General features: G+C 46.2%; 52 protein-coding genes and 2 pseudogenes (1 of these 54 running past the window's edge). 19 read left to right on the top strand and 35 right to left on the bottom strand.

Annotation, left to right across the window (positions count from 1 at the left end; all coding sequences use genetic code 11):
• Both ACSHX2_RS11735 and ACSHX2_RS11740 read left to right on the top strand, forming a co-directional pair.
• On the top strand, window positions 1-605 hold a 605-nt coding region (locus ACSHX2_RS11735), incomplete at its 5' end, for a hypothetical protein (protein ID WP_435693140.1).
• A gap of 675 nt (window positions 606-1,280) precedes the next feature.
• Window positions 1,281-1,754 (top strand): hypothetical protein, encoded by a 474-nt coding sequence (locus tag ACSHX2_RS11740; RefSeq protein ID WP_435693141.1) that lies wholly within the window; start codon window positions 1,281-1,283, stop codon window positions 1,752-1,754.
• Window positions 1,755-1,888: 134 nt separating this feature from the next.
• Here the strand turns inward: ACSHX2_RS11740 and ACSHX2_RS11745 are convergent.
• Window positions 1,889-2,536 (bottom strand): annotated as a pseudogene (locus ACSHX2_RS11745) (IS30 family transposase).
• On the opposite strand from ACSHX2_RS11745, the pseudogene ACSHX2_RS11750 reads away from it, so the two are divergent.
• The 3 genes and pseudogenes from ACSHX2_RS11750 to ACSHX2_RS11760 form a co-directional block, all read left to right on the top strand.
• Window positions 2,519-2,692: pseudogene (locus tag ACSHX2_RS11750) on the top strand (arylsulfatase); the annotation flags it as partial. The pseudogenes ACSHX2_RS11745 and ACSHX2_RS11750 sit on opposite strands and share 18 nt — an antisense overlap.
• 172 nt (window positions 2,693-2,864) lie before the next feature.
• Window positions 2,865-3,716, top strand: coding sequence for a signal recognition particle-docking protein FtsY (gene ftsY, locus ACSHX2_RS11755; protein ID WP_435693142.1), 852 nt, complete (start codon window positions 2,865-2,867; stop codon window positions 3,714-3,716).
• A gap of 39 nt (window positions 3,717-3,755) precedes the next feature.
• The gene (locus ACSHX2_RS11760) at window positions 3,756-3,965 is read left to right on the top strand and encodes a hypothetical protein (RefSeq protein ID WP_435693143.1); all 210 of its coding nucleotides are present in this window, start codon (window positions 3,756-3,758) and stop codon (window positions 3,963-3,965) included.
• A gap of 75 nt (window positions 3,966-4,040) precedes the next feature.
• Here ACSHX2_RS11760 and ACSHX2_RS11765 read toward each other — a convergent pair whose 3' ends face one another.
• A complete protein-coding gene (locus ACSHX2_RS11765) occupies window positions 4,041-4,961 on the bottom strand; it encodes a thioredoxin family protein (RefSeq protein WP_435693144.1) in 921 nt (306 codons plus the stop codon).
• A gap of 117 nt (window positions 4,962-5,078) precedes the next feature.
• Here ACSHX2_RS11765 and ACSHX2_RS11770 point away from each other — a divergent pair, with 117 nt between their 5' ends.
• The 3 genes from ACSHX2_RS11770 to ACSHX2_RS11780 all read left to right on the top strand — a co-directional run bounded on the left by ACSHX2_RS11770 (window position 5,079) and on the right by ACSHX2_RS11780 (window position 8,234).
• Window positions 5,079-6,827: a putative Na+/H+ antiporter gene (locus tag ACSHX2_RS11770; RefSeq protein WP_435693145.1), complete on the top strand. Its 1,749-nt coding sequence runs from the start codon at window positions 5,079-5,081 to the stop codon at window positions 6,825-6,827.
• Between the two features lie 67 nt (window positions 6,828-6,894).
• Window positions 6,895-7,482: a riboflavin synthase gene (locus tag ACSHX2_RS11775; protein ID WP_435693146.1), complete on the top strand. Its 588-nt coding sequence runs from the start codon at window positions 6,895-6,897 to the stop codon at window positions 7,480-7,482.
• 128 nt (window positions 7,483-7,610) lie between these two features.
• Window positions 7,611-8,234, top strand: coding sequence for a hypothetical protein (locus ACSHX2_RS11780; RefSeq protein WP_435693147.1), 624 nt, complete (start codon window positions 7,611-7,613; stop codon window positions 8,232-8,234).
• On the opposite strand, the gene hemB is transcribed toward ACSHX2_RS11780, so the two are convergent.
• A complete protein-coding gene (gene hemB / locus ACSHX2_RS11785) occupies window positions 8,231-9,223 on the bottom strand; it encodes a porphobilinogen synthase (protein ID WP_435693148.1) in 993 nt (330 codons plus the stop codon). The two genes, ACSHX2_RS11780 and hemB, sit on opposite strands and share 4 nt — an antisense overlap.
• 15 nt (window positions 9,224-9,238) lie before the next feature.
• Window positions 9,239-10,648, bottom strand: coding sequence for a cysteine--tRNA ligase (cysS, locus tag ACSHX2_RS11790; protein ID WP_435693149.1), 1,410 nt, complete (start codon window positions 10,646-10,648; stop codon window positions 9,239-9,241).
• A 267-nt stretch (window positions 10,649-10,915) separates the two neighbouring features.
• On the opposite strand from cysS, the gene ACSHX2_RS11795 reads away from it, so the two are divergent.
• Together ACSHX2_RS11795 and ACSHX2_RS11800 are read left to right on the top strand one after the other, a co-directional pair.
• Window positions 10,916-13,126, top strand: a complete 2,211-nt coding sequence (locus ACSHX2_RS11795; protein WP_435693150.1) for a bifunctional alpha,alpha-trehalose-phosphate synthase (UDP-forming)/trehalose-phosphatase — start codon at window positions 10,916-10,918, stop codon at window positions 13,124-13,126.
• Window positions 13,127-13,143: 17 nt separating this feature from the next.
• Window positions 13,144-14,988, top strand: a complete 1,845-nt coding sequence (locus tag ACSHX2_RS11800) for a glycoside hydrolase family 15 protein (protein ID WP_435693151.1) — start codon at window positions 13,144-13,146, stop codon at window positions 14,986-14,988.
• A gap of 10 nt (window positions 14,989-14,998) precedes the next feature.
• Here ACSHX2_RS11800 and ACSHX2_RS11805 read toward each other — a convergent pair whose 3' ends face one another.
• The 11 genes from ACSHX2_RS11805 to chrA all read right to left on the bottom strand — a co-directional run bounded on the left by ACSHX2_RS11805 (window position 14,999) and on the right by chrA (window position 27,396).
• Entirely contained in the window at window positions 14,999-15,307 is a 309-nt protein-coding gene (locus ACSHX2_RS11805) for a septum formation initiator family protein (RefSeq protein WP_435693152.1), read from the bottom strand.
• A 179-nt stretch (window positions 15,308-15,486) separates the two neighbouring features.
• Window positions 15,487-16,770 (bottom strand): phosphopyruvate hydratase, encoded by a 1,284-nt coding sequence (eno, locus tag ACSHX2_RS11810; RefSeq protein ID WP_435693153.1) that lies wholly within the window; start codon window positions 16,768-16,770, stop codon window positions 15,487-15,489.
• 103 nt (window positions 16,771-16,873) lie between these two features.
• The gene (locus tag ACSHX2_RS11815) at window positions 16,874-18,697 is read right to left on the bottom strand and encodes a GreA/GreB family elongation factor (protein WP_435693154.1); all 1,824 of its coding nucleotides are present in this window, start codon (window positions 18,695-18,697) and stop codon (window positions 16,874-16,876) included.
• 303 nt (window positions 18,698-19,000) lie between these two features.
• Window positions 19,001-19,570, bottom strand: a complete 570-nt coding sequence (gene def / locus ACSHX2_RS11820; protein WP_435693155.1) for a peptide deformylase — start codon at window positions 19,568-19,570, stop codon at window positions 19,001-19,003.
• Window positions 19,567-19,989: an ExbD/TolR family protein gene (locus ACSHX2_RS11825; RefSeq protein ID WP_435693156.1), complete on the bottom strand. Its 423-nt coding sequence runs from the start codon at window positions 19,987-19,989 to the stop codon at window positions 19,567-19,569. Before ACSHX2_RS11825 ends, def begins: the two co-directional genes overlap by 4 nt.
• 23 nt (window positions 19,990-20,012) lie before the next feature.
• Window positions 20,013-20,687 (bottom strand): MotA/TolQ/ExbB proton channel family protein, encoded by a 675-nt coding sequence (locus ACSHX2_RS11830; protein ID WP_435693157.1) that lies wholly within the window; start codon window positions 20,685-20,687, stop codon window positions 20,013-20,015.
• 13 nt (window positions 20,688-20,700) lie between these two features.
• Window positions 20,701-21,888, bottom strand: coding sequence for a hypothetical protein (locus ACSHX2_RS11835; protein WP_435693158.1), 1,188 nt, complete (start codon window positions 21,886-21,888; stop codon window positions 20,701-20,703).
• Between the two features lie 259 nt (window positions 21,889-22,147).
• The gene (locus ACSHX2_RS11840) at window positions 22,148-24,871 is read right to left on the bottom strand and encodes a helicase-related protein (RefSeq protein WP_435693159.1); all 2,724 of its coding nucleotides are present in this window, start codon (window positions 24,869-24,871) and stop codon (window positions 22,148-22,150) included.
• Window positions 24,872-24,995: 124 nt separating this feature from the next.
• Window positions 24,996-25,451: a YiiD C-terminal domain-containing protein gene (locus ACSHX2_RS11845; RefSeq protein WP_435693160.1), complete on the bottom strand. Its 456-nt coding sequence runs from the start codon at window positions 25,449-25,451 to the stop codon at window positions 24,996-24,998.
• An 80-nt stretch (window positions 25,452-25,531) separates the two neighbouring features.
• The gene (locus tag ACSHX2_RS11850) at window positions 25,532-26,098 is read right to left on the bottom strand and encodes a hypothetical protein (protein WP_435693161.1); all 567 of its coding nucleotides are present in this window, start codon (window positions 26,096-26,098) and stop codon (window positions 25,532-25,534) included.
• 116 nt (window positions 26,099-26,214) lie between these two features.
• Window positions 26,215-27,396 (bottom strand): chromate efflux transporter, encoded by a 1,182-nt coding sequence (chrA, locus tag ACSHX2_RS11855; RefSeq protein WP_435693162.1) that lies wholly within the window; start codon window positions 27,394-27,396, stop codon window positions 26,215-26,217.
• A gap of 19 nt (window positions 27,397-27,415) precedes the next feature.
• Here chrA and nadD point away from each other — a divergent pair, with 19 nt between their 5' ends.
• Together nadD and ACSHX2_RS11865 are read left to right on the top strand one after the other, a co-directional pair.
• A complete protein-coding gene (gene nadD / locus ACSHX2_RS11860; RefSeq protein ID WP_435693163.1) occupies window positions 27,416-27,994 on the top strand; it encodes a nicotinate (nicotinamide) nucleotide adenylyltransferase in 579 nt (192 codons plus the stop codon).
• A 56-nt stretch (window positions 27,995-28,050) separates the two neighbouring features.
• Entirely contained in the window at window positions 28,051-28,917 is an 867-nt protein-coding gene (locus tag ACSHX2_RS11865; RefSeq protein WP_435693164.1) for a hypothetical protein, read from the top strand.
• Window positions 28,918-28,987: 70 nt separating this feature from the next.
• Here the strand turns inward: ACSHX2_RS11865 and clpB are convergent, their stop codons facing one another.
• The gene (gene clpB, locus ACSHX2_RS11870) at window positions 28,988-31,561 is read right to left on the bottom strand and encodes an ATP-dependent chaperone ClpB (protein WP_435693165.1); all 2,574 of its coding nucleotides are present in this window, start codon (window positions 31,559-31,561) and stop codon (window positions 28,988-28,990) included.
• 241 nt (window positions 31,562-31,802) lie between these two features.
• Here clpB and ACSHX2_RS11875 point away from each other — a divergent pair, with 241 nt between their 5' ends.
• Window positions 31,803-32,795 (top strand): aldo/keto reductase, encoded by a 993-nt coding sequence (locus ACSHX2_RS11875; RefSeq protein WP_435693166.1) that lies wholly within the window; start codon window positions 31,803-31,805, stop codon window positions 32,793-32,795.
• A 1-nt stretch (window position 32,796) separates the two neighbouring features.
• On the opposite strand, the gene ACSHX2_RS11880 is transcribed toward ACSHX2_RS11875, so the two are convergent.
• Genes ACSHX2_RS11880 through ACSHX2_RS11905 form a run of 6 tightly spaced genes read right to left on the bottom strand, consistent with a single transcriptional unit; the run spans window position 32,797 to window position 37,930 of the window.
• The gene (locus ACSHX2_RS11880) at window positions 32,797-34,158 is read right to left on the bottom strand and encodes a tetratricopeptide repeat protein (RefSeq protein ID WP_435693167.1); all 1,362 of its coding nucleotides are present in this window, start codon (window positions 34,156-34,158) and stop codon (window positions 32,797-32,799) included.
• On the bottom strand, window positions 34,155-34,847 hold the full coding sequence (locus ACSHX2_RS11885) for a hypothetical protein (RefSeq protein WP_435693168.1): 693 nt from the start codon (window positions 34,845-34,847) through the stop codon (window positions 34,155-34,157). Before ACSHX2_RS11885 ends, ACSHX2_RS11880 begins: the two co-directional genes overlap by 4 nt.
• A complete protein-coding gene (locus ACSHX2_RS11890; RefSeq protein ID WP_435693169.1) occupies window positions 34,847-35,254 on the bottom strand; it encodes an ExbD/TolR family protein in 408 nt (135 codons plus the stop codon). The genes ACSHX2_RS11885 and ACSHX2_RS11890 overlap by 1 nt, the downstream gene beginning before the upstream one ends.
• Entirely contained in the window at window positions 35,251-35,793 is a 543-nt protein-coding gene (locus ACSHX2_RS11895; RefSeq protein WP_435693170.1) for a MotA/TolQ/ExbB proton channel family protein, read from the bottom strand. The genes ACSHX2_RS11890 and ACSHX2_RS11895 overlap by 4 nt, the downstream gene beginning before the upstream one ends.
• The gene (locus tag ACSHX2_RS11900) at window positions 35,793-37,151 is read right to left on the bottom strand and encodes a MotA/TolQ/ExbB proton channel family protein (protein WP_435693171.1); all 1,359 of its coding nucleotides are present in this window, start codon (window positions 37,149-37,151) and stop codon (window positions 35,793-35,795) included. Before ACSHX2_RS11900 ends, ACSHX2_RS11895 begins: the two co-directional genes overlap by 1 nt.
• Window positions 37,148-37,930 (bottom strand): DUF3450 family protein, encoded by a 783-nt coding sequence (locus ACSHX2_RS11905; RefSeq protein ID WP_435693172.1) that lies wholly within the window; start codon window positions 37,928-37,930, stop codon window positions 37,148-37,150. Before ACSHX2_RS11905 ends, ACSHX2_RS11900 begins: the two co-directional genes overlap by 4 nt.
• Before the next feature lie 113 nt (window positions 37,931-38,043).
• On the opposite strand from ACSHX2_RS11905, the gene ACSHX2_RS11910 reads away from it, so the two are divergent.
• Window positions 38,044-38,997, top strand: coding sequence for a hypothetical protein (locus ACSHX2_RS11910; protein ID WP_435693173.1), 954 nt, complete (start codon window positions 38,044-38,046; stop codon window positions 38,995-38,997).
• Here ACSHX2_RS11910 and ACSHX2_RS11915 read toward each other — a convergent pair.
• The 8 genes from ACSHX2_RS11915 to pyrH all read right to left on the bottom strand — a co-directional run bounded on the left by ACSHX2_RS11915 (window position 38,994) and on the right by pyrH (window position 45,557).
• Window positions 38,994-39,929 carry a metal ABC transporter permease gene (locus tag ACSHX2_RS11915; protein WP_435693174.1) on the bottom strand — a complete coding sequence of 312 codons (936 nt, stop codon included), beginning with the start codon at window positions 39,927-39,929 and terminating at the stop codon, window positions 38,994-38,996. The two genes, ACSHX2_RS11910 and ACSHX2_RS11915, sit on opposite strands and share 4 nt — an antisense overlap.
• A 2-nt stretch (window positions 39,930-39,931) precedes the next feature.
• Window positions 39,932-40,093 carry a hypothetical protein gene (locus ACSHX2_RS11920; RefSeq protein ID WP_435693175.1) on the bottom strand — a complete coding sequence of 54 codons (162 nt, stop codon included), beginning with the start codon at window positions 40,091-40,093 and terminating at the stop codon, window positions 39,932-39,934.
• Between the two features lie 4 nt (window positions 40,094-40,097).
• Entirely contained in the window at window positions 40,098-41,435 is a 1,338-nt protein-coding gene (locus ACSHX2_RS11925; protein WP_435693176.1) for a metal ABC transporter permease, read from the bottom strand.
• Between the two features lie 3 nt (window positions 41,436-41,438).
• A complete protein-coding gene (locus ACSHX2_RS11930) occupies window positions 41,439-42,215 on the bottom strand; it encodes a metal ABC transporter ATP-binding protein (RefSeq protein ID WP_435693177.1) in 777 nt (258 codons plus the stop codon).
• A 90-nt stretch (window positions 42,216-42,305) separates the two neighbouring features.
• Window positions 42,306-43,085 (bottom strand): transporter, encoded by a 780-nt coding sequence (locus ACSHX2_RS11935; RefSeq protein WP_435693178.1) that lies wholly within the window; start codon window positions 43,083-43,085, stop codon window positions 42,306-42,308.
• 25 nt (window positions 43,086-43,110) lie between these two features.
• Entirely contained in the window at window positions 43,111-44,061 is a 951-nt protein-coding gene (locus ACSHX2_RS11940; protein ID WP_435693179.1) for a metal ABC transporter solute-binding protein, Zn/Mn family, read from the bottom strand.
• A 173-nt stretch (window positions 44,062-44,234) separates the two neighbouring features.
• The gene (gene frr / locus ACSHX2_RS11945; RefSeq protein ID WP_435693180.1) at window positions 44,235-44,801 is read right to left on the bottom strand and encodes a ribosome recycling factor; all 567 of its coding nucleotides are present in this window, start codon (window positions 44,799-44,801) and stop codon (window positions 44,235-44,237) included.
• A gap of 24 nt (window positions 44,802-44,825) precedes the next feature.
• Window positions 44,826-45,557: a UMP kinase gene (pyrH, locus tag ACSHX2_RS11950; protein WP_435693181.1), complete on the bottom strand. Its 732-nt coding sequence runs from the start codon at window positions 45,555-45,557 to the stop codon at window positions 44,826-44,828.
• A 148-nt stretch (window positions 45,558-45,705) separates the two neighbouring features.
• Between pyrH and ACSHX2_RS11955 the strand changes: the two genes are divergently transcribed.
• Window positions 45,706-48,102: a DUF1592 domain-containing protein gene (locus ACSHX2_RS11955; RefSeq protein WP_435693182.1), complete on the top strand. Its 2,397-nt coding sequence runs from the start codon at window positions 45,706-45,708 to the stop codon at window positions 48,100-48,102.
• Window positions 48,103-48,123: 21 nt separating this feature from the next.
• A complete protein-coding gene (locus ACSHX2_RS11960) occupies window positions 48,124-49,374 on the top strand; it encodes a DUF1552 domain-containing protein (RefSeq protein WP_435693183.1) in 1,251 nt (416 codons plus the stop codon).
• 26 nt (window positions 49,375-49,400) lie between these two features.
• Here ACSHX2_RS11960 and ACSHX2_RS11965 read toward each other — a convergent pair whose 3' ends face one another.
• Together ACSHX2_RS11965 and ACSHX2_RS11970 are read right to left on the bottom strand one after the other, a co-directional pair.
• Complete coding sequence (locus ACSHX2_RS11965) at window positions 49,401-49,949, bottom strand: hypothetical protein (RefSeq protein WP_435693184.1); 549 nt, start codon at window positions 49,947-49,949, stop codon at window positions 49,401-49,403.
• Between the two features lie 4 nt (window positions 49,950-49,953).
• On the bottom strand, window positions 49,954-50,856 hold the full coding sequence (locus ACSHX2_RS11970) for a LysR family transcriptional regulator (protein ID WP_435693185.1): 903 nt from the start codon (window positions 50,854-50,856) through the stop codon (window positions 49,954-49,956).
• A gap of 91 nt (window positions 50,857-50,947) precedes the next feature.
• On the opposite strand from ACSHX2_RS11970, the gene ACSHX2_RS11975 reads away from it, so the two are divergent.
• Entirely contained in the window at window positions 50,948-51,562 is a 615-nt protein-coding gene (locus ACSHX2_RS11975; RefSeq protein WP_435693186.1) for a DUF2238 domain-containing protein, read from the top strand.
• Window positions 51,563-51,568: 6 nt separating this feature from the next.
• Window positions 51,569-51,973 (top strand): phnA protein, encoded by a 405-nt coding sequence (locus ACSHX2_RS11980; protein WP_435693187.1) that lies wholly within the window; start codon window positions 51,569-51,571, stop codon window positions 51,971-51,973.
• Window positions 51,974-51,981: 8 nt separating this feature from the next.
• Here the strand turns inward: ACSHX2_RS11980 and ACSHX2_RS11985 are convergent, their stop codons facing one another.
• The 3 genes from ACSHX2_RS11985 to ACSHX2_RS11995 all read right to left on the bottom strand — a co-directional run bounded on the left by ACSHX2_RS11985 (window position 51,982) and on the right by ACSHX2_RS11995 (window position 57,237).
• The gene (locus tag ACSHX2_RS11985; RefSeq protein WP_435693188.1) at window positions 51,982-52,902 is read right to left on the bottom strand and encodes a DUF368 domain-containing protein; all 921 of its coding nucleotides are present in this window, start codon (window positions 52,900-52,902) and stop codon (window positions 51,982-51,984) included.
• Window positions 52,903-52,987: 85 nt separating this feature from the next.
• A complete protein-coding gene (gene sucB, locus ACSHX2_RS11990) occupies window positions 52,988-54,418 on the bottom strand; it encodes a dihydrolipoyllysine-residue succinyltransferase (RefSeq protein ID WP_435693189.1) in 1,431 nt (476 codons plus the stop codon).
• A gap of 35 nt (window positions 54,419-54,453) precedes the next feature.
• Window positions 54,454-57,237, bottom strand: a complete 2,784-nt coding sequence (locus ACSHX2_RS11995) for a 2-oxoglutarate dehydrogenase E1 component (protein WP_435693190.1) — start codon at window positions 57,235-57,237, stop codon at window positions 54,454-54,456.
• A 167-nt stretch (window positions 57,238-57,404) separates the two neighbouring features.
• On the opposite strand from ACSHX2_RS11995, the gene ACSHX2_RS12000 reads away from it, so the two are divergent.
• A protein-coding gene (locus ACSHX2_RS12000; RefSeq protein ID WP_435693191.1) for an ABC transporter ATP-binding protein crosses the window boundary here: on the top strand, window positions 57,405-57,671 show its 5' end (the start). 666 nt of this gene lie beyond the right edge of the window; 267 of the gene's 933 nt are visible here — the first part of the coding sequence; the start codon lies at window positions 57,405-57,407; its stop codon lies off the right edge, out of view.

Genomic DNA, 57,671 nt, shown 5'->3' on the forward strand with positions numbered 1-57,671 from the left:
CGAGCCATTTTCAATCTCCAAACATTAACCAAAAAACAAAGCGCGCTGAGAGTTCAGTGATTGGTGTGCTTTACGTTATACCAAATATGAAGCTATCTCTCACCAAAAACGATGATACACCCATCATTGCAGAATTATGCTCCCACGGTCACTTAGGCGCACATATAAACCTTAGAAGAATTGAAGATGGTTCAGTGGTAAGCGGTGCTAATATCAAAGGCTATGATGTTTCAGACAGAGATTCTTCTACCTTTCTTGATTGGCCTGATTTACTTCTTGAGTCGGGTGACATCGTTAAGATTGAAATTAATCCGTCAGATGATTCTACCCCACCGTCTTCAGTAACACACTCTTCAGATTATACTCAGTATCAGAACCTATCTATTGAAGACGCTAAGGTTATTCTAAACATGGTAAACGAGCACGTTAGATCGCTCAACGAAACTCTGGAAGCTATGCGACCTGTTCTTAGCACAGAAGACTTCAGAACATTCGCTCATTCAGTGGGTCACACACTCTCGACATACCACGAGAAGGTTGAGCGGCCGATATATCGCAATCACCCATCTCTAGCTCCAGACACGCTAAGAGACTACGCCCTATAAACTGCCTTTGTATAACAAGACGCTGCACCCAACCGCTCACCGCGGTTGAGTTCCACTAACATTTCTGATAATTCCTACTTTAAACCCACAGCACAGTTTCCTCGTTTGGTTCGCGGTTGGTGTGCTTTACGTTAGACTAAATTAATATGGTTCATTTTTATAACGAAGTCATAGAACGATTTCCAGAGGTCACAGATCAGGTTATGGAAGGTGATGAAAAGTCGCCCTACTCTATGGCTTCATATATTGCTTCTTGGATAGATTTCCTCCCTTCATCCTCAGTTTCACTGAAACTCTATAAACGAATATCATCTTTTGAGGAGTGGTGTAATGCCCAACCTGAAACTAACGATGCAGCTACGGACATAACCACGATACTGATGGTTGGACTCTACGAAAGCTTGGGTTCCTCAGGACAACGGAAGGACTGTTTTATCACATATTTGGCCAAAGAAATATGTGCACTCCAACAAAGACTATCTGAAACAGTGGCTTGGTAACGAAAACTATTTCAAGCTTCTCGGCGCATATAAATAAACTTGTCTAACAAGACGCTGCACCCAACCTCAGACCGCGTTTACGCTTTTCAAAATCTTCACTACACTCAAACTCTAAACTCACAAACAAAGCTTTCTGGCCATGTCTTCGGTTGGTGTGCTTTACGTTAGCTTAAATATGAACTCTCTCTGGTTACAGAAAGCTCACGATCTATTCGGAGATCGAGAAGAAGTATTCAAATATGTCGATTCTCCTTATGATATTTGGTCGAATCTAGTGACTATCTTCAGAGATGCCTATGAATATCCATTCAACGAGGCCGATATCAGAGCCGTTTATGAATATGCTGAATGGTTTGGCAAACAACCCAGAGGTAAGACCGCTGAAAACGACTTACTAACGATCGTTGCCGTGGCATTCTATGAATACATCCCAGAGATTCCTGGCGCTGTGAAAGATCTACAGCGTTGGTTCAAAGTGTCAGAGATAATTGAAATGCGTGAGATTTTTAGTTATCGAGAAGGTGACGCTGGCTATCAACAGATGTTATCTAGTTACCCAAAATCACAGGTTTCCAAAGCACAACGAAAATTGACTTACCTAGGTTCAAGTGTGAAGTGCAACACTAGCGTCCAAAAAAGAGTTCGTTAGGTGTGCGGTATCCGTGCCGTTTACGTGGCCGATTATTAAGCTTATTCGCGATCGCGTTGCACTTCGCTTGAGTCAGATCTTTCATACTAGTTCCTTTCGGTAAATACTGCCTGATTAGTCCATTTGTATTCTCGTTAGATCCTCTTTCCCAGGAGTGATATGGCTTCGCCAAAGTAGAACTTCACATCTAACTTTTCTTCTAATTTCTTATATCCGTGAAACTCACTTCCATTGTCTGAGGTGATAGTTTTAAAGCTATTCAGGTGCTTCTTTATGAACTCTTTAATCCTTTTATTTGTCACTCTCAACGTCTTATTTTCTAACTGACCAATCATCACACAGCCTGTTTTTCTATCCACTATTGTGGCTATCGATTCTTTCCCTGAGCCATGCACGGTATCGACGTCCCAGTGTCCTATTTCACTTCATTCATCAGCCTCTTTTGGACGTTCTTCAATTTTCCTCTTACCCGCTAAAACCCCTCTACTATCATACTTACCGTATCTTTTACGTCGTTTCTTCCGAGAGTGTCGTAGATGTTTATAGAGGTTTCCACCTCTCTTCTGACCCTCCAGAATATAGCGGTAGATGGTCTCATGACTAATCGTCATAACCCCCTCTTTCTTCAACCACCCAGACACTTGTTCGGGACTATAATCACGACACAACAAATCTCTGATCACCTTCCATTGCTCTGGCGTATACCGAGTCCCTCTTCGAGACCTCTTTCTACGCCCTCGATAATACGAGCAGGCATGGAAGGCTCGAACACCTATAACGATTGGTTCCTAGATCGGGTCTACATTCTTGGACCTATGCAACGACTCGCCGGCCGTTTCCTCATGAGTATGCAGGAATACCCACCAAGCCAGAAGCCTGGCTCCTTCAACCTGGAAGGCATTCAAAAGAAAATCGAATCCACTATGGGTGGACGCTAATCCAATCAAATTCTTACAAAGCCATCGCCTGTAGAGGCGGTGGCTTTTTTCTCTCTATTAGCCTCACAAACTAGAAAACACTCGAATTTCCTCCGTTTCCCTAATTCGGATACTCTCCTCTCTTTGAGCAATACTTGACCGCTCCTCTATCTCAGCGTAAAGAAACCACATCATGGCTGGATTTTTCAAGAAGATCATCAACAAGGTTCGCAATCGTGCTGAAATTGACTGGGAGGAGCTTGAGGCTGATCTCATCGGAGCTGATCTTGGTGCACGTCTCACTATGACAATTGTTGATGAGCTCCAAGACCTCGGCCGAAAAGTTTCAGGCGAAGATGTTGTCGACACAGCAAAGAAGCATATTGCTCAGATCCTTCCGAATGATCTTCCAGCACTGACACCACGCGAAGATGGTCTACCACATGTCATTCTAATGGTTGGGGTGAATGGGACTGGAAAAACGACTTCCACAGCGAAGCTAGCACAACGACTAAAGAATCAAGGCCACTCGGTAGTAGTCGCAGCTGCGGACACCTTCCGAGCTGCAGCCGTTGAGCAGCTGGAAGTATGGGCTCAGCGTGTTGGAATCCCACTAGTGAAAGGCGCTCCAAATGCTGATCCGTCTTCCGTTTGCTATAAGGCTCATCAAGAAGCCATCACTACCGGTGCACAATTCCTCATTCTTGACACCGCTGGTCGTCTCCACACTCGTCACAACTTAATGAACGAGCTGCAGAAAATCGAACGCACTATCGCGAAGCAAGATCCTAGTGCACCGCACACTAAAATGATTGTCGTGGACGCAACTACTGGCGGAAATGCCTTACAGCAAGCTAGAGAGTTCAATAAAACGATCGAGATCGACAGCCTTGTTGTCACAAAGTTGGATGGCTCAGGTAAAGGCGGCATCATTGTCTCAATCTACCAAGAACTTGGCATTGCTCCACGCTTCATAGGCATGGGGGAAGAGGCTCATCAGTTTAAGCCATTCAGAAAGCAAGAATTCGTGGAAGAAATCATGTAGTTCTGGCTCTCATAGCAGAAGCTCAACCACACACCATTCATGCAGTACCTTATCAACACCTGTCTTATCATATTTTTGATAGTCTGGTTCCTACTCGGCGCGTGGCTAATAGCCCGCTACAGTGTCTTATTCGGACCGCACAAGGACGACCCAGCAGAAAGCGCAGGTGCACGCTCGTTTGGTGTGGCTCACATTGTGGCAGTTTGGATCGGTGGGGCAGCCCTCGGTTTCTATTTCCTCCTGCGTTAAATAAGTCGCTATCGAGCTGATTTACTGTTTATTGCTTTTTGTGAATCTTAGGAAAGGGTCGATCCCCTTTCCTCATTAATTTTTAGCTCGCTTTTCTCGCTGCTCAGCAACCCAGGCTTGATCTTCTGACGATAACTTCTTGAGCGAAGTTTTCGATTTTTTGCCATCTGGAGTGATCAAATAAATTTCGCCATCTTTGAGTGCACTAGGCTTAGCAAACACTTTGCGGCCTCGTAGGTCATGCCAGACACGATACCCCTTGCGCTCATATTCTTCACGCCAGCGTCCATAATCTACCGTTGCATTTCTGTAGCCTGACTTGAGTCTCCCAAAATAGAATTCCCCCGTTCCTGACTTGTATCCCGTATATTTTCCGAAGCTTGTTCCACGCGGTGAGAGAATAATGACCACTGGAGCTCCCAGCACCTTGTAGCGTTTTTTTAGATCTCTCACATACTGGCGCTTTCTTTCTTTGAGATCTCGATCCTCTTCCATGACGAAGTTATCTACTCTCAAAAGGACTACATTCTCCTCTGCCCAATCCTTAAACTTGGCATGATCAAACACCTCATTCGCTAAAGCCTTAGATGCTCCTGGTTTAACCGGATTGGAATCTGTAAACCACATCAAAACAGGTTTACCCTCCTGCCGAGATTGACGCATCGCCTTGATGTAACTCACATGCCAAGAGTCTACACTTTTTGGCATATTCTCCCAAAGATCATCGAGATCCTCCATCGGAGCGTCGGGGTCTTCAGGAGCCCATATAATATCTTCCTCACTAGGTAGCGCAGCCATAGAAGCTGAAACCCTAGGTTTTAAACCAGAAAGTCCCTTGAGTGTCCCCTCTGACTCTTGGTCTTGCTCGTCCTCGCCGAGGGATTTCATTTTATTTTCAACTGACTTGGCTGAATTTGCGAGCATCCCACAACCAGTCATTAAAAATGGAAGGCTCAAGATCCAAGTAATCTTAAGAATTTTCTTCGGTACAGCCATTACTAATGGAATTAGCAAGTGCTGATATGACTGACAAGGCAGCATTTCCATACAAATAAGAATTGCTGGATTGCTTGGTTATGTTTATTGCCCACCAGCAATACCGAATACATACCCATGAGAAAACATATCCACCTTATCCTCATGCTATTTGCCCTACTCGGGTTTAGCACAGCTAGCCTACATGCTTCAGGCGATGTACCTGCCTACAAAGCGGGACAATACGGTCTCACAGAAGATCAGTACGCCGTATTCCCACTCCCTCTAGGAGCTTACAAAGATCCAGTAGGTGCAGACGGCAAGAAAGACCTCGGGGCCACACTCGCGTACCGCGCGAAACAGCAAAATGGATTTAACATCGTCGCTACTATCATTTTTGTCTGTGCTATCGTACACACATTCCTCGCAGGTATTTTCCTCAACATGGCGCATAAACATCAGCATGAGCACGAAAAACGTATTAAGGCTGAAGGCCGTACTGCTTGTGCTAAACCTCATGACGATGCCAAGGACGATGTTTCATTTAAGGCTCACCTCTACCACTTCCTCGGTGAAGTCGAGGCTATCTTTGGTATCTGGGTCGCAGCCCTAGTCATTGCCGTATACTACTTCTTCGGTATTCAAGAAGGTGGATTCCTTGGCATTGCTGACGGTTACAATCAGATCAAACTCTACTTCGCGAAAGACGTAAACTTCGTCGAACCAGTATTCGTGGTAATCATCATGGCTATTTCAGCAACACGTCCAGTCGTACGTCTCGCTGAGAAAATCATCGGTTCTATCGCTCGTTTATTTGGTGGTGGAGCAGCAGCTTGGTGGCTCTCAGTCATGACCATCGCTCCTATTCTTGGTTCATTCATCACTGAGCCTGCAGCAATGACCATCTCTGCGATGCTTCTCTCCAAGTGGTTCTACGACAAGAAACCTTCAGCAGGCTTCGCCTACGCGACTCTCGGCCTCCTCTTTGTGAATATTTCTGTCGGTGGTACACTCACCCATTTCGCCGCGCCACCAGTTCTAATGATCGCACAGAAGTGGAACTTCGGCCTTGGTTTCATGTTCCTCAACTTTGGTTTGAAAGCTATTCTTGGCATTATCATTGCCAACACGCTCTACTTCTTTGCCTTTAAGAAGCACTTCAAGGATCTTGCAGACGACAGTGCTGACGCGAATCGCCGCATCCTCTGGGCAGACCGTGAAGACCCTATCCCAGTCATGGTGACAGTCATGCACGTTGCCTTCCTCGGTTGGACGGTTCTTTCAGCTCACTATCCACCACTTTTCATCGCTGGTTTCATGTTCTTCATCGGCTTCACACAAGCGACTGGACACCACCAAAATGATGTAAATATGAAGTCTCCACTCTTGGTTGGTTTCTTCCTCTCCGGTCTAGTGATTCACGGTAAGTGCCAGGCTTGGTGGATCGCGCCACTTATCACTTCTATCGATAACAACTGCATCTTGATGATCGGTTCTACAGTACTCACAGCGTTCAACGACAACGCAGCGATCACTTACCTAGCATCTCAGGCTCCAGGCCTCAGTATTGGCGCTAAATACGCGATTGTAGCGGGTGCTGTTACTGGTGGTGGACTTACCGTGATTGCGAACGCTCCTAACCCAGCAGGTCAGTCCATTCTTGGAAAGTACTTCAAGGGCGGTGTCGCTCCGTTAAAACTTCTAGTCGCGGCGGTCATCCCGACAATCATCATGGGAGCCTGCTTCATGCTTATCACAACTGATGGGATGTCAAACGATCCGCTCAAGGACGCTGATCCTCACCACGACAACTCACACAGCAAACACGCTGATCATAAAGAAGTGCCAGCCCATGCACACGGTGCTGACACAGATCATACACATTAATAGCTAATCAAAAAATTCTCTAAAGCCCCGCATTGCGCGGGGCTTTTTTCGATCTATACTCAAAATTATGTTTACAGGACTCGTAGAAACAACTGGCACGATTGTAAAAATCGATGAACTCGGTGAGCAATCACGCTTCACTATTGCGATCCCTTTCGCAGATGAACTCGCTCTTGGCGACTCTGTAGCTACTAATGGCTGTTGCCTCACAGTAGCGGCATTGAGTGATGACGGTGTCCAGTTTGACTTGTTAGCACAAACACTTAAAGTCACATCACTAGGTGAGCTAGAAGTAGGCTCTGTAGTGAATCTAGAGCGAGCACTACGCCCTAGTGACCGACTAGGAGGTCACTTCGTACAAGGTCATGTAGACAGCACAGGAAACATTGTAGATCTTTCGCAACACGGGCAAGATCATCGATTTGAAGTTTCTCTTCCTTCGAGTATTCACAAGTATTGTATCCCAAAAGGCTCACTCGCTATTGACGGGATCTCTCTGACTATCGCTGAACTTACAGAGAACAGTGCGGTTTTTTGGATCACACCGCATACTTTTGAACACACCCACCTTAGAGATCGTGAAGTGACTAGCAAAGTGAATCTCGAAGCCGATCTCTTAGCTAAATACACAGAGAAATTGTTAGCTAAACGCTAGACAGAATAACCTCCTACCTTGACCACCCCTAACTTATTTATTTTCAGTACAACTACACATCTCTTGACAGTTGAGACTCACGAAACTAGACAGCACTCGTTCTCTATCTAATCTAATCTCTACTCTCGATGTCCCCCTCTCATCTCTATTTCTTTGATTACCCCCTAATCGATGCCAAAGCTATAGCAAACACAGCTCTACGCTTTCTCTATTATGGTTCTGCTCATGGGGCATTCGGGCGAAGCGCCACCAACTCTATTCCAAAAACTCGGAATTTAGATACATTTGACGCCTTCAAGATCACCCTTACCCATCTATCTAAAGATCCACTCTCTGACGATTTTGAATACAATCTCGTCTATTTCTCTAATACGATAGCAAAAGATCTCTGGCTTGTAAGTAATCGGTCTGAGCATCCCGAGCTCAGAAAAGTTACTAGACGAGTGCATCTAGGTAATCAGCAAAGTCTTAATGCCAAACGCTATAAGACTCCATTCTGGGTAAGATTTACTAGGCCAATTTACCTCTCCATTTTTGAGCAAAAAATTGGAGATGATAACTACGTCCCTCCGATCTTCTGTCAGGAATTTCATGCCAAGTACACAGGCTTCATCATGCGTACTAAAAAAGACTATCCTCTAGTTCGTACAATGTTCGATGCATACGGACTAGAAATAGGTACTAGGCACGAAGTACACGACCGCTTAGACGGTGACCTGCAAGTTATTTCCTATACTGGAAAACCCCTTTAGAACTCGCCGTCTATTTCCCACTGCGCTACTTGCTTAGCGAAATAAGTGAGGATCAGATCTGCACCTGCTCGCTTGATTGCGAAAAGACTTTCTAACACGATAGCCTTCTCGTCTAGCCAACCCGCATCCGCAGCGGACTTGATCATCAAGTACTCACCACTCACTTGGTACGCAGCTACAGGAAGTGAAGTAGTTTCACGGACTTTTGAAATAATATCAAGGTAAGCTCCTGCCGGTTTGACCATGACCATATCAGCCCCTTCTTCCTCATCTAAAATCACTTCTCTCACCGCTTCACGCACGTTGGCGTAATCCATTTGGTAGGTTTTTTTATCACCGGCCTTAGGAGCGGAGTCTAGAGCACCACGGAATGGACCGTAATACGCAGAAGCATACTTAGCTGAGTACGAAAGTATAGAGACATCCTGGTACCCAGCGTCATCGAGAGCTGTACGGAGAGCTTCTACACGACCATCCATCATGTCGCTGGGTGAAACGATATCAGCACCCGCATGAGCATGGCATATAGCCTGCTTACACAGCACTGCCACAGTCTCATCATTAATTATCTCTAACTCATCATTACGATTTGGTCTAACAATCCCATCATGGCCATCCGAGTTATAGGGATCTAGTGCCACATCTGTAATTACGCAGAGAGTCGGATGAGCCTGCTTCAGAGCCTGGATTGCACGTGGCACAAGACCATTAGGATTATAGCATTCATCCGCTGTGGAATTCTTCTTCTCCTCAGGCACTGCTGGAAAAATAACGACTGCGGGAACTCCCAGTGCATGTGCTTCTCCTGCCTCTTTTACCAATCCAGCTAAAGACCAACGCGTGCAGCCTGGCATTGACTCAATAGCAACATTCTCTTCGGCTTCATGCACAAAGAGCGGATAAATGAAATCTTTCGCACTGAGCGATGTCTCGCGAACGAGATTACGGATAGCTGGTGATTTTCGATTACGACGTGGTCTGTGGAGCATAGTGTTAGGTTTCTGTTAAAGTTTTTCTAAGCTGTAGTCACCTGAGCCATCTTTGACCAGCCAACCTAAATCTTTCAGCTTATCGCGGAGTTCATCAGACTTCGCCCATTCTTTGTTTGATCGTGCTTCCCAGCGTTCTACGGCAAGCGCCTGAATCTCCTCTGGAGCATCCTCTGCGACTTCTTCCATTACCTCTGGAAGTTCGATACCCAAAGCATTGAGCATAAAGTGCAATCCCTTCCACTGAGTCAATGGATCTGTATCATTCTCAGCTCTTCGTAGCGCACCGAATATAGCCCCTATCGCTCGTTGAGTGTTTAGGTCTTCATTCAGTCCAATCCAGGCTTCCTCAAATAGCCCTTTATCTTCAAGCCCAATGAGTTCTTCATAGCTTGGAGCAACATCCTGTCCGGCCAATTCAGCGAGTGAACGCTCAGCTTTGTGAAGTTTATCCAGCGCCTCACCTGCTGCGTGTAGACTATCTAGAGTAAAGTTAAGTTGCTTCCTATAGTGTGCCCCAATGAGCGCAAAGCGTACTGCATTTGCAGACGCACCTTTTTCGAGCAAGTCACCTAGTCGATAAAAATTACCAAGAGACTTAGACATTTTTTTACCTTCCACAAGTAAGTGGGTAATATGAAACCAATGCGCAGCGAAATCGCCACCACAGGAGCACTTACTCTGAGCTATTTCGTTTTCATGGTGAGGAAATACGAGATCTTCACCACCTGAGTGGAGATCAAAGCTTTCACCCAAGTACTCACGAATCATCGCGGAACACTCTAGATGCCAGCCTGGCCGACCTTCTCCCCACGGGCTACTCCAGTAATTCTCTCCATCATCCTCACGACGCGCTTTCCATAGAACAAAGTCAGCTACGCTGTCTTTCTCATATTCATCTGAATCATTAGCGCGCTGGCTCTGTGTGTGACCGAGGTCAAGATCGCGGTTTTCAAGGTGAGACAGAGCTCCATACTCAGGATAAGAGCTAATGCGGAAATACACCGACCCGTCTTCTGCTGAATAAGCGTGCCCTTTCTCAATCAACTCTTCGATCATCTGAACCTGCTGAGGGATATGCTCTACGGCACTTGGTTCGATGTGCGGCTCTAGACAGTTCAATGCTGCGCAGTCCACATGAAATTTCTCCGTCCAAAATGCAGTAAACTCACCAAGGGTCTTACCTGCAGCTTGTGAGTCACGGATCGTTTTATCATCCACGTCGGTCAAGTTACGCACGTGCTTAGTAGGAGTTCCTCCTAATTCTAGAGCCCGTCGAAATACGTCTTGGACAACAAAGGTTCGGAAATTACCAATGTGTGCCGGACCGTAAACCGTAGGTCCACAGCAATAAAAGCCAAAGCTCTCTCCATTAATCGGCGATAGATCCTGTATTTCTCGAGCAAGCGTGTCAAAGAGGCGCATGTCCACCCAATAGCTACTCCGCTCTCCATTGGAAAGTCTTTTGCATGCATTCTTTTACACTCACGCTCCCAATCTCATCACTCGCTGGCTTTCACTAAATTAATTTCCTGACAACATTGGGTCTCTTAAATGGCGGTCACATTTCTAAGCTGAAGCTAGAATTCTATAAAACCAATGCCACCGTTTTCGATGATACGTGGACAAGCTAAGTGAAATATGTAGTATCACCCTCTACTGTCGTTATTTTTCACTTACTATTATCACCTTATGACATCTCTCATCCTAGCATCTAACAGACTACCAATACAATTATGTGCAGATGGAACAGTAGAGAAAACGACTGGAGGCCTAGCTTCGGCACTGGAAGGCGCAGGTCTCGGAGAGAGCTACACGTGGGTGGGTTGGGGCGGCCCATGTCCCAGTGAGGGTATAAAAACCGATGAATTCCAAGATCAAATGCGAGAGCTCGGCGTAGAGCCAGTTCTACTATGTGAAGAAGAAATTTCGGGATACTACGAAGGATACTCAAACTCAACCCTGTGGCCACTCGTTCACTATATGACTGAGCGGGCACGATTCGAGCCAGAGTGGATACAGTACTACCGGCAAGTGAACCATAAGTTTGCCTCGACCATCTCAAAGATTGCAGAGCAAGGTGCCACAGTCTGGATCCACGATTACCACCTCATGCTTATCCCTAAGATTTTGAGGGAAAACAGACCCGACCTTAAAATAGGATTTTTTCTACACACGCCCTTCCCCTCGAGTGAAGTATTCCGCGCACTTCCTGAGAGAGATGAATTACTAGAAGGTCTCCTAGGCTCAGACCTTATCGGCTTTCATACATTCAGCTACCTCAGGCATTTCATTTCATCGTTGATCCGCATACTAGCTCTAGAAGTCGATATCGAAGGTTTATGGTACAAAAATCGCCACATTCAACTAGGCGTTCATCCTATTGGTCATAATCACATTGGATTTAAAAAAGCTGCTGAATCAGATACTTTTCATATGACTTATTTGAGTCACAGAGATCACCTCGATGAAGGTAAACTGATCCTCAGTGTGGAACGTCTTGATTACACGAAAGGTCTACCTCAAAAGCTTAAAGCGATTCGTCGTTTTTTAGAAAGCCATCCAGAGCAATCAAGCAAAGTCAACTTTGTCCTCATCGCTGTACCGTCAAGAAGAGGTGTAGAAGAATACGAAAACCTAACAGAGAAAGTTCAATGTGAGGTAAGCTCGATCAATGGAGAGTTTGGCGAAGTGGGTCACGCTCCCGTACAATTTCTTCACCGTAGCTTTAAGCTCGAAGAAATTGCAGCCCTTTACGCTCTAGCGGATGTTTGCATGGTCACCCCTACTCTCGATGGGATGAACCTAGTTGCTAAAGAATTTATCGATTGTAAGCGCGAAAGCCACCGCGCTAGAGCGGGAGTTCTCATCTTAAGTGAATTTGCAGGTGCTGCTCAAGAAATGTCACACGCCCTCTTAGTAAACCCACACGACACAGTGACTGTTGCTGAGACGATTCAAACAGCATTAACCATGAGCTCGAAGGAAAAATGGGAACGAGTCCGTGCTATGCAAAAACGACTCGATCTCAATCATGCTGGAGCATGGGCTCAAAGATTTCTCACCGATCTCGAGAAATCATCAACCGATCAATGTTGTTGCTCTAGCGATAACCCCATACAGGTCATAGGAGTACAGATTCGACAACAGATCGACCTAGGGAAAAAAATCGCCTTATTTCTCGACTACGATGGCACCTTGCGACCGTTTACTAATACACCTGAGGCAGCCATTCCAGATGCCAAACTAAAGCAACTATTAAGCGATCTTGGTGAGCATCCCCAAATTGAACTCGCCGTAGTCAGTGGCAGACCACGTAGTTTCTTAGACCAACATCTTGGGCACCTCCCTATCCACCTCGTAGCTGAACATGGATTTTACTGGAAACTCTTAGACATGGATGGATGGGAACAGCTCAATGAACATGTCGATACAAACTGGAAAGACATCATTCGCCCACGTTTATTAGCAGCAACAGCTCTTACACCTGGATCAGAAATTGAAGAAAAACATTCATCTATAGTGTGGCACTACCGCCAGGCAGATCCCGAGTTTGCGCTGTGGCGTGCAAAAGGTTTACTTTCAGAGCTCACATCAACCACAGCATCTCTCCCCGTCTCAGTCCATCATGGTCAAAAGATCATTGAAGTCGCTAGCCAACAAGTAAGTAAAGGTGTCGCGGTAGAACGTATGCTACAGCTTTGGCACCCGAGGTTAGCAATCACCGCTGGTGATGATGTAACTGACGAAAGCATGTTCGCTTGCCCAACATTTCAGAACTCTATTCTCCATTCACTTAAAATTGGTTCAGGAGATACTAGAGCTAGCCATCGCACCTCCATAGAGGGATTACGGAATTTACTAGAGTCTCTTGTTGGTAAGAGGCATACTGCCGAACACTAATTTAATTTAAATACCCCATGTCTAACAACGACGCTAACTATAACCATGGTATTATAGGAAATGGAAGAACATGTGCGATCATTGACAATGATTCCTCTATTGTATTCTCCTGTATGCCCGACTTTGACTCAGGCACTATCTTTGCCTCAATTCTCGATAAAGAGAAAGGTGGGAAGTTCAGAATAAAGACACCAAATGGTCAGGTAACTAAACAGGAATACCAGAAAAACACAGGTATCCTGGTCACCACATTTGAAGGACCTACAGGTAGTTTTGAGCTTGTTGACTTCATGCCACGCTACACTTGGGATGGTCGAGCCGGAGCTAGAGAGGACGTATCCAGTGATATTATACGCGTACTTCGTCCCCTTTCAGGAACACCTGAAGTCATTGTAGAATATGATCCACAATTGGATTACGCAAAATTTGAGACCCTCTCACACATATTTGATGAAGGTCGAATTAAGAGTACAACCACAGGGATTGAAAATGGAAAAACAATCTACGAATCATGTTACCTCTACTCAGATATTTGCTCTGAATGTATTTTGGAGCAAAAAGCATTCACCCTAGATAAGCAGCGTTTCCTTCTCTTGAGCTACCATGACAAAGTCATCCCACCTGATACTGAACGTGTAGAACTCAAGCTCCAGCGTACACGCTCCTACTGGCTCCTATGGGCGGCTAGAACCCACCGTTGTGAGTGCTATGCTGAAGAAATCATCCGCAGTGCTATTACTCTAAAAATGCTACAGTTCGCCCCTACTGGTGCAGTGCTAGCAGCCGCGACTACCTCCCTTCCGGAAACCGTGGGTGAAGTTCGAAATTGGGACTACCGATTTTGCTGGATTCGTGACGGCTCCATGACGGTAGATATCCTCCATCGTATTGGTCACCCAGCAATGGCAGAAAGCTTTATCGATTGGGTAATGCGTACGGTTCCTACAAAAGACGATGCATTACAGATCATGTACGGAATCAGAGGTGAACGCGACCTCACTGAAGAAACTCTTCATCACCTGAGTGGCTATCAAAACTCAGCTCCTGTTAGGGTTGGTAATGCGGCATACCATCAACAACAACATGACATTTATGGAATCTTGATGGATCTCATTTATAAGGATCTCAGACAGAAAAAAATAGCAGACCGTCACCCAGCTCCAGAAGCATTGGACCGAATTTGGACACGGGTACGCTCCATTATTAAAACTGTTGAAGAATACTGGCAATCCCCAGACCGAGGAATATGGGAAATACGTGGTGAAGAAAGACACTTTGTGTTTTCAAAAGTTCTCTGCTGGGTCGCTGTCGATAGAGCTATTAAAATAGCCAAAATCATCAAAAAACAGAGTTGGGCAGATAAACATAAACCTCTACGTGATGCCATTCACCATGATGTTTGCACGAAGGGTTGGAACGAAGAAAAACAAGCCTTCACCCAAGCATACGGTAGTAGTGACCTGGACTCAGCGAATTTACTCATGGCTGATTATGGCTTCCTCTCACCGACTGATACACGCTTCATATCTACAGTCGAACAAAGTGAAAAGGAACTCTGCCGTGACGGGCTCATGTACCGCTACCGCAATCAAGATGACTTCGGCGAACCCACTAGCGCATTCACAGTCTGTTCATTCTGGATGGTGAAAGCCTTGGCTCGTTCAGGAAAAAGAAAAGAAGCCACTGAGCGTTTTCATACTCTATTATCCTATGCTAATTCGAAAGGACTGTATGGTGAGGACCTCGACTTTGTGACTAAAAGACATTTAGGGAACTTCCCTCAGGCGTACAGTCATCTAGCACTGATTGATTGTGCTCTAGAGCTTGCTGAAGACTGCGAAGACTACCTCCTAGAAGAGTGAGAGCGTTAGATTAAGGCATCCGCTCTCGAGAGAAACGAAAGACACGTTCTCCATCTTTGTAGAGGTCGAGACGGTCACGACCATAAATCTCTAAGAAGTCAGGGTCTTGTTCTAGAGCTCTGTATTCACGGAGCTGTTGGTCGTATCGCGCATTAACCGCAGCCTCACTTACCTGGATAAGAGCTAACTCATCTTCAGAAGATTGCAGCTTCCTAAACTCAGGGAGGCACTTCGCGATTACTCCACCACAAGCAATAATGAGTAGTGAATAAAAGGCTACCACATTGAGACGCTGCAAGAATCGAGTACGCGCCAACATCCTACTGTCTGCGTAGGGTCGTTTGCTTGTTCTCAATGTTTGTCGGCTTCGCATCCTTGGGGAATATTTGAGTCTGTATGCGACTATGTTAGAACTATCTCTAACTTAAAACAGAATTCCTCATGACCCTTTCAGATCATGAGGAAAAACTTGTTTCTAAGTGTTCTTAACAGAAACGTTTAGAGAGTGCCAGCATAGATTGCACTAGCTCCAAGCTTTTCTTCGATACGAAGAAGCTGGTTATATTTTGCAATTCTATCTGAGCGGCTCATAGAACCAGTTTTGATTTGACCAGCGTTCGTCGCAACAGCGATGTCAGCAATAGTGTTATCTTCTGTTTCGCCTGAACGGTGAGAGATTACGGAATTATATCCGTTGATTTTACCGAGCTCGATGGCATCAAAAGTCTCAGTGAGTGTACCGATTTGGTTTACCTTAATGAGAATGGAGTTTGCAACTCCGAGGTCGATCCCCTTCTGAAGAAACTCAACGTTAGTAACGAAAAGATCGTCTCCAACAAGTTGAATCTTGTCGCCAACTTTGTCTGTGAGTGCTTTCCAGCCATCCCAGTCATTCTCATCACAACCATCTTCGATGGAGTCGATTGGATACTTCTCACAGAGCTCAGCAAGGAATGCAGCTTGCTCTTCAGAAGAAAGCTTCTGGCCACCTTCACCTTCGAACTTGGCATAATTATATACACCGTCTTCGAAGAATTCAGAAGCAGCACAATCAAGCGCGAATGTGATATCTTCACCAAGCTTATAACCAGCATTTTCAACTGCTTTAGAAACAGTATCAAGCGCATCATAAGTACCATCAAAGGTTGGAGCAAATCCACCTTCATCACCAACTGCAGTACTGAGACCACGGTCGTGTAGCACTTTCTTTAGGCTATGGAAAATTTCAGCACCCATGCGGATAGCTTCCTTAAATGTAGGAGCTCCCACTGGACGGATCATGAATTCCTGGAATGCAATAGGAGCATCAGAATGTGAGCCACCATTGACGATGTTCATCATTGGTACAGGAAGTACCTTTGCGTTAGGTCCACCTAAATATTTGAAAAGAGGTAGATCGCATGAAGCTGCAGCGGCATGTGCTACTGCAAGAGAAACACCGAGGATGGCATTCGCTCCGAGGCTGGTCTTGTTCTTAGTCCCGTCAAGCTCGAGCATAGTGCGATCGATGAGTGCTTGGTCGGTAGCATCTAGGCCGATGAGCTCAGGAGCGATTTTTTCATTTACGTTTGCTACTGCATTAGCAACACCTTTACCGAGATAGCGATCCTTGTCGCCATCACGTAGTTCGCACGCTTCGTGCTCACCAGTGGATGCGCCGCTTGGTACTGCTGCACGGCCGAATGAACCGTCTGCGAGAGTAACGTCAACTTCTACAGTTGGGTTACCACGTGAGTCAATGATTTCGCGTCCGCGAATATCTTCAATTGCTGTGAATTCCATTTTGTTAGTTTGATTTGAGCTCGTGTGTGGTGAAGAGCTCATAGTTGGTTTCTTGAGTGTTAATCTCAAGAAAGGAACACACGCTATGTGCTCCTATTAATTATTATCCTTTGTTATATGCGTCGATCGATGTGACCGCCATTTCAACACCTTGAACCTTTACAGAATCTCCGACTTTAAGTCCGAGCATACTGTTACCGAGTTCTGAAAGGTAGGAGATGACATTGTTATCAGGATCAGAGTCCCAAGCACCAAGTACTGTGTAGACTGCTGACTCACCGTTATCATCTTTGAAAGCAATTACCGTACCGATTTTGACCTCATCTGTAACAACATTGCTGAAATCTGTTCCTTGAACCGTAGATAGAGCAATTTCTGTATCAGCTTGGCGGCGCATAAGTACCTTTTGGTAATCTTTAGACATGTGGTATTCGGCGTTCTCACGCAAATCACCATAGGAACGAGCGATTTTAATATCTTCGCGATTCTGAGGGATTTGGTTAGTAATGAGATCTTCAAGATCTTCCTTACGCTTGGTAATACTATCCCATGAAGAAATGACTCCATCAGTTTTCCTCTCAGCTCCATCGCTATTCACTAGCTCTTGAGTCTGCGGGCTAGCTTTGATCACGCGAGCCATTAGTGACTTACGGTCAAGTTCAGGGAAAATCTGGGACTGGTGAAGTTTACGGGCGAAGTTACGTATTTCATTGCTGTCTGCTCCCTCAATAAGGTCAGGAATCAATCCACGATCTTCCATGAAGTAGGACTGGAGACGGCTGCTCTTACGAGGGCCATCATCCATCACGTCACGCTCGAGTAGGCTAAGAATGGCGTTACCAACCTCAACATCGAAAACTGGCTCGGCAGATTTCTTACGCTCACGGCAGACCCAGAGAAGTGAGTCAGCACCGAGAGTTCTTCCACAAATATGTTTTCTCAGAAACTCAAAGAGGTCTGAGCTCTGCTCTTGCTCAACAAGAAGCTTAGCAATCTCAGCTAGACCACGAGGCCCAACTTTATCAAAAATAGCGAGAAGCTCCTTCACCCATTCATCACCAAAAGCTGCTGGGTAGGCTTCGAAGACCATACGCTGGCGTGCTGCAGGAAGTGAACCAAGCTCTTCACCGATCTTAGTACCCTCATTCGCAATAACATCAGAAACACGGAGAGCAGATGCATCTAACTCAATAACGCTAGAAGCAGCCATGAGTTCGTCACGTCCGACGAGAAGATCGAGAGCCTGACCTAAGTGAAGCTTCATGCCTTTACGAACGGATTCGTCAATGCTCTGGTTGATCGCTTCTTGTGCTTCAGCATTATCTTTAAAATGTTTAAAGTCTTTAATGATAGCTTCTAGTGCACGCGCCTTAGCTTTAAAGTCACGAGCTACTTCGAAATCTTGGAGCAGTGAGTCTGCTGCAGAAACATTCTCGTCACGAAGTACGAGCGGCTCAGTACGCTTGGTAGGAACCACAGCTGCACGGCTTTCACGGAGTAGCTTTTTCGCGCCATCCCACCACTTCTTGTAGTTTTCTTCAGGTACAACAGAACCGATAAGTTCACGCTCTAACTGGTCGATCTTCATCGTCCCACCGTTAGATTTCAGAGTTCTGCGAACTAGCTCAACAGGGTTAGAACTAGCAAGCTCACGAAGTTCGTCCATTGCTTCTAACTTCTGCGCACGGAAATGCTCAGGATCAAGATTCTCAGTTTTAGAAATTGCGAGCTGGAGACCCATTGTCGCATTTTCATTCTTTTCAAAATTGATGGTGATCTTACCACCGCGGATATCCCATTCAAGGACCTTGCCGGCTCCCCAGCTTTTGTGGAGACAATAACTGCCAGGGGCGAGTTGTGATAATCGTGTTCCGACTTCTTGCGAAATCCGACCAGCTTCAACGAGTGGTACTACCTCAGAATGCATATCGATGATATTGTTCACCCTATGAACAAAAGGCAACCTTATACCTTAAAAATTTTTGATTAATTCGTCCATACTATTTTTGGTTTAACCCTTATGTTACTTTAAAATGCAAAGTACCTTTCTGCATAAATTCGAGCCCCGATTGAGTGTATCAATACCCCCAGAAGGAACCTAACAACCACCCAAATAACATACCACGGCTGGAAACAGCCAACACTTTACAAACCGCTAAACGAAAACACCCTTGCTCCATCGAGAAACAAGGGTGAAGAAATATTAGGGATGATCCGAGATGAGAGTTATTTAACTCCCAGAACGATGTTCCCACTTGGTTTCAGAGAGGTCTTTTAGCTTTCGCTTAAGGCGCGCTTTTGTGGTTGAGCTGATCCTATCTGTGAAAAGAATACCATTCAAGTGGTCTACCTCATGTTGAATTGCTCGTGAGCAAAGTCCGTCAGTCTCAATAACCAACTCAGATCCATCTAGCTGTGGGAGAGTAGCCTTTACTATCGCCTTTCGCTTCACTTTTGCGCGAATCTCTTGGATGGAAAGACACCCTTCCGTATCCGTTTCCTGAGGGCCTGAGAACTCGAGTTCTGGGTTGATGAAAATGAGAGGCATGTAGTCTTCCATCTTGGCGTCTTCACCATTCACCTTGAAAAAACTCACACACTCAGGGTCGTGAGAAGTATCAACAATCGCCAAGCGAAGGTCAGCACCTACCTGAGGAGCAGCTAGACCGACACCTTCAGCATCGTTCATTGTCTCAATCATATCCTGCACAAATTTTTCAAGCTCTCCGTCGACATTTTCGACTGGCTTACATTTTTTACGGAGGACGGGTTCGCCGAATTGGACAATATCTAAAATCATGAGTCTGTAGTTTGCTTGGAGTCGCGTACGCGGGTGGGCAAGTTAGCCTCAAATCCAGCTTGGGTCAATGCCTCTGAGATCATAATCATCTGTTCAAGTCGAACTTGTTTATCCATTTCGAGTTCTAGTTTACGATTCTCTTCTTTGATCGTTTTCAGATAATCGACTAACATCTTTTCATGCACCTGCACGCTATCCAATGTGATAAGGCCATCTTTATCAATGGCCAGTACAGTACGCACATCCATTACTTGCTTCGTCGGCACCTCACCAACCACTGGCATTTCGATATCCAGAATCGTACGCTTCTGCTTTGGTTGCATCGTTACGATGAAAAAGATCAATAAGATCACCAAGATATCAATCAGAGAGACGATCGGTATCGCGGGGATAGGTTTTCTTGGTCGGTAAAACTGCATAACTGGGCTCCTTTCTTACTGGTTTATGCAACCTTATCTTGTCTTTCAGTCACAGCATTGACGAGATCATCACATGTCACTTCGAGTTGGGATGCATAGGTCTCGATCTTGCGGTTGAAAAAGCTATGGCCGATCACTGCTGGCACAGCCACTGCCAAACCAGCGATCGTCGTAGAAAGTGCCTCAGCCACACCCGCTGCCATGATGTTCATTTTGACATCTTGCAAAGAACTTAAACCATCAAACACAGTGGTAATACCGCTGGCTGTTCCGAGCAGACCAAGTAGTGGCGAAACCACGATCACTACATCGAGCACTTGAATGCCACCCTGGAGCTTTACTATCTCTTGATGCGCCTTCGCCTGTAGAGCATCGCGAATCTTTTGGTCACCACTCTCGCGGCGATTCATCACCGTTTGAGTTAAGCGCGCTAAAACAGACTCTCCCTTGCTCGCTTCCAGCGCTAATTGCTCCACGGCTGTATCATTTGGATTCTGAATATAGTGCCCTACTACCTTCTGCATGTCATTCGGTAGAACATTCTTTTGAGCGAGACTGAGTGCTTTGAAAACTATGACAGCCAGTGTGAGCAAGGAACAAAATGTCAGAGCGTACATAATGATGCCACCTTTGTCATAAAATTCAGCAATCTTGGCGACGCCATAGGACTCTTCTGTTGCGAGGATTGTTAGATACATAAAGAATTATTTGTTAGAAATGAAAGTTGATGACCATTGAGATCGGGTCGCCATTGAGATCTCGTTTAAGATCGTCTGGCATTGTTGGAATCTTTGCAGAAGTGATGGATTGAAAAGTGATGCCGAATTGAATTTCGGAGCCTAGCTTCTTTTGAACGTGATAAGGGTCGATCTTCACCTTACCGCTATCATAAACATACCAGCGAATCTGAATCGATCCGGGTAAAACTAAATCTCTATGCTGACTGAGCCTGCGTACCCATTCCTTATAAATAGCATTTTGGACCTTCTGCTGATACTTTCCAAGCGGTGTCCCTTCTACATCATTAGAAGAAATTGTCCCTCTACGAGAAATAGACCCCACCATTTCAGTAGCTTTGGATAATGGAGTAAGACCAGATTCGGAACTCTGGCTCGACGGTCGAGCGGTTACTTTACGCGGCTTGGGCTGTTCCTCCGCTTTAGCAGCTTCCTCCTGCTCCTGCTCCCTCCCTGTTTTGGCCTTACCCATGTCCGCCAAATCGATCTTATCGTTTGTCTCCTCAGTGCGTACTTGTGACGGTAATTTATTCACCGCATTCATATACTCCACCAGAGGCAAATTAGAGCTAGAAAGAGGCCGGCCTAGATCTGGAGAAGAGATAAGCCCATCACTTTTTTCCTGAGCTACTTCTATTTTAGCCTCAGGCGTAGGAGGTGTAGGAGTTTCATTCGGCATCGGCGGCATAGCTGGACTACCGGGGTTCTCATGCTCAAGACTGCCATCTCTAAAATCCGAGGCAGTAGCGTTTTCGTAATCGCGTTTCTCTCCCTTTACCGATGCACGCTCAGGTGCATTGGCATTTGCCGCCGCATTACTCTGCGCAAGTGTGTCCTGCTCACCAAAGAACCGTGTATTTTTCGGTTTACCTTTAAGTTGGTTGTTAGCTGTACGTACGAACTGTGACTCAGAAGCGTCAGGCGTTGGAAGTGGCTCATCCAGCTTTGTTTCAGGTATCGGCTCAGGTACCGCCATTGGCCTAGGCGTGATACGAAAACTTACCACCGTCTTGGATTCATCTTGAACATCGGCAGTTTGCTCAATCTTGGGCTTCGGAAAGAGCCATTTGATGATCGCTTCTTGAGTTAACGCTATGGCAAGCAACAGGTGAATCACCACCGCTGCTACTACACCTATAAGCTTTTCCTTAGATTGCGTCATTCGTTGTAAGAGCTTTCAACGTGTAGGAAATTCCTAAAAACGCAACCAGTTATTCAGGTGCAACAAGTCTGTCACTCTAGTCTAATCAAAGGCAACGCCGCTTTCCGACACAGCACAATGTGAAGAACGTGCCTTCCCTATTTCAGGAAGGCTGAAAATATTTTCATCTAAATCGCTATCAACCAGATAATTAGGAGTAGATACCCCATAACCTATGTCTCCTGTGACCTGTGACCTGTGTAAATATACGCTCTTAGGTTTAGAGTGCTGTTTCTTTCCAGATCATTCGCACTGCATCTGGACGCAGACGAGCGGACACAATAGCGTCCTCTAGCTGATCCCGATGTTCCTCCATAAGAGCAATTTCTTCTGGGCTAATGTGTGGATTCTCCTGAGCTAAACTCTTCAGTCTAGTAATCTCAGCTTTAAGCTGCTTTCGCATCTCACGCTTTGCTTTAGCCACAATCCCAACCATTTCTTGCTTAGCCAGCTGCTCCAGCTGTTCCAACATTTTTGGAAGGATCGTAGTTTTGACCACAGGCTTATCAAGTAGCTTACGAACGCCACCTTTACGGAGTTTTGCTTTTGCCAAAGTTTTGTCCTTACTCCAGTCCTTACCTTCATGGTCAACTGCGAGGCGAATAGGAGTAGCCGGGAGAAATCTATCCACATGTAAGTAACTAGGAGCTACAGACTCGACTACAAAATAACTCTCCAGCAATATCATCTTCTCGCCTGGGGCCTCCCAAACACCAAATGACGAATTCCCGATTTCTGAACCGAGCATGATGTCAAAACAAGCGCGAGCAATAGGATGATCAACACTCAGAAACTGTAGATCTTCACGGCTTAGAGCGACCTCACGATCGAATGTAACACTCATTCCTTCTTCTGGAATTTCAGGGAATGCATCTGTCGTAATCTTGCCAGGTTTCAGGAGGTAATTACGATCATCGAGATCCTCTACCTCCACACCAAACTGGTCTAGCATACGAATGAGGAAGTCTTCAAAATGCTCATCTTTGTCCGCTTTTTCGATCTCCTTAATAACCTCGTTCGCTTCCTTAGGTTTATGCGAATTAAGCTCTAATAGACGATCGTAACCTTCAGAAAGTTTTTCACCGACCGTTGATTTGATACTCTGAGTTTTTTCCACCAAGACCTTGAGTGCATCGATATCATAATCTTCAGCCAGAGCGTATAACTCTTCGTTGGTCTTTTGGAAAACCTCAGTCACTCCGTGCACATTTTGCTCAAATGCATTGAGTCCATCGTTATAATACTTCGCCCAAATTTCTTCTGAAGTTTCGACTAAATACGGCACATGAATTTGAATCGCTTCTCTCTGCCCAATACGATCGAGTCGGCCAATTCTCTGCTCTAGCAGCTCAGGATCCTCAGGAAGATCGAATAGTACTAGGTGATGGGCAAACTGAAAATTACGTCCTTCACTTCCGATTTCAGAACAAAGTAAGAGCTGAGCTCCATCTTTTTCGGCAAAATACGCAGCATTGCGATCACGCTGAATGAGACTGAGTTCTTCATGGAAATGAGCAACTTTGATCTGTACTCGATTGAGAATTTCCACTGAGATTTCCTCAACTAACTCTTTGGAGTGACAAATGAGTAAAACTTTATCGTCTCCTAGCTTTGCTAGCAGCTCTATTAACCAGTCCTGTTTCTCAAGCGCGCTGTCTCCAACTACAGGATTCAAGTGCACTTCACGTTTCGGAAAACCAGTAAGATTTCCCCGAGTATTACGGAACATGACTCGGCCAGTACCAAAACTGTCTAGCAGCGTGCCTATAAGCCTCTCCTGCCCATCCTCCTCACCTTTTGCATATCCGGCAGCTTCTTCTTGGACGCGTTCTGAGTATTCTGGACCGAAACTCACAGCCTCCCCGTTCTCTATACGTTCAACCAGTTTTGCTACTTCACCATATTTTTCGGATTCAGCGATAAATGCGTTGAGATCACAAAAACGCTCCGGGTCTAGCAGTCGCAGACGAGCAAAGTGTCCAACCACGCCTAACTGTTGCGGTGTAGCTGTAAGAAGAAGTAGACTATTAACAATCCACGCAAAGGACTCTACTAGAGCATACTCCCAGCTCATCTCGTCGGCATTCCACTCGAGGTGATGCGCTTCATCGACAATCAGAAGATCCCAGCCTGCTTCACGAGCCTGTTCAGCTCGCTCTTCGTTGTATGCTAAGAAATCCACACTTGCGATGACTAGCTGGCTATCAAGAAAAGGATTACACTCTGGGTCATTCTGCTGGATAGAGGCGCAGCGCTCTTCATCAAAGAGGCTGAACATCATATTGAACCTACGTAGTAATTCCACAAACCACTGATTAATCAGCGGCTCCGGTAAAAGAATAAGCACACGATCAGCACGCCCAGTAAGGTGTAAACGATGCATGATCATGCAGGCTTCAATCGTTTTTCCTAGCCCCACTTCATCAGCTAACAAGACACGTGGCATTAATCGCTTAGAAACCTCATTGACGATGGAAATCTGATGCGAAAGCAAGTCAGTCCTGCCACCTATGTATCCGCGCAAAGATGATTTGCGGATTTGATGCTGACGGTAGAGAGCTTCTGCTCGGAGTCGAAATACTGAGTTATCATCTACCTGTGCTCCAAAAAGTCGATCCTGAGGCTTATTGAAGCCAGTATGATCAGAGAGCATGGCTTCAGGTATCTCAGTTCCATCATCACATAAGTAGGTAACAATACCTGCAGATTCTTGAATGGTGCTAACCACAAACTCCTCTTCCTCATGAGTGAGGATAATCTCTCCTTTTTTAAAAATCACACGGCGTAAAGGTGCGCTCTCACGTGCATAACAGCGAGTCTCCTCAGCTGCTGGAAAGAGAATTTCTATAGTCGAATGCTCCACCTTGAGAATCATCCCTAAGCCCATTTCTGGTTCGGAATCACTAACCCATCTCTGCCCAGGAATAATTTGTACTCTCTCCATAATTGCGGACGCGCAAACTAACTCCGATCCACCCCTGTGCAACTATTTTTTGGATTCAAATATTACACAATATCCGCTCTATCCGTAGCCATCTCATTGAGAGATCTTTATACGTATTTTTTATTCACAACAGAATCGCAACATACTCACCAGTGTGCGTGCCACATAAAATCCCATTTAAATCATAAACCGAAGATTCTACCCGAATTCTGGCTTTTCCCTTTCGTGCCAATATTTTCAAGAAACGCTGATATAGATGAGAATCAGGCAAGGAACTACGCGCCACAAAATCAGTCACGACTGGTTCTAGAAATTGAAATTGAGAACTCTGGATCACCAACTTACTCGCGAGTCCGAGCTCTCGCATTTTTATAAACAATAAGGCCCACCCCGAGAGAATTCCGATAGCTGACATGCTACCACCAAAAGCTGAGTTCCTATGATTTATATTCGCTTCGAGAGGAGCTGACACTTCAAGTTCAGATCCGTCATAGTATTCTAACTTCGCGCCTAGATGCTCGGTAATGGGAATATGCTCGTACACATACTCCAGCACTTCATTTAAATTCACTTCACTCATAGTCTGATTCCCTTTGCTAAGTCAGAGTACTCGTTAGATCCATAATCAATCAATGAACTATCGTAAGGATGAGCGCATCATTACGCGCTCATACAGTAAGCCGCATAAGGAGCACATTCTTTATGCTCCTCATCATGGGGCAGCACATCCTCTAAGCGACACACATGAAACATTCGGTGAACATCCTCGAAACTTCTCTCGCTTCGCATTAAATACCCCACAAACCTTTGGTTAAATAAGTGGTTAAACGACTTGGGCACCTCTCGGCAAAATGCCTGCTGCTTGAAATTGGCGAAGTCGATATAGCGGTTGGACGAGGTGAATAAATGCTGATCATGAGGAGGGTTGTTCGTCGCCTTTGTACTTAGCAGGACCCGTGTTGTGATGGCGCTGAGATCTCGGCGCTTCTCGAAAAGCTTCATTTGCCAGACGCGTTCGTTCCATCCCTTTTCGAAAAACATCAATGCATAGTCATGCACACCATCGTGAAATGCGGCATGTTCAGTGAGATCTATTTCAATGCAAAATACGTTCCTAATCTTACTCTCAGCATCACCAGAGCACTCACACTCATTATAGAGAGTGCTTAAACAGTGGCTGAGAGAATTCTGAACATCCAGCAATGAGAGATCGTAGAAATATTGCATAACCTTGTGTCTAGCAATAGTACAACGACTCAACACAAATGTGCAGGACTAAATAAGAATAAATAGTTTACCCTACTTAACTACACCAAAAACGATCCTCAAATCCAGATTAGAATCTAGAATAAAAAAGCTCCAGCTACCCCTGCTGCTACCACGACTAACCAAGCTGGCATTTTCTTAAAACCATGGAGATAAAACAGCACCAGCACTATCGCCAAGTTGATGAGAGTCACTGTTAAATCTGCATCCAAAGTATAGCCAAGAATTTGTATCAAGGCTGCTGCCAGTAATCCAACTACTGCTGCATTTGCTCCGCTCACAGCACCTCGCGCACGAGGCATTCCTTTGAGCCAATTCCACACAGGCATCCCTAATGCTAAAAGAAACATCCCAGGCGCAAAAATCGCCACAGTTCCTATAAGGCCACCCATCCAAACATTCCCACCAACCCCCACTTTCGCTCCGAGGTAGGAGCCTAAAGTGAACATCGGCCCTGGCACAGCCTGGGCTGCTCCATATCCAGCTAAAAATGCATCTTCAGAGATCAAACCTTTATCCACATAACTAGTCTCGAGCAGCGGGAGCACCACATGACCACCTCCAAAAACCAATGAGCCAGCACGCAATAATCCAGCTGTTGCTTCAGCTCCTGTCCCCATGCGCATCAGTACGGGCAGTGCTAGTAAACTTACGAAAAATAGAATAATTGCGACTAAGCATACCATTGGTAGCTTGCCTCGTTTCTCACTAAGATGTGCCTGATAGTTTTTATAATCAGCAAAGTACATAGCCCCAAAGACTCCACCGACAACAATTACCAGCGGTTGCATCCATGCTTGTGATGTGAAAACTAGCGTAAGCAAAGAGGCCAATGCGATTACATGATGCGCTGGCGTCTTACAAAGGCTCTTTTTCATACCTAACACCGCGAGCGCAACAATGGCGACTGCCGCGAGTTTGAGCCCGTGGATCCAGCCCACCCCAAGTAATTCAGAAATCGGCTGCAAGCCGAGAGCTAGCAACACCATCAGAATCGCCGATGGTAAAGTAAAGCCAACCCACGCTCCTACAGCACCTAGCCAACCACCTTTCTCATAACCAATAGCCGCACCAAACTGACTACTCGCTGGACCTGGCAGAAACTGACACAATGCTAAAAGCTCAGCGAAGCGCTCTTCACTAATCCAGCCCAGCTTGACAACATAGGCATCTCGAAAATAACCGAGATGCGCCACAGGACCACCAAATGATGTGAGTCCAAGCTTGAGTGCAGTCCAGAAGCAGCTAAAAAATTGCATACCATCCCTTAGAAGTACGATGAAATCTACGCAACCAAAAATCTGCCTCATTGGTGGCACATTTGACCCTATTCATCTGGGTCACACACACATCGCTCACCAGGCCATGTCTGCTCTAGCGCTAGATAAAGTCATCTTTCTCCCTTGTAAACAATCACCACACAAGCTCGGCGTCGAATCAGCCTCAGCCACTGATCGACTAAAGATGTGCCAGCTAGCCACAGAGGAGCTCCCTTGGGCCGAAGTCAACGACTACGACCTCACGTCAACTCCCCCCTCCTATTCTTGGCGTACAGCCGAGCACTTTAAATCACTCTACCCAGATGCCGAACTCTATTGGCTCATGGGCACCGACCAGTGGAATGCGCTACCGCGCTGGGATCGTGCCGAACACTTCGCGCAGCTCGTCCAGATCATTGTTTTCGATCGGACTGAGCGCCACCATAGCCAAGAAGGATTCCAGTGTATTCAGCTTACCGGACACCACCCTGCATCAGCTACAGCAGTAAGAAAAGACATCCTAACAGGAAGCTCAGTAAGCTGGCTTCACCCCAAAGTAGCTAGCTACATCAAAGAAAAGCAGCTCTATACAAAGTAGCTTCTTGATTTCACGAGAATTCACCCTCTAATAAATAAAACTTAATTTCCTTAATAATGAAAAAAATTGCTATCGCTACAGCATTGCTCCTGAGCCAACCACACCTTTTTGCACAAGACACCACTTCAATAGATGGAGCTGAGACTGCACTTTCCATTGATAAAGCTGCTGAGCCCTCTAGCACCACCCCTCAAGTAAACGCTCGCTACCAAGAAGCTATCGATGGATTTAGCAACTTACCTGAAGAGGTACGTTTAAATTTCCTCAAAAAGCGTAACGAAGCTGGTGTGCTTTTTCAAAATAAACGCATCTTCGAAGCCTTAGAGGCCTCGCGTGAACTCATTAACATCTTCCCTGATGACCCGCAAACAATCAACCTTCGAGGAGCCTGCTATGTAGAGCTCCGTGATTTCGCAAAAGCAACAGAGCAATTCGAGCTTTCAAAAGAGATCACAGGACCGTCCTTCAACGTCATGTTTAATATCGCTGAAGTTGCATTTGTTGCTGAAGAATGGGCTTACTCATTGGAAGTCTTCGCAGAAACACTCGAACTCGCGCCTGAAAAGGCCACGCAGATGCGTCGACTAGTTGAGTTCAAGATCATGCTATGTGAAATGGCTCTCAGTAAGGACTCATCCCTCACTGAAGAAGAACGTAGTCAGCATTCAGCCGAAGCTATGAGAATGGCTCAGCTTTATGATTACACGGACGATTCCCCGTATTACTACTATGCGAACTCAGCTATCAATTACTACGAGGGCAACGATGAAGATGGTCTTAATTGGCTTAATAAAGGACGTCGCGTTTATTCAGCTAATGGCCAACAAATCGCATCATGGGAAGACACCATGACCGAATACGGCTACATCAAGAGTTACTATGGTAACGACAACGCCCACAATGAAGGCGAACCAAGCGAGTAAGTTTCGTTCTTTCTAGAATTTAAAAAGGCCGCACTGGATTCCCAGTGCGGCCTTTTGCTATAAGCTATACTTACTCTTTACTGAACACAGCTTTATTAGCATCGCTGAGTCCAGCTATGATCATGTCCCCTTCGACAAACTTGCCATCGAGTACATCGAGACTTAGTGGGTCTAATAGATACTTCTGAATAGCACGCTTGAGAGGTCGAGCTCCGTAGGTAGGGTCATAGCCCTGCTCCGCGATGTAGTTACGAAGCGCGTCGCTCAATTGAATTTTAAGTCCCTGCTTAGCAAGGCGGTTACAGACTCGATCTAGCTGAAGACCGATAATACTACCGAGCTCCTCCTTATCAAGACGATCGAAGATGATCGTGTCATCAATTCGGTTGAGGAACTCAGGTCTGAAATGCGCACGCAGCGCTTCATTGACCTTCGCTTCTCGTTGCTCAGCATTGCTTTCATCCATGATATACTGGCTGCCGATATTCGATGTCATAATCAATACAGTGTTACGGAAATCAACAGTGCGCCCCTGACCGTCGGTAATACGACCATCATCTAACACTTGTAACAGAACATTGAATACATCCGGGTGTGCCTTCTCTACCTCATCGAAAAGCACCACACTATAAGGCTTCCGGCGCACATGCTCAGAAAGCTGTCCACCTTCATCATACCCAACATAGCCTGGAGGCGCTCCTATCAAACGAGACACGGCGTGCTTCTCCATGTACTCAGACATGTCGATACGCACCATCGCATTCTCATCATCAAAGAGAAATTCTGCCAAGGCTTTTGAGAGCTCAGTCTTACCGACACCTGTAGGGCCTAGGAATAAGAATGATCCGATCGGACGATCTTCATCCTGCAGTCCAGCACGAGCGCGCCTAACAGCATTTGAGACGGCATCGATCGCTTTTCGCTGGCCTATGACTCGTTCTCCTAGACGTGATTCCATCTTGACCAATTTCGAGCGTTCCCCTTCCTGCAGTCGGCTGACCGGGATACCAGTCCAGACCGCCACAACCCGGGAAATATCTTCTTCAGTCACCTCCTCATTCAAGATTCGGCCAGCCTTCTGGATTTCATCAAGTTTCAGTTTAGCTTCTTCGGCTTCTTTTTCAGCATCTGGAATTTGGCCGTAAGTGATTTCTGATGCCTTACTCAGGTCACCATCCCGCTTAGCCTGTTCCGCTTCAGTTTTAAGTTTTTCGATACGCTCTTGAGCATTATTGACGACATCAATGACTTCTTTTTCATTGCGCCACTGCGCCATCAGTCCATCTGACTCCTCTTTCAGATTCGCCATCTCTTCTTTCACCTTATCGAGGCGTTTAGCGCTGGCTGCATCTGACTCCTTCTCAAGAGCCTGACGTTCCATTTCTAACTGGATTACTTGGCGTTCTATCTGATCAATTTCTGTCGGTACAGAATCGAGCTCAATCTTCAATCGAGACGCAGCTTCATCAACTAGATCAACAGCTTTATCAGGTAGGAAACGGTCCGAAATGTAACGATCACTCAAAGTCGCAGCTGCGACAATGGCACTATCTGTGATGCGCACGCCATGGTGCACTTCATAGCGCTCTTTTAATCCACGAAGAATCGCTACAGTGTCCTCCACACTTGGCTCACCCACTTTCACTGGTTGGAAACGGCGCTCAAGCGCTGCATCCTTTTCGATGTATTTCTTATACTCATCAAGCGTAGTCGCTCCTATGGTTCTCAGCTCCCCCCTAGCTAGCTGAGGCTTGAGCATGTTAGACGCATCTACTGCACCTTCACTTCCACCTGCACCCACGATGGTATGAAGCTCGTCTATGAAGAGAATTATCTCACCATTTGACTCGCTCACTTCTTTAAGAAATGCCTTGAGGCGGTCTTCGAATTCACCTCGATACTTCGCGCCGGCAATCATCGCACCAATATCCATGGAGATGAGACGCTTACCTTGCATCGATGTTGGCACATCACCGCTAACGATTCTTCGAGCCAAGCCCTCTACAATAGCGGTCTTACCCACACCTGGGTCGCCAATAAGCACAGGGTTATTCTTCGTTCTGCGGCTAAGAACCTGCATGACGCGGCGAATTTCTTCATCACGGCCAATCACGGGATCAATCTTCCCAGCACGAGCACGTGCGGTCAGGTCTGTACCGTATTTTTCTAAAGATTGGTATTTACCCTCTGGGTCTTCATCCGTCACTTTCTGGCTCCCGCGTACTGCTTTAAGAGACTGCTCTAGTGATTTCAGCGTAAGACCTGATTTCTCTAGTATCTTCCCAGCTGGACTTTCCGACTTCAATGCTCCAATCAGAAAATGCTCTACACTCAGGTAGTCATCTCCCATCTTTTCTCGAGCCTGTTCGGCTTCATCTAATGTGGTCCGCAAACCATAGCTTGGCTGTGGCTGGCTAGCGCTGCCTTTCACGCTCGTTTCTGAGGCCAAAGCGCTTACCACACCTGCTTTTAATTTCACGAGGTCGATGCCCGCACTTTCTAAGATAGGGACAACAATACCTCCTTCTTGCTGGAGTAGTTCCAACAAGACATGCGTACCTTTTAGCTCAGGATTCCCCGAGCGAGTCGCTGTTTGTTGTGCTTGCTGCAGTGCTTCCTGCAGCTTGATTGTCATTTTGTTCATAATTTAAATAGTTTGGCTCTTTTGAGCCGTTTCGTTCTTTCTTGGACGTTTTGTAACATAACAACAAATTGATCACAATAATTATTTTAACACCTTTTAACTATGATCAAAAAAATAGCTAACATGACACACTGAGTGAATACTTTCTATATAGAGTAATTAGGGAGCGATTGAAAGATAGATTTTGATAGGAATCTCGTAGTTTGCTACAGAGGAAAAAACCAAGAAGCTCATCACGAAAATGCCACAAAATCACATTGCCACTCCGGAAAGATACGACGGTCGAATGCCTTATAACCGTTGCGGAAAAAGTGGGCTAAAACTCCCAGCGATATCCCTTGGTTTATGGCACAACTTTGGTGACGTGGACGACCTAGACACAGCTCAAGCTATTTTACGAAGAGCTTTTGATTCTGGCATCACCCATTTTGACCTCGCGAATAACTACGGTCCACCTCCCGGCTCAGCAGAAACGAATTTTGGTGACTTATTCACTAAGAATTTTGCAGCCCATAGACACGAAATTGTTGTTTCTACGAAAGCTGGCTACCATATGTGGGACGGTCCATACGGTGAGTGGGGTTCACGCAAGTACATGCTCAACTCTCTAGACCAATCCCTCACTCGTATGGGATTAGACTATGTAGACATTTTCTATCACCACCGCCCTGACTCTGAAACTCCATTAGAAGAGTCGATGGGCGCACTAGCTACAGCTGTGCAGCAAGGCAAAGCCCTCTATGTAGGAATATCCAATTACCCAGCACCACTGGCAGCTGAGGCATTCAGAATCCTGCGTAAACTTGGAACACCTTGTCTAATCCACCAACCCAATTACTCCTTACTCGATCGGTGGATTGAAGAAGAGCTCAGCGCCACACTTCTAGAGTATGGTGTAGGATGCATCACCTTTTCTCCACTCTCCCAAGGGCAACTTACGGATAGATACCTCGAAGGGATTCCTAAGAGTTCACGGGCAGCGAAAGCACATGGCTTCCTCCAAGAACAACAGGTATTAGAAAACCTCGAAAAAGTGAGAGCTCTCGCTGAAATAGCTAAGAGTCGAGGCCAGAGCCTTGCCCAGATGGCTCTAGCTTGGACACTAGCGAATCCAGCAGTCACCTCCACTCTCATTGGAGCAAGTAGTGTTAAGCAGCTCAATGAGAACCTAGCCTGTCTTAGCAACCTCAACTTCAGCAGTGAAGAGCTAGCTGCAATCAACGCGATAGTCTAGCTCACCAAGACTTGGCCAGCGACTCCACAGCATTCAGATACTTTTCCAGAGACTCTGATGGCTGGAGCTCTTGAGCCGCGATCAATTGTTGAAGCGCAGACTTATAACGCTTCTGCGTTACAAGCATTTTTGCAGATTCTACTAAGGCACGGTACTGAATCGCTGGGATATTCTCTGCACGTTGATAGAGTAGAGCTGCATGCTCATACTCTTTCTCATTGGCCTTAACCCCAGCTAGCATCATCAAAGCTTCTCCATCTAATGGGGCGAGCTTGAGCACTTCTTCGAGCAACTCCACAGCGCCCTCTTCTCCTTTCTGAATCAAAACAAACGCCTTGATACGCTTCACGGTATTCTCTTCAGAAGTATTTTTATCAATCGCATCGACTGCTCCTAAAAGCTCATTCGCATACTCCCACTCAGCCAGTGAAACGACCTCATTGATCGTCCGAAGGAAACCAGCTACCGACTCAGAGTCTAATTCTAGGCGAAGCTCTTCAATCACTGGCTTAGCCATGCGTAAATCTTCGTCCCGTAGGTAGAGGCTAGCAAGTAAGGCTAGATTCCCCCCCTCTAACAAACCCTGCTTCCTCAGCAGCTCAAGTCCAGCTGTAGCATCCTCATATTTATCCAGTTTGAGCTGAACATTAACGAGTAAAAGCTGATAACTTATCTCAGTCGGACGAGCTTCGACAACCTCTTCTAGTAATTCTAAAGCTTCAGCATCATCTCCTACTTCACCTAGACATTGAGCTAGCCCGGCTTTCCAGTCGATCACATCAGGCTCGGTAAGTTGAGCCATTTTGTATGCCTGCAGTGCTGAAGCATATTGTTCCTTCTGCAGGTAACAATAGCCTAACAAACCTAAGGTTGAACCATCTAGTTCACCTAACTTAACGGCCTCACGAAGAACCTCTTCAGCTTTTGCGTACTCGCCTAGCTGGATCTGAGCAGCTCCAAGATTCTTATAGGCTCTGCGGAAGGAAGGAAACTTATCGAGCGCTAAACCGTAACTCTTGATAGCGTCCTCAACGCTACCTAGTTCTAACTCGATGTTACCACGGTTATAGAGAAGTGCTGCGGAGTTCTTTGTCAGTGAACTCTTCACTAGTAACGATAAGGCTGCTTCTCGCTGCCCATTTTTCATTTTCTCTTGCACTTGAACTAACAGTGCTCGCTGCTCAGAACTCACACTCGGCTCGATACGGGCATTGATTCTGTAGCTCCCATTAAATGAAGATACAAAACTAGCATCATTCCAATATTCCTTAGAAACAGGTAATGGCTCTCCCGCGAATAGACTTGGCGCCAAACTGGTAAGAACTGAGAGGTAACAAAGACTATGTTTAAAAATCGAAATCATGGCTTCTGTAAAATAAGGTTCCAAGCATAAGCGACTTTCACGCTTTGCCCTTTATATTTAGGGATGGAGAATCGGCAACCGTGAACCAGATTTGCCAACATGGAGTTAAAGGCTGGATGTGAAACGGACTGAATTTTAAGTAATTTGACTGATCCATTTTTGTCGATCTCGACAATCACTTTCGCCTTTACCTGCTCGTCACGTACAGAGCTCGGCCAGCGGAATCGCCCGAGTCGCAGTACGCGCGGTGTAGAGTCCAAGTCATCTGAACCTATCGATCTTTGGCTCGTTTGAGCTTTTACTTTAGGAGATGACTTCGCCTGCACCGTTTTTGATTTAGGCCTAGCTTTCACCGGGCTAGGAAGGTCAGCTGGAGCTAAATCTTTAGCGAATAAATCAACCTCAACCTCAGGAGAAACTGGCTGATCTGCACTAGGTAATGCTAACGTATCAATCGATAAATTAGGTCGTAAATCCGCGAACGATGGCGGTGGTGGCGCCGTTTCCGCGAGCTCCTGGTTTTGTTCAACTAACATGGGCTCAGGCGGAGGCGTCAAACTAATCGGCTTGATCTCCATCAGATCTAACTCTTCCACTGGCTCTTCCACTTTCATCAGTCGTGTTGCACCTAAGCCAACAACTAAGAGAACCGTGACAGCTGTACCAAATATGATGTTCTTCAGATTCATTACTTCGCGGTAGCACTATAGATGGACTTCGCTCCCCCTAACTGAGCAGCATCAGTTACCTGCATGATTAGGCCATGTGTCGCATCGACATCACCTTGGATAATCACTGGTTTATCAGGCTCCTCACCGAGCATTGATGCCACAATACCAGTGACACCTTCGAGACCAATATTCCGCCCACCATAATAGACCTCACCTTCACTAGTCACCGCTAAAAAAACAGATTCCTTCTCTAACTGCTCAGCGGAACTGGCTTGGGGTTTATTAATTTCAACTCCGGGGTCATCAATGAAAACCGTAGTCACCACAAAGAAAATCAGCAGAATAAATACGATATCAATCAAAGGAGACATGTTAATCTCGCTCGATTGTTCATCGGTCTGGGTAAATCCACGGAAGCGTCTCACACCGCCCCCCCTCTACTAGCAACTGCAAGATCTGCATGTAAGTTTTCTTCTAGTAATGCATGCACAGCACTCACCCGACTCTTCAACAAAGCAAACATGAACGCCGCGGGAAGCGCGATCAACAAACCAGCCTGAGTCGTCACCAATGCTTCAGAAATACCCGAGGCTATTTTTTGCATAGGATCGGCCTGACTAGCGGATGCCATATTTTCAAAAGTCGCTAACATACCTGATACTGTTCCTAACAAGCCACCTAAGGTACAGACTCCGATCATTACCCCGATCACAGGAATACGACGATCGACCCACGCCAACTTGTCTAACTGGAAAATAGTATACTCATTCAGAAGAAAACGTTTTGAATCACTCCCAGCAGTCACACCCTCTCGGATATAATCACATAAAGGAGATGCAGCTCTCCAAGTTGCCAACAACATCGTGTAGAGCCAAACTCCCACAGCGAGGATAATCCACAAGACTACACCACCCTGATCTAACAGAGTCTGGCATTCTTGTAATATAGAATGGATTACTTGCATTATCCCAACTTTCTAAGGCCATTGACGAATGTAAGACCTAACTTTTCAGTATTTTGAACGACACCATTACTCCTACGAGAAAGCATCGTATGTAAAATCAATGCAGGAATAGCGACGATCAAACCAAAGAGAGTGGTAATGAGAGCCTCTGAAATACCACCAGCCATAGGTTTCACATCTCCCGTTCCAGTCACCGTTATCACATTAAACATGCGAATCATACCTGACACGGTACCTAGCAAACCTAACAAAGGTGCAGTAGCTGCTGTAACAGCGATAAATGGCAGCCATTTCTGTAACTGAGACTGCACTCCAATGAGTTGCTCATAGATAACTTCTTCCACCACATCAGCTCCTGCGGAAGTGTAAGCTAAAGCATTCGATATAACTTCACCAACGGGATGCTTCGCTTCCTTCGCTAGCAGCTCAGCTTCGCTAGACTTACCAGCACGAACAGCAGTGAGTATATCTGCTACCCAGCCTGTTCGCGGTTCTTTGATTTTTACAAGCTGCATGAACTTCATCACACCACAGAGAGCCGATACAAGAGCTATGGAAAGTATCACCCAAAGCCAAGTACCACCCTTTTCGAAAAGACGTCCTGAATCCCCCTGAATCTGCTCGATGGCACGTGCTTTACCACCAGTCACATCAATATTCAGTTGCACTGAATTGCCTGCAAATAAATCCTTAACCTCGCTACCGTCTTCTTCAATCAGTCGCGCACGTGACGCACCACCCTCAGCATAAGCCACTCCAGCTATAGACCCATTTTCTTCTTGGAACCACGATGCTGGACCGATGTTAATCACCTCTCCTTTAAGAATCACTTGATCAGCAGATACAACTTCCGCACTGCGGCGCTCGCCACCTATCACGGAGTCTATACGGCTCAACGCTGTATCGACAACGCCAGCTTGATCGACCAAAGACGATTCAGATTCAATCGCTAGATCAATTATCTCTTGGTATTCCTGCTTTTGCCCAAGCTGTAATTGATTTTCTAACTGGACACCAAAGTCACGGTACAAGCCGCGCATATAATGGAAGTCTTTTTCAAATTTAGCCTTCTTCACTTCAAGTTCATACAGGAGCTCTTTACGCCCCTCAGAACTCAAACGAGCGATATCTCTTTTCCGGCGTAATGAGAGCAATTGCTTTTCTAGCTCCGCAACTCTCCCGCCAAGCGCAACACGGCCTTCTGTATCGGCAGCTCTTTGTTGCGCGAGTCGACCAAGAGCATCATCAATATCCGCTTGAAGGTCATTTGCTGACAGCCCAACAGCTTTCTCGTTCTTATCCTGAGCGTGGAGGCTAACAGAACAGCCAAATAGTATAATTAGAATAGCTAGTTTCATTTCAATTCCACTGGTAATGAGATTAATTCAGGGCGAGCTGTCTTCTGATAGATAGCGATAGCCTTTGAGATGCTAGACTTTGAACCCTCAACTTCCTGCCACAGCCAGGAACCATCAACAGGTTTTCCTATACCTGCCATATCTCCACTTACGTAAAATGCCTGTCCTAGTCCCAAATATAAAACTCGAAGCTGCCTCGTCGTTCCTCCGACTTGCTGCTCAAGATCACTGTAAGTAATCGTACGGTTAAATTGTCCAGCAGCCTTGAGAGCATCTAAGAGGGCGATCGAACGTTCACGAAGCGTACTCTCAGAATCTTCGAGAATAGAAATCTCTCGTTTTAATTGATCCCTTAATGGCTGAGGAAAGCTCTTCGAAAGACTGACCAGCTGCATTGCCTGCTTTAGGCATTGTAACTCTAGAACCTCGCGTTGCTTTTGATAATCTGCAGTTTGTTGCTTCAAAGCCTCCGCCTTATCATCGAGCTCAAGAGTCGAGTCACCAGCAGCTTCCAGTTCTTCATCGATCAGTTCGATTTCTGTTTGGTAGAGCTCGATAAGATCACTCATAGCAGCTTCCTCACGCTCCCATTCATTTTGCTCTCCAGAAATCAGCTTCTCAAGCTGAACCCACTCACCGACCATCGCTCTAGCTTCTGCTGGTGAAAGCTCAGCTTCAGGCTCAACAGCGTAGGTTTTCCCTACACTAAGACCAACTACGAGAAGAAATCTAACGTACCTCCCTAGATTATATTTTGAGATGTCTAAACTTGATATCATTGGCTCAATTGCTCACCCGCTATTAATCGCTGTACCTCTCGAAAGCAAGACTTATTGAGAATAATTCTCAATAGTGTTTTTATCCACTCTTCCTGCTTGCCACTCTTCACACTATGACCACCTTAGTGAAACCGATGGAGACGGAAGCCAATACATTCGATTTTTACACCACTGAGCCACTTCAGCATGCACGCGATTTCATCACTGACAGCACAAAGTCTGTGCGCACAGATTCTCGTCACGTGGCTAAAAAAGCATTAGAGATCAGCAATGAGTGCCTAGAGGCATGGTTGCTCTTAGCACAGTCATACCAAAAATTTCCGATAGCAAGAGACACCTATCTAGAAGCTATTCAGATAGGACGTAAGCAAGCTACAAGCCCACTATTTGTGCAACTCTACTACGGGTTAGGCTTACTCTATTACCGCCACAACCAACTAGATCAAGCAATTGAGACCATTCTCGAACTCCTCCCACTCGATGAATCTGATCCCTGCAACTCGCGTGAGATTCTTACTCTTTGCTACCTTCACCAAGAAGATTTTATTAAGGCTCACGCCTGCTCCTCTCACCCCAGCTATGACAACTCACTCTCTAGCAGAGTGGCTCAAGCATACATCGCCTTTCGTTCTGAAATCCCATGGTGGTCACCGGATCAGATGGATTATCTCGACGAGGAATTGTTGGGCCGCACAACTTGGCAATGGATGCATGAACAGTGCAATAGCCTCAAACGGCTCTACCGCCAAATCAACCACGCTAATCCATTTTTCACAGCATTCATGCTCAACCCAAACTGTCATGGCATAGACACTCCAATGACCGTAGAAATGGGCCAAGCGAGCGAAGCTCTCCATGTAACGAAGCTCCACCACGAACTCTGGCACGAACAAGAGCTTCCAATCAAACTGCTTGAAGAATTCCCGTGGACGAACCCGACAAAATCACAAATAACAGAAGCGGATAAGCCACTGTTATTACAAACCATACAGCAGCTGGAAAAACACAGAGAAGCCGTGCGCTCAGCAGCAGAAAGGGATTACCTACAAGATCGAGATCTCTATTAGATAGGACCACTGAGAGGCTCTGAAACTTTAGTCGACTTACGGTGAATCGCTTTAATCACCACACCGTCCGCGGGGCCAAACAGCCACGCTAGAATAAACAGCCCGAGCCCAGCCACAACTACGGCGGCCGACTGATTTCCATTCGTCCAAACATGGATATAAATTCCGGCTATCGATGAAATCAGAGCGTGAAGCCCAGACAAAAACAGCATTTTCTTTAAGCTATGGGTACACAAGTACGCTGTTGCTGCAGGGAGAATCAGCAGAGCTATTACCAGTATTGCCCCAACCGCTTGAAATGCGGCAACCACGACCACGGATAAAAACGCCATTAATGCGTAATGGACGACACCTGGTTTATAGCCAAATGAAGCTGCAAGACCAGCATCGAAAGAACTTAGCATTAACACTCGATAAAAGAGCACTACCACACAAATCGTCAATACAGCCACGACAAACATGGTCATCACTGGACTTGGCACATCTAAGCCGAATACTTTAATCGTGTCGTAATTTAAAATATCTCCAAGCGCACCTTCCAGAACGCATTGCTGATCGAGATGTACCTTATCTAAAAAAAGCGACATCAGCACTACACCGAGTGCAAACAAGGTGGTGAAAGCTATACCAATAGCTGAATCCTGCTTGATTCGTGTGCGTTGGTGAATTTGCTCAATCAGGACTGTCACTAATAAGCCAGCCAATGCAGCTCCTATTAAAAGCCAAGGTGAAGCTAGATCTCCTACGAACAGAAAAGCAACCACTATCCCCGGCAGCACACTATGACTAATAGCGTCTCCGACCAAAGACATGCGTCTGAGTACTAAAAATGCTCCAAGCTGCGAACACGGCAGAGCCACCAAAAAACACATAAGAGTCAGCCACACTGCACCCATGCCAAAATATGCCCAAGGCAATTCCCAAATACTCACACTTACTCTTCTTTTTTATGCTCTAAATTAGCAGGGGTTGATCTCACTTTTTTTGTAAATTTAGAAAGAATATCCTGCATCAATCCAGCTTTCCTGTGAGAGCTAGCTTTATCATCAACTTTAATAAGTACACGAACGGTTTTAATTTGAGGTTTTTCATTCATAACATTACTTACTAGACCTATATCCTGTTTCCTCCAACTTTCCAACACTCGAATCCACAGCACGTTGCACCGATGGAATCGGCTTACCGTGCGGATCAAACTCCGGAAAGTCCAAATCTCGTTCTAATCTCCGAACTGCCTCAGCTCCTAATACGTGCTCAATCTTTTCAGCATCATCGTGCACGTGGTCAGCTTCATAATTTGCTAGGTCAGTAAGATAGAGCTCCCACAGTCGGTGGTTTCTGACAATCTCCACAGCCCGTCGCCACCCAGATGGAGTAAGATAAATTGCTGTTTTTCCCTCTTCCCAAGTTGCTTCATTCGAATCCACTAGCAGTTGACCTTGTTTCACAGCGTCCTCTAAGGTGACCCTCCGAATCATAGCGAGTTCTTTCAAACTCACACCTGAATCAGAAAACTCATTCGCTTCCAGCACCTTGTATATTGCTTTAAGAATATTCTCTCTCTCCACTCTTTTACGCTGCTGTAGATGACGCATCAGCTTCGCCAGCACTCCGTGTTGGGGAGCTACGAAATAGACCACTCCAAAAGTGAATGCACCCATAAGAGAAATCACCGGGCCTGGTGGCATCCCACTCATATGGCTGGAAATCAACCCACCACTGACACACGCAAAGCAGCCAAAGCCAACGGCATAGAGCATCATGCGATTCATACGGTCACTCAACAAGTAGGCGGTAGCTGCGGGCGTGATCAACATTGCCGATACGAGCACGACTCCCACTGCTTGTATGGCTACAACGACAGTAAAAGTCAGTAAACCGAAGAAAATGAAATTCAAGATTTTCACAGGGTAACCCAAGCCAATAGCAAATCCCTCATCGAAACTAAGTATCTGAAATGGACGAATAAGGGCTAACACAGAGAAGACGACGATTGCGGTCACCCCACCCATCAAAGAAAGGTCGAGAGAGGAGATCACAGCTAAATCGCCAAACAGGAAATCTTTCACACCACTCTGTTGGTCCGTCGAATTCCATAAAATGCCAATCGCAAAAAAGGAAGCAAGTACGATCCCTAAGGCCGCATCTGACTTTAGCCGTGTGGATTTTTCAATCGCGCGCACTACCACTACGCCCAGTAAGCCAGCAACTAGAGCACAACCAAAAATCACAAAGGCATTTCTGTCATCACTCCACATGAAACCAGCTACCACTCCGGGGAACACTGCATGCGAGAGCGCGTCCCCTACTAAGGCCACCCTGCGCACTACCACATAGCTACCTAACAGGCCACAGGAAATACCCACCATCAAGGCAGCTAACAGCGCTGACTGAACAACGCTGAGAGAAGCTAACACATGTGGCATATCCAAAAACATTTCTTATTGTGTGTGTTTAGCCGCAGGAACTTGAGCTGCACGTTCAGCCATTTCAGAAAGAATCGTCAGTTTCCCTCCATACGTTTTATGCAGCAACTCAGGCGTAAAGATATCCTCAGTTTTCCCAAATGCGACAAGACGCATATTCAGCAGCACTAACATATCAAAGTACTGTTGGGCCGACTGCAGATCGTGATGCACCACTAACACAGTCTTGCCTTTCTCACGCATTTCTTGAAGCAGAGAAATGATTGCACGCTCAGTAGCTGCATCGACACCTGCAAATGGTTCATCCATGAAATACAGATCACTATCTTGAGCTAGCGCTCTAGCCAGGAATACCCGCTGCTGTTGGCCACCACTCAGATTACCGATCTGGCGATTCGCGTACGGAAGCATTCCCACTTTATCGAGTGCCTCACTAGCAATGATTCGTTCCTTTTTCCCCACGCGCTTGAAGAGCCCTAACTTCCCATAGGTTCCCATGAGAGCCACATCCATTACCGTCACTGGAAAGTCCCAGTCGACACTCTCACGCTGTGGTACATAGCCCACACGGTGGAGCATTTCCTTCAGAGGCTTACCAAAGACTTTGACCCATCCACCAGAGCTTGGAACCACGCCCATGATGGATTTTATAAAAGTCGACTTCCCCGCTCCATTAGGACCGATAATTCCCACCAAGTTACCCTCAGGAACAGCTAAATCCACACCATACAGCACAGGACGCTTATGGTATGTGACAGTGAGATCGTGGGTCTCAAGAGCAGGAATGGACATAGTTGTTAACTGCGTTAAAAAGTAGAGAGTAGCAAGCCGTTAGTCGGACGAATGTCCGATAGACACCTCACTACTATCTACTCTTTTCTATTAAAATTTAACAGTAAAGCCAGTGAAGGTGCTAAAGTCGGTCGCGGCATCGTTCATTCCAGCCACGGCACCTATGTCGAGCTGGAACAGCTCAGTGACCGCATAGGTAACTCCCCCACTCGCATGGGCTTGATAATGACCTCCAGTAATACCAAGGTATTCTAGATACACGCCCCAGGTAGCACTTATTTCGTATCCGAGCACAGCGGTCTGAAGTAAATTAGAATCATAGCCGTCCTTCTCATCGTTATAGATATATTCCCATTCGAGCTGACAACCAAAGCTCCATTTCTCATTAATATCGTAACTATATGGAAGAATCAAACCACCTTCCCATTCATTATTCGAAAGGTCTCCCCCAAGAGGAGCTTTCATATAGGGAAGCAAAGCGAAAGCTGATTCACCTCCATCATTACCCCATAAGTTATACTTCAGGCGGACGATAAGATCACTCGTGCCATCTTCAATTCCATCTTTAGTCTTTTCTTCAATGTAGGGAGCAAAAATAAACTGAAGATCCATGCTATCAGTCACACCATACTTCAAATTTGTTTCAGCCCATGTCCATGCCTGAAAATTAAAATCTTTGGTATAGTCGACAGCACTCGTTTCAATCTGCCAGTACCCTTTATCTACTGTAATAGGGCTTTCTGTAGCATCTGGACGGTCAGCGGCTAGACCGCGCAAACCCTGTTTCCCTTGTTCAAGGAATACTGCCTCACTCCCAGCAAACGCACTAACAGCGCTAGCTAACATCAAGCATATAGCTAAGTTTTTCATGAAATTATCCAACAGGTTTTAAGATTCATTTGAGACCATCAACCACAGTGTTGATATTGTGTTTCTGCATACCAATATAGGTTCCACGGTCATAGGACTCACCATGAAGCTCCACAACATCGCCCAGATCACCCATAGCATCTGAAAATAACTCTTCATGGCTTAGCGAAACACCGGCTTTTTGGGCCACAGTCTGAATTCCCTTCTTGTTCACGCTAGACTCGGGGAAAATCATTTTGAGCTGACGTCCTTTGATAAAAGTGATGAGGTTCTCAACATCCTTCACACCCGAAATATTCTCAGTCGACAGTCCCTGTAAGCCTTTTACCTCAAAGTCATATGCCTTTGCAAAATAGAAAAAGGCATCGTGACTCGTCACTAATACACGCTGATCAGCAGGCACCTCAGCAATACGCTTCTTCGACCAATCTTTAAGATCTAGCAACTGTGCTCGGTATTCTTCCCCGCGCGCTTTGAACTCATCGGCAAACTCAGGTGACTCCTTAGTCAGACCAGTCACTACGACATCAATCGTTTTCGACCAAAGCTCAGGATCACCCCATACGTGTGGGTCTGCATAATCTTGATATTCCTCTTCAGGCTGAATAAGCTCTGCTTTGCTCATATTCTTAGTGACTGCATACACGTCATCACCTTTTGCAGCACGCTTCTCGAGCCCCTCTTGGACATGCCCTTCGAGATGAAGGCCTGAATAAAAAATAACATCCGCGGTATTCATAGCCGCCACATCACTGGCTGTCTGTTCATAGCTGTGAGGATCCACACCAGCCTTCATCATACCGACCACTTCGACCTTATCACCACCGATGACCTGAACCAGGTCAGTCACCATCGTAGATGTCGCTACCACGTTAATCTTCTCCTCATCCTGCCAAATACTCAGCGGCCTATTACAGCTATTCAGTCCTAATACTAGTAAGGCTACAGTACCTCCCAGAAAGAATCGTTTCTTCATGCAGCAGGCAATACGCAGTAGACTAACTAGGGTCAACTACATTTTTTAGCCTAGGCTAATTTTATTCCTTTAGAGAATACTTCTATGCCTTGTGAATCTCATAACGAAATCATCGATAAAAAAAGGCGCTCCACCGATAATGGAACGCCTTTTAAAAAATATTGATAGAAGTCTTAAACAGTCATCACTTCAGCTTCCTTAGCAGCTGTTGCCTCATCTACCATTTTCACATACTTATTAGTAGTAGTCTGAACTTGCTCTTCAAAATCATGTAGGCTGTCTTCGGTAAGAACATTCTCATTCTTGAGCTTCTTACCTTTGTCCATACCATCCTTACGGCAACTACGGAGACGTACCTTAATATCTTCAGAAATTGTTTTTACACGCTTCACCATCTCCTTACGGCGTTCTTCTGTAAGCTCTGGGATAGGAAGACGTAGCGACTTACCTTCGTTCACTGGGTTAAAGCCAAGTTGAGCCTCACGGATACCACGATCGATATCTTCTACTGTGCTCGCATCATATGGCTGAATCATGATCTGACGTGGCTCAGGAGTCGTAATCATGGCAAGCTCACGTAGCTTCATTTTACTACCGTATGCCTTCACTTCGATAGTCACATTTTCTACGAGAGCTGGTGATGCTTTACCTGTACGTACGCCACCGAATTCGATGTTCATATTCTCAATGGCTGCTTCCATTGTCATATCGAGTTCTTCAAGAACAGTTGTTGGTTCCATAGTAATATTGATTAATTAAAAAATTTAGTCTTCGTTGCACACGATTGTTCCAATCTCCTCACCTTCGATCGCCTTGGTAATGTTTCCATGCTCATTGAGATCAAACACGATAATTGGAACATTATTATCCATACAAAGTGAAAATGCAGTGGAATCCATCACTGCTAGCTGGTCTGAGAGACAGCGACGGAAAGAAACTTGCTCATAACGTACTGCATCCGGATCTTTCTTAGGGTCAGCGTTGTATACGCCGTCGACCATGGTTGCTTTAAGAATAGCACACGCCCCCATCTCACTTGCTCGCAGAGCGGATGTCGTATCTGTGGAGAAAAATGGGCTACCCGTACCAGCTGCGAAAATTACAACACGACCGTCTGAAAGGTGACGAGATGCTTTGCGACGGATAAATGGTTCCGCTACGTTTTTCATTTCGATAGCAGACTGCACGACACAAGGAACACCTTCGACTTCGAGTGCACTCTGCACGGCAAGAGCATTCATCACTGTGGCCATCATGCCAACATAGTCAGCTGTAGCACGGTCCATACCTCGAGCACTTGCGCTCGCACCACGCCAGAAGTTACCACCACCGACAACGATTGCGATCTCGATTCCAGATGCATGAGCCGCTTTAATCTCTAAAGCAATCCTTCCTACAATCTCAGGTGAAATATTATCTTGGCTACCAACCTCACGGAGCGCTTCTCCGCTCAACTTAAGGACTACACGTTTAAAGGATCGATTATGTTCACTCATAGCTCAGCTGCTCTTTAGAAAACAAATTGCCACCAAGCATGCAACTCCTATTCATTAGATTACCAGAAAAAGGACGACAATTTATGCACACTGAACCCATGTAAAACCGAACATCACAGCTACCCCACCTCCCCTGTAGTGAAATTTGATGAATAAAAAATACGGAAGCTACGTATATGTCCGCATGCTACGCTATGTTCTCCTATGGATACTCACCCCGATCTTTGCGATTGCTGGTGAGCGACCTACGGACATGAGCCCCTTTTTAGAAGCACACTGTTACGAGTGCCATGACGATGGAATGTCTAAAGCAGACTTAAACCTGCTCGACCTCAAATTTAGCCCCGATGACCCAGACAACTTTGCAACCTGGGAACGTATTTTCCGAAAAGTGCATGAAGGTGACATGCCCCCCAAGGACAACGACCGCCCCGACTCAGAGGAGCTCAAAGTATTTCTGGCTAGTGTGGCCAATCCCTTGGATCAAATCGATAGAGCGCTTATCAAAGAGAAAGGACGAGTTCAGGCTAGGCGTCTTAGCTGTGAGGAATACGAGTATAGCCTTCATGATTTGTTGGGAGTTGGAGTCAAACTAAGCGAATCCCTCACAGCCGACACCGAAGAAGGCTTTACCAATACCGCGGCCCATCAGCAGCTCAGTCATTTCCACCTAGCAAATTACCTCAATGCTGCGGACACAGCTCTCGATGAGGCATTTTCACGTATTCTGGAAAAAGAACCCAACTTCGAGAAACATTATGGAATCAAGGACCTCACCGATAAACTAAGGAAAGGCAACTACCGTGGCCCTGAACCCAAGGAAAATGATGTCATCGCGTGGTCAATGAGGGTTCAATTCTATGGAAGATTACCTAAACTCAAAGTTCCTGAGGATGGTTGGTATGATATCACCATTCACTCAGTATCAGGAATTAATCGGGGAGATGATGAAGTCACCTGGGGACTACTCACAACCGGTTCGGGTTATTCAAACGAACCTCTACAATACACTGTGGGAATTATCGAAGGAGCTAAAAAGCCTTCGGACAGAAGCTTCCGTGCTTGGATCCGCAAGGGCCACTGTCTGATCATAAAACCAGCCGAAGCTGGAGCTAAAACTGCAAAGTCGAACCTAAAGGGAAAGGATGGCGGAACAGTCATTTTTGATGACCGAGACATGAAAGCCGAAGGCTGCCAAGGTATCCGATTCTCAAGCATTACCATCAAACGCGTCCACCCCAACGGCAGCAGAGCTGATGTCATGGAGAACTTATTTCCTGGCATCACAGAAAGTGAACTCAGAAAGGGACCACCTGAACCCGCGACGGAAGCTACCCGGTTACTCAAGCACTTTGCCAAACACGCCTTCCGCAGACCTGTTGATTCAGCATCGCTAGCCCCCTATGAAAAACTCGTCACTGACTCACTAGCGTCAGGTAAGGACTTCACTCAAGCCATGCGGTATGGCTACCACGCCATTCTTTGTTCCCCGAATTTCCTCACCTTTCATGAGAAGCCAGGCAGACTAGATGACTATGCCATCGCCTCGCGCTTAAGCTACATGCTTTGGAAGTCGATCCCCGACAAACATCTCCTAGCACTTGCTGATGCCGGCACGCTCAATGACCCGGCCATCATCACAAAGGAAATCGATAGGATGCTGGCGAGCCCGAAATCAACACGCTTCGTCACATCATTCACTGAGCAATGGCTCGAGCTTCGCGATATTGATGCGACGCAACCTGATGAAAAACGTTTTAGATCCTTCGACCCCATTCTCAAAGAATCGATTATTGCTGAAACTCGAGCATTCGTGTCCGAGCTCATTAATAATGACCTTCCTATTGGAAACCTCCTTCAATCAGATTTCTCCTATCTCAACACCCGTCTCCAAAGTCACTATGGCTATAAAAATATAGAGCTCCAACCAGGTAATGGTCTTCAGAAAGTGAGCTTACCTAGTGACGTCCGCTCAGGACTACTCACTCAAGCTGCAATTCTAAAAGTGACGGCTGATGGATCCGTAACCTCGCCAGTTGTCAGAGGAGTGTATGTGAATGAGAAAATTCTCGGCCACCATATTGATCCCCCTCCACCTAACATCCCCGCCATAGAACCAGATACTCGTGGAGCCATTTCCGTTCGCGACCAATTGGAAAAACACCGAGATTCCAAGTCCTGTGCTTCATGCCATGCAAAAATTGATCCCGCAGGCTTTGCTCTCGAGGAATTTGACCCAATCGGCAATTATAGAAAATTTTATGGCGCATGGAATAAGTCCGCAAAGGTGAATCCATCTGGCATTACTCCAGACGGGAACACGTTTAAGAACTATAATGGGTGGCGAGACATACAGTTATCCAAACCTGAAAAACTCGCTGAGGCCTTTGCCGGACAAATCCTGCGCTACGGCACAGGAGGCGAACTGCGCTTCAGTGATAAAGAGGCTCTGAAAAAGATCACTGAAAAATCACGCAGTACAGACTATGGTGTACGCTCACTCATCAAAGCCACCCTCACAAGCAGCCTCTTTTTAGAGAAATAACCAACCAATCTAGAATCCACTATGTATATATCTACCGGTAAAACACTCTCACGTAGAACTGTGCTTAAGCAGGCAGGTATAACATTATGTTTACCGATGCTAGATGCTATGGTTCCAGCTTTTGCTGCTAGTTCTAACACCCTTAACCCTCGCCGATTTGTCGGAGTTTCCCTCGCGCTCGGTTTGCATAACCCATTACTCATACCCGAAGGTGAAGGGACAAACTACAAACCCTCGCATTACCTCAAGGACATTCAGGATCTCCGCGACGATTTCACAGTCATCTCAGGCACTTCCCACCCTGGCGTGAATGGTGGACACGCTGCAGAAGCATCCATTTTCACTGCGTGCCCCATGAAGCGAGGCGCAGCCACAGTGAACACAGTCTCTGTTGACCAACTGATGGCTAAGCACCTAGGTCACCACACACGCTTCCCCTCACTCGTTCTCAATACCAATGGATCGCGCTCCCCTTCTTATTCAGAAAATGGTTCGATGATTCCAGCTCTTTCAGATGCGCGTAAGCTCTTTTCCCAGCTTTTCATCGAAGACACTCCCTCTGCAAAAAAACGTCAGCAGCTGATCAATAAACGCGGTCAGTCAATTCTTGATATTGTGAGGACCGAAACCAAATCGCTGACTCGCGAGCTCGGTACAGGTGATCGTGACAAAATGGAAGAGTGGCTCACCTCTGTACGAGAGCTAGAAGCTCGTCTTGAAGCAAACGAAGCATGGCTAAACCACCCAAAACCCAAAGTAGAAAGCACGCCTTCTACTGCTGAGAACAATAACGCTCCCGATCAAATGAGAGCAATGTTAGATGTAGTGGCTCTAGCTCTGCGGACCGATTCCACCCGCTTTGTCACCTTGCATTGCACAGGTAGCAGCGTTCGAGCTCTCGATGGCGTAGAAGAAAGCTACCACGCACTCTCCCATCATGGAAAAAATCCAGAAAAACTAGAACAGCTTTCTATTGTGGAGAAAACCACCGTCGACAACTGGGGTAACTTCCTGCGTGAACTCAGAAAGCACAACATCCTTGATCACACGATGACTATGCTTACATCTAACTTGGGCAACGCCTCATCGCACGACAACCGCAACATGCCAGTGCTCTTTGCTGGGGGCGGGTTCAAACACGGTCAGCATCTAGCCTTCTCCCGCACAAAAAACTACCCGCTGCCAAATCTCTACCTCAGCATGCTGCAAAATATCGGACTCGAAAAAGAAACTTTCGCGACCTCGACTAGTACGATGACTGGGCTAACCTAACGGTTACTAGAGCTCTGCGAGTTAACTCACTCGCCTTTGGGTCCTTCTACCGCAAAGCTGGTATTGAGCTTGGTTACAGGTGAGCCTTCTTTCGCTCCTACTATTTTAACATCACAGATGAAAGTATGGTCGATCTGAGCCTTCCCATTAAATTCCACTGTCTTTTGGACAGCTTCAATGCCCAATTCAACTATGTTTTCGATACTAAGCTCCACACCCTCAGGTGCCACAGCATTAGACAGATCAAACTCTATGACTAACTTCCCGTTTTCTAATCTCCCTTGTAGCTGAATCTTTGCCATTGCTAGCAGATTGACCTGTGGCTGGGCATAGTTTTCTGTCGCACTTGGAATAGGTACATTCAAGGCAATGGCTGCGATAAGGTCTTCGGGAATTGCTCCAGACACCACCATAGGCCGCACCATCACAACGCTTCCTGCATAAGTATTTTCTATACCTACCACTCCATGCACATCAGTACCGGCGAGACTAAGAGGCTGCCAGATCTGATAGACTGATTTAGTCGAAGCGAAAAGCGATACACTGAGTGAGAGGAAAAGGAATAATGTCTTCATAAATCTATTGAGGTGAAGGAATACGGCTAGCGATATACTCATGAGCTACATTGATGAACTCACTAGCTATCGGCTTAAGCGCGCCTTGATAAATAGCACCTATAATCAATGGGTCAAACCCATCCAGTGCAATAACATCAACTCCATCAACTGGCTCCACTCCAGGAATTCCAACTCCCACACCTGCGCCGAAGCCACGGCTCACATACCGCTGAATAACATCCAACGCATTCACCTCCATACTCGGCTGCCAATCAATCCCCCGTGCAAGTAAACCATTTTCAAAAATCTGACTCAACACCTCGTTTTGCGGTAGACCGACCAAAGGTAACTTCGCCTCATAACCATCGCCATCTTTCTTTTTGCGAATGATATCTTCAATTTTTTTCACCTTACACGAGCTAGGAACGAGCAAAACAAGAGGGATCGTCATGAGCTCCTCAGCGCGTAAACCTTCATCTAATTTCCCATGAAGTACCGTCAGAGCAATATCAGCCTGCTGAGTAGTCAACTGTGAGTACACTTCTGCGGGCTCCACATCACGGAGAGTGAGCCTAAGCTCCGGAACTTTCAGCTTAAGCTGCTCGAGTACTTCGGGAAGATGGTTCCCTAATACTGAGGCTGAAGCGGAGATTCTCAAGTGCTTACCATCTTCCCCCTTCAAACGCTCCTCTACCTCAGACAAGCCAGAGAAAAATGGATAGGCGAAGTCGTAGAGCTTTTCACCAGCTGGTGTCAGCACAAAGGGTCTACGGTTAAACAGCTTCACACCTAACTCTTCTTCGAGTTGCAAAATCTGGCCACTCACGGCTGGTTGTTGGATGCCATACGGCATTTTTCTAACAGCAGCTGTAATCCCTTCATATTTTGCTACAAAGTAAAATAGCTCGAGGTGATGCACATTCATGATTCAAATCTCTAGCAAGCATGTATAAGCAACAACAGCTTTATCTTTACAGGCTTTCTTACTCACTGTTAGGTCTAAACTAAGCACATTTATGATTGTTCAACCCAAAAGACAAAGGATCGCAGGAGTAGTTGCATTCACCCTGCTTTACCAATGCGGATTAGCTGCCTTAGCCATTACCCAAAACAATTACGAATTCCTCTACTACAGTGCAATCCAGCTCAGTTGCATTGCACTGTTAAGTATAGCACACAAGCGTATCCATTACAGCATTAGCATTCTATGGTTACTTAGCTTATGGGGTCTAATCCACCTTGTTGGTGGTTTATTCTATGTGCCAGAATCCTGGGTAGCTGCTGGAGAAAGTCGGGCGCTCCACAATTTTACTGTCATTTCTTCCATCAAGTACCAACACATTGAGCATTTTTACGGGTTCTTTCTGGTCACTTGGGTAAGCTGGCAAACTCTGTGCTCTATCATTCACTTGCGCTACCAGCGTAGACTGATGCCTAGTTTTGGCCTACTCCTGCTCTGTGCGACATCTTCTATGGGATACGGCGCGTTCAACGAATTGGTTGAATTTCTGGTAAGTCGAGTGATGGGAAATGCAGATATTACTGGCTACGAAGATACAGCTTGGGATATGGTCGCGAATACTGCGGGTGTGTTTTTAGCTTCCATTACGATCAAATTACGTAATCTCTAGTCCCATATGGCAAAAGGATACGACACGAACCAAGCGCGTTTACAGGCTCTCTCATTATTCGGAAAAGATCTTGCGCGCCGCGCTAAGTCGAAGTGCGAACTGAGCGGTGAATCTGGAGTCTCACTTAAAACCTACGAGATCGAACCTACAGCTAGCGAGCCCGACTACGACAAGTGCTTACTCGTCTCAGAAGCCGTACTTGATCAGCTAAAACACCCAAAATCTATCCAGTCCAAGCAATGGCGTGGAGTGCTGGCAGAACTCATCTGGAGTGAACTCCCAGCACAACAAGTAATGGCATACCGGCTCCTCGAGTTCATCGCCAAAAATGAATCTTGGGCGCAAGATGTAATCGATGAGGCCTACATAGACGAATCAGTCATCGAGTGGGCGGAAAAAGCACCACTCTAAGCATAAAACTACTCAGGCTTTTTCGAGCCCAACTTCTCTACCCCGAGCATTAGCGCAGCACCCGCTATCATAATTACCACGGCGACCGCTAGACTGCTGTCAAACTGTGGGAAGTAGCTCTCATAACTGAGCACCTTCTTCTCACCATTTTTGAAGATCACTTCAGCCTCACTCTTCCAAGGCCAAATAATAGCAAGCGATCCTGCCACAAAACCCGTGATCACTGCGACAGCATTGTCATGGTAGCGCTTGAATAGCCAACTAAGGAAATGCGAAAGTACAATGAGCCCAACTACAGCCCCCACGCCAACCGGAATGAGTATAGGCAGAGACTCTCCGAGATTACCTTCGCGGAGCTTATTCACCGAGCTAATCATAATTAGCTGATAGTTGCCTAACAGCAGCAGAACAAAGGAACCTGAAACGCCCGGAATAATCATGCTGCACATCGCCACCACACCACAAAGCATGAGGTAAAACAGATTTGTATTCTCACTGGCAGCAGGTGCAAATGCCATGCTCAGAGCGATCGCTAAACCAATCACTAGTGAGACAAACCTAGAAGGTGACCACTGCTTGACCATCTTACCTACTGAAGGGATCGAAGCTAGAATCAGGCCAAAGAATAGCGCCGCCACATAGATTGGATATTTTTCAAATCCAATTTCTAAAAGCTTTGCCAAGGTCAAAACACTACAAAGAACACCAGCCCCTAGGCTCGCTAAAAACCAGAAATCTATGTAATCGATAAACTCTTTGACCTTCCAGCTCAGCAATAGCTTCACGGCCTTCAGATCGAAGGATTTGAGCGCATTGATCAGTCGCTCATAGATCCCGGTGATAAAAGCTACTGTACCACCTGACACACCTGGGACCACATTTGCAGCCCCCATTGCAAAGCCTTTAAAGAAGACACCTAATAGATTCATTGTTGGAGGGACTATATATCTATACATAAAAACAGCGCAACCAAATAGGCTGCGCTGTTAAGAAGTTTTACATACTCAAATGAGCTTACATTTCAAGCATCATGCGAGTAGGATTCTCAAGGCATTCCTTGATACGAATGAGGAAAGTTACCGCTTCCTTACCGTCGACAAGACGGTGATCATAACTCAGTGCGAGATACATCATTGGGCGGATTTCAACCTTACCGTCCACTGCAACTGGACGCTGCTGGATGGTGTGCATTCCGAGAATACCTGACTGAGGAGCATTGAGGATAGGAGTCGAAAGTAGCGAACCATAGACACCACCATTAGAGATAGTGAATCCACCACCCTGAAGGTCAGACATTTCGATCTTACCTTCACGAGCCTTCGCTGCATAATCGAGAATGTCTTTCTCAATCTCAGCAAAGCCTTTCTTGTCACAGTCACGAAGAACTGGAACAACAAGACCTTTCTCGGTGCCGATAGCACAGCCGATATCGATGAAGTTATTCTGTACGATGTCAGTGCCGTCAATGCGACCATTGATCGCTGGCACATCTTTAAGCGCCTGAGAAACAGCTTTCACAAATATCGACATGAAGCCTAGCTTACAACCATGCTTCTTCACAAAATCTTCCTGCACTTCTTTACGAAGCTTCATGATCGCAGACATATCAACCTCGTTAAAAGTAGATAGAATTGCTGCGTTCTGCTGAGCATTCACGAGGTGCGTTGCAATCTTACGACGCAACATAGACATTTTCTTACGTGTCGTACGACCTTCCTGAACAGCTGCACCTGACTTCTCTCCAGCTGATGCTGGTGTAGAAAGGTTGGGCTTAGCTGCTGGCGCTGGTGCCGCAGCCTTGACTGGCGCTGGCTTAGCTGCTGGTGCAGCTTCCACTTTCGGAGTTGCGACTGGTGCTGGTGTAGATGCCGCTGCTGGAGCAGATGCACCGACTGTAATCTTGGCAATAAGCGTACCAATATCTACTTCTTCACCTTCTGGAGTGATGATTTCGATCGCGCCTGTTACTTCAGCTTCGAGCTCAGTAGAAACCTTATCGGTCTCAAGAGTGACGAGAACGTCCCCCTTAGCCACACTGTCACCATTAGACACGTGCCAGTTTGCTACGTTTGCAGAGGTTACGGACTCACCTGCTGCTGGAACAAGAACGTCTACTACTTCACCGCTACCGCTTGCTGCTGGAGCAGAAGCTACTGGCGCTGGCTCTTCAGCTTGTACTGCTGGAGCTGGAGTCGCTACCGCAGCTGCGCCAGCTTCTTCGATCTTAGCTACCAGTGTTCCGATCGCTACTTCTTCACCTTCTTGAACAAGAATCTGGAGAGTACCAGATACTTCAGCTTCAAGCTCGGTGGAAACTTTATCAGTTTCGATAGTGAGGAGAATGTCGCCTTTGGAGACGCTTGCTCCGTCAGCTACGTGCCACTGGGCTACGTTTGCTGAAGTGACGGACTCACCTGCGTTTGGGATTGTTACTTCAAATGACATGTGTCTGTGTGGGTAAAAATATAAGTTAAATTAAATTAGACATTGAATGCATTGTCGAGAAGAGCCTTCTGCTCCTTCTTGTGCACTGCCTTGGAACCAGTAGCTGGGCTAGATGCTGCCTTACGGCCTGAATAGCGGATGCGTGCATCAAACGTCTCCATGAGGAGTGGGTTGATGAAGCTCCAAGCACCCATGTTCTTTGGCTCTTCCTGACACCAAACAAACTTGGCGGCATTCGGGAACTGGCTGGAAAGCGCTTTCACCATCTCTTCATGGTACGGATAAAGCTGCTCTACACGGAGGATCGCAGTATCTTCGATTCCATTTTCTTTACGATGCTGAACGAGATCGTAGTAAACCTTACCAGAACAGAAGACGATACGGTCTACCTTCTCTGGGTTTGCAAACTCCTTATCGTCAGGAAGAATTTCCTGGAAACATGTGCCTGTTGCGAAGTCTTCGATATCAGAAACTGCTTCAGCACGTGAGAGCAAGCTCTTTGGTGTCATCAATATCAATGGCTTACGGAAACCACGTTTCTTCTGACGACGCAATGCGTGGAAGTAGTTCGCTGGAGTAGTGAAGTTACCTACTTGCATGTTCTCTTCAGCACAGAGCTGAAGGAAACGCTCGAGACGTGCACTGGAGTGCTCAGGTCCCATGCCTTCATATCCGTGAGGAAGAAGCATGACTAGGGAACTTGGTGTCTGCCATTTGGACTCAGCAGATGCGATGAACTGATCAATAATGACCTGTGCACCGTTAGAGAAATCACCGAACTGAGCTTCCCAAAGGGTCAACATAGTTGGGTAACCTAGCGAGTAACCGTAATCGAAACCTAAAACTGCAAACTCGGAAAGAAGTGAGTTGTAGACGCAGAATTTCGCCTGATCACCAGAGAGGTTCTGAAGTGGGAAATAACGGTCGCGTGTCTTGTTGTCATAGAACACAACATGACGCTGAGAGAATGTACCACGACGGCAATCCTGACCTGATAGACGAACCGCATTACCTTCCATTAGAAGACCACCGAAGGCGAGTGATTCAGCAAAAGCCCAGTCGATCCCCTTACCTGACTCGAGCGCATCTCTACGACGAGGTACAAATCGCTTAGCCAGTGTTGGGTGTAAATTAAAACCATCTGGCACATTCGTAAGAGTATCGCCAATATGTTTGATTCTTTCTAGGGTAAGACCCGTGTCGACTGGTGCGTGAGAGTAAGGTGGTTGTGCTTGAGCAGTAGAACCTGAGAACACCGAGCGATCGCCCTGTTTCTCCATTTCACGCATCGTTAGATAACCTTCTTCCAGCTTATCCCAGATGGAATTCTGGATACCATCTGCGACTTCTTGAGTAAGAGTATTAGTAGTAACTAGATCAGCCTTGTAAGCTTGACCTAGAGTCTTTTTCTTAGCGATCTTACCGTAAATGTGTGGAGCGGTGAATGCTGCTTGGTCAGTTTCATTGTGACCCTGACGACGGTAGCAATACATGTCGATCACTACATCACGACCAAACTTCTGGCGAAATTCGAGAGCAAAAAGTGCAGCCCATACGAGCTCTTTAGGATCTTCACCATTCACGTGTAAAATAGGAGCTTCGATCATCTTAGCAACATCAGTTGCATAAGCTGAGGAACGCGCATCTTCAGGCATCGTAGTGAAACCAATCTGGTTATTTACAATGAGGTGAATGGTACCACCTGTACGGTAACCAGGAAGCTGGGAAAGGTTGAGAACCTCAGCAACAGAACCTTGACCAGCAAACGCGGCATCACCGTGAATGAGGATCGGAAGTACCTGCTTACGATCGGTTTCTGCACCATCATCACCGATGATACGCTGACGAGCACGCGCCTTTCCTTCTGTAATCGCATTAACAGCCTCAAGGTGAGACGGGTTTGCTGCGAGACTGAGACGGACCTCACCATCAGCTAGCTTACGAACATTTTCGTAACCAAGATGGTACTTCACATCGCCATCACCAGCGACAATCGCTGGAACATAGTCAGGTGTGAATTCGTAAAGAATTGTCGTGAGTGACTTCTGGAGGAAATTGCGGAGTACATTGAGACGACCACGGTGAGCCATACCAATCTCGATTTCCTTCACGTCACTAGATGGACATTTCTCAAGGATTGAATTGAGAAGCACCATGAGGCCTTCACCACCTTCGAGTGAGAAACGCTTCTCACCGAGGAATTTCTTACCAAGGAATGATTCGAAAAGTTCAGACTCGAGAATCCATCTGAGTGCTGTTGCAGCATCAAAACCCTGCTGAGAGTTGTCTGAAAAACGGTTTTCAATACGAGTCCGGATCCAGTTACGCACTTCCGTATTATGGATGTGCATGAACTCAAAGCCGATCTTGCTAGAGTAGCACTCCTCAAGTCCTGTAACCATTTCGCGCAGCTTCATTTTCTGACCACTGCGGAAGAACTGAGTGGAAGCTTCACGATCAAGATCCGCATCACTAATACCGAACTGAGAAAGCTCAAGACGTGGGTTACGTGGAGCGGCGTCCTGCAATGGGTTAATCTGCGCTTGGGTGTGCCCCAATGTACGGTAATTGTAGACAAGTGATACACATTTACCACGGAAATTAATGGAGTGCTCGTCACTGGCTGGTGACTCAGCGGGCACAGATGCAGCACCGCTGCTAGCTTTAGCCCCCTTTTGCTTTGATTGTGAATTACCTAGCTCGAAGCCTTCAAAAAAGGCTGACCAATTTTCTTCAACAGAGCGCGGGTCGTCACACCACTGTTCGTATTTCTCGTCGAGCAGGTCTGCATTCAGGCGGGCAGAAACGGATGATTTCATTTTGGTGGATTAAATAGCTGTATACTTGACGCGTGACATGCATTTATTGCTTAGTCAGCGCAACCGCCATCTACTTAGGAGGTCAACAACTCCGAGTCAATCGTACATCTGACAAATTCGTTACGATTCCAATGATTCATTCATCAAACTAATCAATTCTATTCATTATGATCGAAGTCCAAAACCTCACTAAGTGCTACGGCAGATTCACCGCCGTTGATAATATCAGTTTTGAGGTGGGTAATGGCCAAGTAGTTGGGTTCCTAGGACCCAATGGTGCTGGTAAAACGACCACACTCCGTATGCTCACCGGATTCCTCCCACCAACGGCTGGAAAAGCCACCATAAATGGTTTCGATATCTTTAAGGATTCGATCAAAGCGAGACGCTCGATCGGCTACATGCCTGAAAATGTTCCTCTCTATGATGACGTG

It is taken from the genome of Rubritalea sp., from assembly GCF_051252225.1.
Classification (GTDB): domain Bacteria; phylum Verrucomicrobiota; class Verrucomicrobiia; order Verrucomicrobiales; family Akkermansiaceae; genus Rubritalea.

What these genes read in the sequence shown, in the direction of transcription:
- ACSHX2_RS11875 (WP_435693166.1), top strand. Translation starts at nt 31,803, where the DNA reads ATGCCACAAAATCACATTGCCACTCCGGAAAGATACGACGGTCGAATG.
- ACSHX2_RS11930 (WP_435693177.1), bottom strand. Translation starts at nt 42,215, where the DNA reads ATGTCCATTCCTGCTCTTGAGACCCACGATCTCACTGTCACATACCAT.
- pyrH (WP_435693181.1), bottom strand. Translation starts at nt 45,557, where the DNA reads ATGAGTGAACATAATCGATCCTTTAAACGTGTAGTCCTTAAGTTGAGC.
- ACSHX2_RS11905 (WP_435693172.1), bottom strand. Translation starts at nt 37,930, where the DNA reads ATGATATCAAGTTTAGACATCTCAAAATATAATCTAGGGAGGTACGTT.
- frr (WP_435693180.1), bottom strand. Translation starts at nt 44,801, where the DNA reads ATGGAACCAACAACTGTTCTTGAAGAACTCGATATGACAATGGAAGCA.
- ACSHX2_RS11800 (WP_435693151.1), top strand. Translation starts at nt 13,144, where the DNA reads ATGTCTAACAACGACGCTAACTATAACCATGGTATTATAGGAAATGGA.
- ACSHX2_RS11885 (WP_435693168.1), bottom strand. Translation starts at nt 34,847, where the DNA reads ATGAATCTGAAGAACATCATATTTGGTACAGCTGTCACGGTTCTCTTA.
- ACSHX2_RS11995 (WP_435693190.1), bottom strand. Translation starts at nt 57,237, where the DNA reads ATGAAATCATCCGTTTCTGCCCGCCTGAATGCAGACCTGCTCGACGAG.
- ACSHX2_RS11760 (WP_435693143.1), top strand. Translation starts at nt 3,756, where the DNA reads ATGCAGTACCTTATCAACACCTGTCTTATCATATTTTTGATAGTCTGG.
- ACSHX2_RS11910 (WP_435693173.1), top strand. Translation starts at nt 38,044, where the DNA reads ATGACCACCTTAGTGAAACCGATGGAGACGGAAGCCAATACATTCGAT.
- ACSHX2_RS11840 (WP_435693159.1), bottom strand. Translation starts at nt 24,871, where the DNA reads ATGGAGAGAGTACAAATTATTCCTGGGCAGAGATGGGTTAGTGATTCC.
- ACSHX2_RS11830 (WP_435693157.1), bottom strand. Translation starts at nt 20,687, where the DNA reads ATGTATCTAACAATCCTCGCAACAGAAGAGTCCTATGGCGTCGCCAAG.
- ACSHX2_RS11880 (WP_435693167.1), bottom strand. Translation starts at nt 34,158, where the DNA reads ATGATTTCGATTTTTAAACATAGTCTTTGTTACCTCTCAGTTCTTACC.
- ACSHX2_RS11985 (WP_435693188.1), bottom strand. Translation starts at nt 52,902, where the DNA reads ATGAATCTATTAGGTGTCTTCTTTAAAGGCTTTGCAATGGGGGCTGCA.
- ACSHX2_RS11775 (WP_435693146.1), top strand. Translation starts at nt 6,895, where the DNA reads ATGTTTACAGGACTCGTAGAAACAACTGGCACGATTGTAAAAATCGAT.
- clpB (WP_435693165.1), bottom strand. Translation starts at nt 31,561, where the DNA reads ATGAACAAAATGACAATCAAGCTGCAGGAAGCACTGCAGCAAGCACAA.
- ACSHX2_RS11900 (WP_435693171.1), bottom strand. Translation starts at nt 37,151, where the DNA reads ATGAAACTAGCTATTCTAATTATACTATTTGGCTGTTCTGTTAGCCTC.
- ACSHX2_RS11920 (WP_435693175.1), bottom strand. Translation starts at nt 40,093, where the DNA reads ATGAATGAAAAACCTCAAATTAAAACCGTTCGTGTACTTATTAAAGTT.
- ACSHX2_RS11825 (WP_435693156.1), bottom strand. Translation starts at nt 19,989, where the DNA reads ATGCAGTTTTACCGACCAAGAAAACCTATCCCCGCGATACCGATCGTC.
- nadD (WP_435693163.1), top strand. Translation starts at nt 27,416, where the DNA reads ATGAAATCTACGCAACCAAAAATCTGCCTCATTGGTGGCACATTTGAC.
- ACSHX2_RS11975 (WP_435693186.1), top strand. Translation starts at nt 50,948, where the DNA reads ATGATTGTTCAACCCAAAAGACAAAGGATCGCAGGAGTAGTTGCATTC.
- ACSHX2_RS11895 (WP_435693170.1), bottom strand. Translation starts at nt 35,793, where the DNA reads ATGCAAGTAATCCATTCTATATTACAAGAATGCCAGACTCTGTTAGAT.
- ACSHX2_RS11980 (WP_435693187.1), top strand. Translation starts at nt 51,569, where the DNA reads ATGGCAAAAGGATACGACACGAACCAAGCGCGTTTACAGGCTCTCTCA.
- chrA (WP_435693162.1), bottom strand. Translation starts at nt 27,396, where the DNA reads ATGCAATTTTTTAGCTGCTTCTGGACTGCACTCAAGCTTGGACTCACA.
- ftsY (WP_435693142.1), top strand. Translation starts at nt 2,865, where the DNA reads ATGGCTGGATTTTTCAAGAAGATCATCAACAAGGTTCGCAATCGTGCT.
- ACSHX2_RS11835 (WP_435693158.1), bottom strand. Translation starts at nt 21,888, where the DNA reads ATGACGCAATCTAAGGAAAAGCTTATAGGTGTAGTAGCAGCGGTGGTG.
- ACSHX2_RS11740 (WP_435693141.1), top strand. Translation starts at nt 1,281, where the DNA reads ATGAACTCTCTCTGGTTACAGAAAGCTCACGATCTATTCGGAGATCGA.
- ACSHX2_RS11770 (WP_435693145.1), top strand. Translation starts at nt 5,079, where the DNA reads ATGAGAAAACATATCCACCTTATCCTCATGCTATTTGCCCTACTCGGG.
- eno (WP_435693153.1), bottom strand. Translation starts at nt 16,770, where the DNA reads ATGGAATTCACAGCAATTGAAGATATTCGCGGACGCGAAATCATTGAC.
- ACSHX2_RS11865 (WP_435693164.1), top strand. Translation starts at nt 28,051, where the DNA reads ATGAAAAAAATTGCTATCGCTACAGCATTGCTCCTGAGCCAACCACAC.
- ACSHX2_RS11805 (WP_435693152.1), bottom strand. Translation starts at nt 15,307, where the DNA reads ATGTTGGCGCGTACTCGATTCTTGCAGCGTCTCAATGTGGTAGCCTTT.
- ACSHX2_RS11935 (WP_435693178.1), bottom strand. Translation starts at nt 43,085, where the DNA reads ATGAAAAACTTAGCTATATGCTTGATGTTAGCTAGCGCTGTTAGTGCG.
- ACSHX2_RS11960 (WP_435693183.1), top strand. Translation starts at nt 48,124, where the DNA reads ATGTATATATCTACCGGTAAAACACTCTCACGTAGAACTGTGCTTAAG.
- def (WP_435693155.1), bottom strand. Translation starts at nt 19,570, where the DNA reads ATGATTTTAGATATTGTCCAATTCGGCGAACCCGTCCTCCGTAAAAAA.
- ACSHX2_RS11780 (WP_435693147.1), top strand. Translation starts at nt 7,611, where the DNA reads ATGTCCCCCTCTCATCTCTATTTCTTTGATTACCCCCTAATCGATGCC.
- ACSHX2_RS11970 (WP_435693185.1), bottom strand. Translation starts at nt 50,856, where the DNA reads ATGAATGTGCATCACCTCGAGCTATTTTACTTTGTAGCAAAATATGAA.
- ACSHX2_RS11815 (WP_435693154.1), bottom strand. Translation starts at nt 18,697, where the DNA reads ATGCATTCTGAGGTAGTACCACTCGTTGAAGCTGGTCGGATTTCGCAA.
- ACSHX2_RS11850 (WP_435693161.1), bottom strand. Translation starts at nt 26,098, where the DNA reads ATGCAATATTTCTACGATCTCTCATTGCTGGATGTTCAGAATTCTCTC.
- ACSHX2_RS11765 (WP_435693144.1), bottom strand. Translation starts at nt 4,961, where the DNA reads ATGGCTGTACCGAAGAAAATTCTTAAGATTACTTGGATCTTGAGCCTT.
- ACSHX2_RS11940 (WP_435693179.1), bottom strand. Translation starts at nt 44,061, where the DNA reads ATGAAGAAACGATTCTTTCTGGGAGGTACTGTAGCCTTACTAGTATTA.
- sucB (WP_435693189.1), bottom strand. Translation starts at nt 54,418, where the DNA reads ATGTCATTTGAAGTAACAATCCCAAACGCAGGTGAGTCCGTCACTTCA.
- ACSHX2_RS11925 (WP_435693176.1), bottom strand. Translation starts at nt 41,435, where the DNA reads ATGTTTTTGGATATGCCACATGTGTTAGCTTCTCTCAGCGTTGTTCAG.
- ACSHX2_RS11955 (WP_435693182.1), top strand. Translation starts at nt 45,706, where the DNA reads ATGAATAAAAAATACGGAAGCTACGTATATGTCCGCATGCTACGCTAT.
- ACSHX2_RS11795 (WP_435693150.1), top strand. Translation starts at nt 10,916, where the DNA reads ATGACATCTCTCATCCTAGCATCTAACAGACTACCAATACAATTATGT.
- hemB (WP_435693148.1), bottom strand. Translation starts at nt 9,223, where the DNA reads ATGCTCCACAGACCACGTCGTAATCGAAAATCACCAGCTATCCGTAAT.
- ACSHX2_RS11965 (WP_435693184.1), bottom strand. Translation starts at nt 49,949, where the DNA reads ATGAAGACATTATTCCTTTTCCTCTCACTCAGTGTATCGCTTTTCGCT.
- cysS (WP_435693149.1), bottom strand. Translation starts at nt 10,648, where the DNA reads ATGCGCCTCTTTGACACGCTTGCTCGAGAAATACAGGATCTATCGCCG.
- ACSHX2_RS11845 (WP_435693160.1), bottom strand. Translation starts at nt 25,451, where the DNA reads ATGAGTGAAGTGAATTTAAATGAAGTGCTGGAGTATGTGTACGAGCAT.